Here is a 54,472-nt window from a genome sequence, read left to right on the forward strand (position 1 = left end):
TGCGCAGGATGTACGGGTAGGGCCCGTCCCCCGACGTCTTCCCGCGCCGGCGCGCGCCGGCGTACCTACCCGCGGTCACCCCCGCTTCCGTAGGGGAATGGTCACGCCTTGCGAGATGTTCAGGCTTCAACTACTTTGGAAGCCGAGCATCCGCTAGGAGGACGTCATGCCCGCAGTGACCGTCGAGAACCCGTTGAGCCTGCCCCGGGTGAGCCCGGCACCGGGAAGCACGTCGAGGCCCGCCCTCGCGGTGAGCACCGCGCCGAGCGGGCTGGAGGGCGAGGGCTTCCCGGTCCGCCGCGCCTTCGCCGGCATCGACTACCGGCACCTGGACCCGTTCATCTTGATGGACCAGATGGGCGAGGTGGACTACGCGGCGGGGGAGCCGAAGGGCACCCCGTGGCACCCGCACCGCGGCTTCGAGACGGTGACGTACATCATGGACGGCACCTTCGTGCACCGCGACAGCCACGGCGGGGGCGGCACCATCACCAACGGCGACACCCAGTGGATGACCGCCGGGTCCGGGCTGCTGCACATCGAGACGCCGCCGGAGTCCCTGGTGCTCAGCGGCGGCCTCTTCCACGGCCTCCAGCTATGGGTGAACCTCCCGAAGGCGGACAAGATGATGCCGCCCAAGTACCAGGACATCCGCGCCGGCGGCCTGAAGCTGCTCACCTCCGAGGACGGCGGCGCGCTGATCCGGCTGATCGCCGGGGACCTGGACGGACACCGCGGTCCGGGCGCGACCCACACCCCGATCACGATGATCCACGTCTCCGTCAACCCCGGTGCGACCGTCACGCTGCCCTGGCGCGCGGACTTCAACGCGCTCGCGTACGGCCTGGCCGGCCGCGGCTTCGCGGGTCCCGAGGCGCGCCCCTTCGAGCTCGGGCAGGCCGTCCTCTTCGGCAAGGGCGACGCCCTCACGCTGCGCGCCCACGACACGCAGGACTCCCGCAACGAGAACTTCGAGGTGGTCCTGCTGGGCGGCCTGCCCATCCGGGAGCCGATGATGCAGTACGGCCCCTTCGTGATGAACACGCACGCCGAACTCGCCCAGGCGTTCGACGACTTCCAGGCCGGCCGCCTGGGCACGATCCCCGCCGACTCCCCGCTCACCCCCTGACCCCCGCCCGCACCTCAGCCCGGAGGTACGGGCGGCGGCTGCCAGGTGCCGTCGCTCATCGCTTCGAGCAGGGCCCGGCTCACCCTCGTGAAGTGGTGGTCGCCGCCGAGGTTCTGCTCCCGGCGGGCGGTGACGTCGGTCATGATCGCCACGCCCGTCTCGCGGTCGCCGAGCGCGGCCGCGGTCTGGGCGCGTAGCTGGCGCGCGGACAGCACCGTCGGGTGGTCGGCGCCGAAACGCTGCTCGTACGCCTCGATGACCTGTCGGATCTCCTCGTCGGCGCCGGTGGGGCGGCCCAGGACGAACAGGGCCCGAGCGTGGTTGTGCCGCGCGGCGAGGGTGACGGTGTGCTCCGGGCCGAGGTGGCGGACGCAGTCCCCGGCCAGTTCCAGCAGCGGGCCGCCCTCTTCGGCGGCGAGTTCGGACGCGGTCAGCAGCGTCAGCATGCTGGCGCGTGAGCGGAGCGTCGATGGGTGCGCGGGGCCGAGCACCAGGTCGCGATCGGCGACGGTCGACCGGAGCAGGCTGATCGCCTGCTCGCGCTTGCCGTGGTTGCCGAGCACGAGTTGCAGCGCGTGGCGGGAGTCCAGGGTGTCGGGGTCGCGGTCGCCGAACAGCCGTCGCTGGGTGGCGCGGGTGCGGCGCAGCAGGTCTTCCGCCTCGTCGTACCGGCCGAGCCTGAACAGGGAGCGCCCGGTTCGGGAGCGCGCGGCGAGCACAGCGCGGTGGTCGGGCCCGAGTGCGCGCTCGGCCAGGGCCGCCGCGGCGCCCGCGGTCTCCCAGGCGGACAGGTAGTCGCCGGTGCGGTGCAGGGCGACCGCAAGCCGGGTGGCCACCGCGAGGACGTACGCGGTAGTGGCCGCTTCCCCCGCGCATGACCGCCGTAGGAGTGCCAGCAGGTGTGGTGCCAGCAGCCGCAACCGCGGGTCGTACGGCCCTGCGTCCGGCTGTGCGGGCACGCTCGCGTCCAGCAGGCGGACGGCGGTCGCGTCGAGCACGGGTGCGTCCTGAACCGGCGTCGCCGCGGTGACGCTGTCGAGCAGCACGCCGTGGCACTGCACGCACCGCACCCCGAGATCGACGAGCTGGCCGAGCGAGTGGTCCAGGAGCGCCGTCAGCGCGGCCTCGGCGCGGGCCGGCGGCAGGACCGCCCCGACCTCCCGACGGTTGAGCACGGACACCGGCAGAGGTTCGGCGGCCAGCCGGGCCAGCAGCCGCAACAGGCCCACCGCCTCCGGCAGTCCGTGTGCCTCGAAGGAGTCGAGGGTGAGCTGCCAGGTCCGGCCGACGAGGTGGCGGGGATCGTCGCCGGTCAAGCCGTCAGCTCCCTGGTCGATGAGGTCCACACGCTGGTCCTCCTCAAGATGGCGGCCGTAGGTGTCCAACGTCCAGGGATCGATGACCTGCTGTGCGAGGAAGCCACCCGCGAGGGTGAGAGCGAGCGGCAGGCGCCCCAGTCGCTCCGCGATCCGCGTCGCCTGCTCCAGTGTGCCGCTGTGGGGGGCGAGATCGCAGAGCACCCGTGCGGCGTCCTCCGGCGGCAGCACGCCGATGTGCTGCAACTGCGCTCCTGGCCACCAACGGGCCGCGGCGCGGCGGGTGGTGACGACCACGATGCCGCCGGGACTGTCGCGCAACCAACTGCCGTCCCGCAGGATCGCCGGGTCGTCGGCGTTGTCGAGCACCAGCAGCCACGGCTCCGGGGTCCGGTCGAGGCGGTCCCAGACGAGGTCGGAGGCGGGCCGGTAGCCGTGGCGTGCCGCCTGGAGTTCGCCGTCGCCCGCGCCACGGTCCGCCGCGACCGCCAGCATGCCGGAGCGCAGGCTTGCCCTGTCCGCCGCGTTGACCCACAGGCCGACCCGGCCGAGTTCCCGGGTCGCGATCCGGAAGAGGTCGTGGGCCACGGCGGTCTTGCCGCAACCGCCCATGCCGTGCAGGACGTAGACGGCGCCGCCGCGGCCGGACCCGAGGGCCTCCCGAAGCCGGGTCAGTACCTCGGCGCGGTCGCGGAGCACCACCGGGACGCGGCCGATCGCCGGGCGGCGCACGGAATCCGGCCAACCCGAGCAGCCTGCGCCGGGAGAGCCGGCCCGGTCGCCGGCCGCTCCGGCGTCGTGGTGGTGGTGCTCGGTGATGAACTGGTCGCCCGAGGCCTGGTAGACCCTGCCGCTGTCCTCGGCGCGCCCGGCCATGCGGCTGCCCCGGCCGAGGGCCGTGTCACGGTCCCCCGGCCGGTTCGGGTCGCCCGGGCCCGGGCCGCCGGTCATGGCGTGGTCATCGCTCGGTGATGTGCTGGTCGCGTCCCGCCTGGTAGACCCGGCCGGAACCGGAGGCCGTGGCGTGCTGCGACGTCACCGGGGTCGCGGTGCCGGCCGGAACGGGTGAAGCGAACTCGGCGAGGAAGCCGCGCAGTTCTGCGGCGGCCTCGGGGCGCGCCACGACGAGGCGCCGGAAGGTGGCCTGCCACTGGGCCCGCAGTTCGGTCAGGACGCGGTCGCCGTCGGGGGAGGCGAGGAGTCCGGCGGCGGCGGCCTCCTGCTGGTCGGTCGTTAACTCCGCGCCCACCGCGGCGGCGTGGTCGGGTTGGAGCGTCTGCCACATGCGGAGGACGGCGCCGCGGACCCCCTGCCAGGCGTCCGTGGCCATCAAAGCGACCAGCGTGGTGCCGGCTTGCTGTGTGAGTGTCGTGATCTCCGGGTCCACTGCTCTCCTGATCGTGTCGTACGCGCACGTTCGAATATGTTCGAATGCTGTGCTTTCTCTCAGTAGGATCGCATAAATCACCGCTGGCGTAAGGCGATTCGGTTGTGTGTACGAAATGGCCTGTTTCTTTCGGGATCGGCCTCGCAACAATATTGCCCCTATGGGGCCGGTGCTACGGTGGCGGCGATAACGGAATGCGCAGGTCGAACTCGGTCGGAGGGGGCATCCGTGACCAGGCCGTGGGACGCGGACCCGGATACCGGTTTCAGGCGGCGACTGGGCAGGTCTCCCCAGGAGTTGGGGGTCACTTCCGACAGCCCCGACTGCCCTGACCTCTGGGAGCTGGACAACGGCGACATCGCCGTGATCGGCCGGGACCTGACCGGCTCGCTGGGCAAGCGCCTGCCGGAAGGCGTCTCGTTGGGGACCGACGAGCGCCTGGTGGTGATCCCGCGGAGCATGCTCGTCGCCGCGAAACAGGACATCCCAGATGTTTGATTCCTTCGCCACCGCGCGACCCGAGCGGCTCGACCGCCCCGCGTATCACGAGGAGTTCTTCCGGATCTTTTCCAGCGGAATCCGGTACATGAACAAATTGGAGCGCGGGCAGCACTTCAAAGAGCGGGGATTCGCCAGCTGGGAGGCGTTCGCCGCCGGTGAATGGGACGCCGCGATCGAGCTGATCGAGGAGCGGCGCGGCGGCTACGCGCAGCAGATGCGGGATGCGGGACGCCTAGGTGTGTTCCAGCGGCGGTTACGGGTGGTGGAATTCCCGCTGACGCCTTACGTGCAGTGGGAGCTGCACGTCCTGCGCGTGCGCACGCAGGAGGGAGACGCCGTCCGGGTCCTGGATGCCCGCACTGTCGCCGACATCGAGAAGCAGCACCCGGTGCCCGAAGTGGTCGTCCTTGGCGACGTGGTCATGTTCGAGGTGAAGTACGACGCGGACGGCAACGCGGACGGCGCGAACCGCTTCACCGACCCCGCCCTCATCGCGGAGACCTCCGCCGGTTTCGACGCTCTGTACGCCGGCGCGGAGGAGTACGAAGCGTTCTTCGCCCGCGAGGTGGCGCCCCTGCCCCCACCGTCGACGACCCCGTAGCGTCCGCGGGGGTTCGGGGCAGCCCTTAGAGGCGGGTGGCGGTGTGGACGAGGGTGGCCAGGGGGCGGGAGCGGGTGTGCGGGGGCCAGGCGATGACCGTCGTCACCGTGGGGGCGTCGGTGACGGGGACCGCGGTCAGGCCGTCGTGCAGGCTCGCCCGGCAGGACTCGGGCAGCACCGCCGCGGCCCGCCCGAGGGAGATGAGCTGGAGCAACTGGGTGTGGTCGCGCACCTGGGGACCGGGCCCCTCGGGATACGTCCCGTCCAGCCGCGGCCACCGCGGCAGCGGCAGGTCCGGCAGCGCGGCCACGTCCGCCAGGCGCAGCCGGTCCCGGGCGGCGAGCGGATGCCCCGACGGCAGGACCACGACCTGCTCCTCCGACCGCAGCTCCTCCGTGTCCAGCCCGGCCGTCGAGTCGAACGGCAGGTGCAGCAGCCCCACGTCCGCCCGCCCGTCGCGCAGCAGCCGCTCCTGCGCGCCCGGCCCGCACAGCACCACCTCGACCGGTACCGCGTCGGGCTCGGCCGCGTAGGCGTCCAGCAGCTTCGCCAGCAGCTCGTTGGCCGCCCCGGCCTTCGTGACCAGGACGATGCCCGCGCTGCCGTTCACCGCCAGGGCCGCGCGCCGCGCCCGCCGGTCGGCCGCGTCCACCGCGTCGAGCGCCGCCCGCCCCTCCCGCAGCAGCACCGCGCCCACCTCGGTCAGCGCGACCCCGCGGCTGGTCCGCTCCAGCAGCGCCGCGCCGAGCCGCCGCTCCATCTGCCGGATCGCCCGGGACAGCGGCGGCTGCGCGATCCCGAGCCGCTGCGCCGCCCGCCCGAAGTGCAGTTCCTCCGCGACGGCGACGAAGTACCGCAGCTCCCGCGTCTCCATCCCGCCAAGGTACCCGACCCCTGTCCGCCCCAGGACCGTAAGACCGCGATGAGCTGGGCGGATACCCCACGGGTATCGGCGCCCACCGACATGGTCCTGGCCCCCGCCCGCCACCCCGCAGCACGCTGGGGCCATGACCGCAGACCAGAACCCGAACGAGCAGACGCACGCGCACACGACGGCGGGGACCGCCGCCGACGGGAGGACGATCGCGCTGGTGACCGGCGCGAACAAGGGCATCGGCTACGAGATCGCGGTCGGCCTCGGCGCCCTCGGCTGGAGCGTCGGCGTCGGCGCCCGGGACGACGGGCGTCGGGAGGCCGCCGTCCGCAGGCTCACGGAAGACGGCGTGGACGCGTTCGGCGTCCCCCTCGACGTGACCGACGACGCGAGCGTGGCCGCCGCCGCCCGCCTGATCGAGGAGCGCGCAGGCCGCCTCGACGTCCTCGTCAACAACGCCGGCGTCACCGGCGCCGCGCCCCAGGAACCCACCCGCGTCGCGCTCGACACCGTGCGGACGGCGGTGGAGACGAACGTCATCGGCGTCATCCGCGTCACCAACGCGCTGCTCCCGCTGCTGCGCCGCTCGGCGTCGCCGCGGATCGTCAACATGTCCAGCACCGTCGGCTCGCTGACCCGCCAGACCACGCCCGGCGCCGAGACCGGCCCGATCTCCGCGGCCTACGCGGCCTCGAAGACGTTCCTCAACGCCGTCACCGTGCAGTACGCCAAGGAACTGCGCGACACGGGCATCCTGATCAACGCCGGCTGCCCGGGCTACTGCGCGACCGACCTCAACGGCTTCCGCGGCGTCCGCACCCCGCAGCAGGGCGCGGCGGTCGCGATCCGCCTCGCGTCGCTGCCCGACGGCGGCCCGACCGGGGCGTTCTACGACGACGAGGGCGTGGTGCCCTGGTAGCGGCAGCCGGTCTTCCGGGGCCCCGTACGGTGCCGGGGCGCCCTGCCCGCGCGGGTGGGGCGCGACGGTGGCGTCGGTGGCGCTGCCGGTGACCGGGTGCGCCTCGCCCCCGCGGGTGGGGCGCCCCCGGCCGCCCGCGAAACCCCGCGCAACCCCGTGAAACCCCGCGCGCCGGCGGCGCGGCCCGTGCCAGGATGCTCCGCGTGTCCGATCGCGCGCGCAGCTTCGGGGCGAGGGCGGAGGCGTACGAACGCTTCCGCCCCGGCTACCCGGCCGAGTTGGTCGGCACCGTGGCCGCGTACGCGGGCCGCGCGCCGCGCACCGCGCTGGAGATCGGCGCCGGCACCGGCAAGGCCACCCGCCTGTTCGCCGCCCACGGCGTCGCGGTCACCGCGACCGAACCCGACGGCGCCATGCTCGCCGAGCTGCGCCGCCGCGTCCCGCCCCACGTCCGCACCGTGCAGGCCGCGTTCGAGGACCTGGCGGGGCCCCGGGACCTGCCCGACCCGCGGCCGGACGCCGGTGGGCAAGGCGCCGAGGGGAGCGGCGAGGGCGGCGAAGGCGCGGGCGGGACCGGCGACGGCGGTGACGGTGGCGAAGGCGCGGGCGGGACCGGTGACGGCGGGGGAGCCGTCGCCTTGACGACCTACGACCTGGTCTACGCGGCCGCCGCCCTGCACTGGACCTCCCCGCACGGACGTTGGGCGCGCGTCGCCGCCCTCCTCCGCCCCGGCGGCGTCTTCGCGTGCTTCGGCGGCCCCGTCCGCCTTGCCGACTCCGCCGTCGAGGAGGCGGTCCGCACCGCACGCGCGCCCTTCCTCGACAGCGACGACGTCCCCTCGCCCGACGGCACGCCCCCGGACCACGCCCTCCAGTGGCCGGGCACCGAGCTGCGACGGTCCCCGTGGTTCACCGACGTCGAACAGACGGTGCTGCCCCGCCACGTGACGATGACCGCCGCCGACTACCTCGGCCACCTCTCCACGATCTCCGCCTACCTGCTGCTGCCCGCCCCCGAGCGGCGGTCGGCCTTCCGCGCGATCGCCCGCGTCCTGCCCGCGACGGTCGATCTCACCGCCGACATCCACACCCACCTCGCCCGCCGCGTCCCCACCCCCCACGACCGGCCCGGCGGGTAGCACGGCCCGTTGACCGCCGCCGGTCCACACACAAGGGGCCTGCCGCGGAGGGGATGTGAGCCCGCCGAAGTGTGCCCCCGTGTCCTCCCACGCTGCCCCGGCGCCGCTGGACGCACGGCGGACCGCCCCGGTAGAACGGGACGATCGGCTCGCCGGAGGAGGAGAAGGTGGCTGCTGCCAAGGACAGGGAGACCGGCCGCGCGGAGGGACGCGCGACCGCTCCCGGACGCCGCCCCGCCGCCGCTTCCGCGCCCGCCCCGTCGACGTCACCCGCCGGCGTCCTCCTCGGGTTGCAGCGCACCGCGGGCAACGCCGCCGTCGTCCAGATGCTCCGGGCCGGTGGCCGCCCGGCGGCCCGGGAGGACCACGAGCACGGCGCCGGGTGCGGCCACGGGACGCAGGCGGCCCCGGTGCAGCGCTCCGCCGTCCACTCCGTGCTGCGCGGGGCGGGGCAGCCGCTGGACACCGCCCTGCGCACCGAGATGGAGGCGCGGCTCGGCGCGGACTTCTCCAACGTCCGCGTCCACACCGACAGCGCCGCGCAGCAGTCCGCCGCCGAGTTGGGCGCCCGCGCCTACACCTCGGGCAGCCACGTGGTCATCGGGCCGGACGGCGGCGACAAGCACACCCTCGCGCACGAGTTGACCCACGTCATCCAGCAGCGCCAGGGCCAGGTCGCCGGGACGGACAACGGCCACGGCCTGCGGGTCAGCGACCCCTCCGACCGCTTCGAGCGCGAGGCCGAGGCCAACGCCCACCGGGTGATGGGCGGTCCGGTCCCCACCCGCGGTGACGACGCGGGCGGGACCGCGGCCGGCGGGCTCACCCCGACGGTCTCCCGCGCGATCCAGCGCGCGTACATCGGCCGCCACTACGTGCAGTACGGCGCCACGTCCAACGACGTGGGCACCTACATGCAGGCGGAGCTGCACCCCCGCTCCCTGGGCAAGGGCAGTTCCCCCCGGGTCAAACCCTCGTGGTGGCCGTCCTCGAAGACCACCACCGGCGCCTGGTTCGCCCGCAACATGGTGCAGGGGCACCTGCTCAACGAGAACCTGGGCGGCCCCGGGAACACCCTGACGAACCTGACCCCGCTCACCAAGACCGGGAACTCCAACCACCTCCACTACGCCGAGGCGAACGTGAAGAAGGAGGTCAAGAACGGCAACATCGTGGAGTACGAGGTGATCGCCCACTTCAACGGAGTGACGGGGGCGGAGCTGGGAGCGTCCGGCTCGGTGGCGGCCGACATCGACCAGAACTACCAGTACGTCATCCCGTCGCACCTCGAATGCAACATCCAGGTCTACGACCGCCAGGGCAACGAGCTCTACGGCGAGAGCTGGTACGTCCGCAACACGAAGTAGCCGGCCGACGGTGCGTGACATGCGGTCCGGTGGGACGACCCCGCCCCCCTACAGCGTGGGGAACTCGTCCGCGCGGACAGCCGAGACGAAGGAGTTCCAGGCGTCAGCGGTGAAGGTCAGCGCGGGGCCCTGCGGGTCCTTCGAGTCGCGGACGGGCACGATCCCGGTGTAGCCGTCGGCCACCTCGACACAGCTGTCCGGGTCAGACCCGTTGCTGTAGGACGACTTGCGCCAGGTGGAATTCGACATTTCACGTGCTCCTTTGACCAGTCAGGTGTCCATCGAGGGGACGGAGATGTGAAAATGAGTGTGGGGCGCAAGCGGCTGGATCGGACAGCCACTTGCGCCCCTTTGGCGCGAACCGGTCTCAGGCGGTCGGGAACTCGTTTCCCCGTACCGATGTGACGAAGGCGTTCCAGGCGTCAGCGGTGAAGGTCAGCGCGGGGCCCTGCGGGTCCTTGGAGTCGCGGACGGGCACGATCCCGGCGAAGCCGTCGGCCACCTCGATGCAGCTGTTGGGGTCCGGGCCGTCGCTGTAGGACGACTTGCGCCAGGCGGCCTTGCTCAGGTCTGGGGCGGAACGGGACATGAGGGGTGCTCCTCCAATTTGGCTCGCAGTAGCTCGAGGGACTCGGAGGGCGACAGGGCGGAGTCCCTGAGCTGATCGTAGAACAACGCGAGCTGCTCCACGTCTTCGATCTCCTCGACGAGTTGGCCACTCCAACTGTTCTCCACGTAGGCCACGTTCTGCCCGCTCGGGAGCCAAAGAAGCTTGAGTACCGTGTTGGGGAGGGCGTGCATGCCCACGCGAAACGGCACGATCTGGAGCGAGATATTGGGCCGCTGCGCTGCCTCGATCAGGTGCTCCAACTGCTCCGCCCAGACACCGGGTTCGAGAGGGACCCTCTGGAGCACTGTCTCGTCGAGCAGAGCCCGGTAGTGGACCGGCTTGCTTCCCGCGAGCACAAGCTGCCGGTTCATACGCGCGACGACGCCTTCGGTCACTTGCTCGGCGGTCAGAGACCCTGCGGTGCGCAGCGTGGCATCCGCGTACGCCTTGGTCTGCAACAGCCCGGGGACCGCGCTTCCGTTGAACTCCTGGATCTTCGTGGCGTTCGCTTCCACCCCTGCGAAGTTGCCGTACCTGCTGCGCTTCGACTCCTCCTTGGCCAGCCGCCACAGGTTGGCCAGGTGCTTGCCCGTGCCGTACACCTTGTCCAGTGCCTGTGCGGCCTCCAGCGTGCCGAGGCGGCCGCCCGTCTCCAGGCGGTGGAGGTACGACTGCTCGTAGTTGCAGCGGTCGGCCAGTTCCACGAGGCTCCAGCCATGCATCCGGCGTTGCCGCGCGAGCTCTTCCGCGTACACCACCCGAGCTGAGATAATGCCTTCTGCGAAGCTACTCATCTGAAAAAAGAGCCCTTTCTCCTTGCTCTGACGTGGAGTCAATCCGCGCACTGCGCACGCAGTAGGCCCACGGATTGCGCACTTCCCGTCCGTCGACGGGCATGCCGTGGCTCACCGTGTAGTCGTCTATGTACGGCAACGGCTCACCTCTGCCGATCGTAGAGTGCGCACGGCATTCTTGTTCACGGAACGTCAGGAATCGATCACGGAGAGACCGAACACATGGTGTACCCGGAAGGCACATGGGTGGTGGACACGATGACGGGCGACCTCGGCGAGGTGCTGCGGCAGACCGGTGGACTGCTGTCCCTCCAGCGGCCCGGGCGGCGCGGACTGTGGTCGGCGGACCCCGGGAGCGTACGGCCGGCCAGCGAGCACGAGGTGCGGGCCGAGGCGTGGGCCGGGCCCGAGGCGGAAGAGCCGACGCGTGATCCGTACGGCCCCTGACGTCTCCCTTTGATCGCCCGCTCCGGCCGGGCCGAGTCCGGCAAGGTCCCCGTCTTCCCACCCCCGGGCGGGGCAGGACTCACGGTTTGGTCGCCGACGGCCGGAGCGGGTCTTCTCCTCCCGCGCACTACCGCGCACACCGGTGCGCAGTCCGCGCGGGAAGGACATGTGAACGTGAGCGAGAACGAGAGCGTGAGGAGGTGCGGGACATGCCCGTGCGGCGCGCGCAGCGCTTCATCTGCGGCCGGCGGACCCTGGTGCCGGACGCGTTGGTGCGGACGGTGCTGAGCCTGGCGGCGGACGACGCGTACGCGTACACCCGGGAGGACATGTTCGCGACGCTGGTGTGCACCATCGAGGTGCACAAGGGGCCGGTCCACTACGGTGCGGCGCTCAACCTGCGGGGACCGGAGGCCGGGACGCTGTGGGCGTTGTGGCGGGACGGCGGTGGGCCGAGCGCGGTGCTGGAGATACCGGACTGCCCAGCCGGACGCGAAGTGGACAGCCCGTGCAGCGAGTTCGAGGGCCACTCGGGCGGACACAGCTGGGAACTGGACGATCCGCCCCGGATCGCGACGGCGTTCCCGTTGCGGCGGCAGGCGTGGACGTAGCCGCGTGCCGTACGGCGCCGGCCGCCGAACGCTCCACCGCAGACCGTCGAACCGCCGCAGAGAGGGAACATCCCGCATGATCAGTTTTCCGCCCGCCCCCGCCGAGTTCCCGGAGTTACCCGGACCCGCGCGACGGTGGACCCTCACGGCTGCCGACGGGCGCACCCTCAGCGGCTACCTGCCGCCGTGGGCCGGCGACGACCCGAGCGAACACCACGTTCCCGTCGAGCAGTTGGCCGACCGGCTCGCCGACATCCACCACAGCGCCCGCTTCCCCGGGCAGGCCGTCGCCGTCTACACCGCGGCCGATCCGTCCGGGCGTCCTTCCGAGCAGCAGATCCTCTCCTGCACCATCGACTGCGCGCCCTACGCCCCACTCCCCGACCCCCGCGTCCCGGTAGCCAACGTCCATCTGTGCGAGGAGAGTTGGATCACCGACCTCGACCCCGACGGGCTCCTGCGCCTCGCCGACCTGCTCCGCGCCCAGGCCGACCGCCTGGACCGGGAGATCCGTCCCGCTCTGATCTCCGCTCGTGCCGACTGGGCCGCCCGTGCCCGCTCCGGTGCCGACGGCTCGCCCTGAGAGCGTGGGTGCGGCCCTGGTGAGCCCTCGGAGCGCGTGACGCGGGGACGGTCGGCGGCCGGGGCGAAGACGCCGGGCCCGGGCGGGAACCCGTCGGCGGGCGGGGCGCGTCACAGCCGGTGACACGGGGTAGTGGGGGGTGCGCGAGGGAGAAGAAGAGCCATGCCCGATCCGTCAACGGCCGCCTCGGCGAAGCAACTCGGCGCCCTGCGCACCACGTACCGGCCGGACCGGCGGCCGACGTGGTCGCAGCGGCCCGCCTCCGCGAAGGCGGCGGGCGTGATCGGTGGGGGCGCCGCCGTCGTCGCCGCGGTAGCCGCCGTCGTGGTGGCCACCGCGGCGGCACCCGTCGCGGGCGCGGCCCTGCTCGTCGTGCCGGCGGGCGCGGTCGCGCTCGGCGTCGCGGGCGGACGCGGCGGGCGACGTCGGCCGCGGGGCGGCGAACTGCACTTCTACGAGCACGGGTTGGTGAACGTCGGAGCCGGGAGGGCGGGCCCCGCCGCGGTCCGCTGGGACGAGGCGTCCGTCCTCCAGGACGTCGTCCGGCACACCCGCCACGGGTCGGTCACCCGCACGACGTACCTCTACACGCTCAGCGCCCCGGACGGCACGCGCACCGAGATCTCCGGGGTCGCCGGGGTCGCCGGGGTCGCCGGCGGCAGCGGCGGCACCGAGCGCCCGCAGGAGTGGGGGCGGGCGATCCAGGACCAGGTCATCGCCGCCCAACTCCCGGGCTGCACCGCCGCCTTGCAGCGCGGCGAGACGCTGGCCTTCGGCGACGTCAAGGTGAGCTGGGACGGCATCGTGGCGACGGGCGAACCGGTCGCCTGGTCCCGGTTGCAGGAGATCCGGGTGAAGGACGGCCTGGTGCACCTGCGGGTGGGCGGCAAGTGGCGGGCGCTGACCGGCACGGCCGTCGCCCGCATCCCCAACCACTGCGTCTTCCTCGCCCTCGCCGAGCGGATGCGGGCCGCGGCCCGGTCCTGACGCCAACCTGCCGCCCGTACGGGGTCCGGGCGGGGTCCGGACGAGGCCCGGACAGGGGCCGTACCCCGCCCCGACGCCGCCCGCCCCGACGCCGCCCGGCCCGGACGCGGCCGGGGGACGGGCGCTGCGCGGACGGCGGCGGCGCCGGGTCAGGGCGTCTCGGACCCGGCCGGCGCGGCCTCCCCGCCGGTTCCGTGCGCGGCGCCCGTCCCGTCCGGGCCGCCGTTCTCCCGCCGGTCGCCGTTCTCCCGCGGGTCGTCGGGCCGCAGCGACATCGACGCGAGCAGCCCGAGCTTCTCGGCGCTCTCGGTGCCCCGCTCGGCGTGGTAGATGACGAGCATGATCCCGTCTGTCCCGTTGACCAGCAGCTTCTCCCGGTCGAGGGTGATCGGCCCCACCTGGGGGTGGTCGAAGGTGAGGGAGGCGGTGGTGCGCCGGTTGCCGGCGTCGTGGCGGGCCCACAGCCGGCGGAAGTGCGGGCTGGACACCGACAGCTCGCCGACCAGCTCGATCACGCGCGGGTCGTCGGCGTCGGTGCCGACCGAGTTGCGGAAGCTCGCGACGAGGGCGGCGGTGGTGCGCTCCCAGTACGGGAACATCGCCGCCTCGGCCTCGTCGAGGAAGACGTCCCGCAGCCGGTTGCGGCCCACGGCCAGCCGGGGCGAGAAGGCCGTCGCCAGCGGGTTGGCGGCGAGCACGTCGAGGTAGCGGCCCTCGACGAAGGCCGGCAGGTCGAGTTCCCCCACCAGCCGCGCGGTGCTCGGCGGCACGGCCTCACGCCGCGGGCGCCGGTTCCTGCGGCGGGGCCGGTCGGCCGCGAGCCCGAGCAGGTAGCCGTCGTCGTCCAGCCGCAGCACCCGGGCGATGGCCTGGAGCACCTGGACCGACGGATTGCGGTCGCGGCCCTGTTCCAGGCGCAGGTAGTACTCCGCGCTGATGCCCGCGAGCATCGCGACCTCCTCCCGCCGCAGCCCCGGAACGCGCCGCTGCCCGAGCACCGGGATGCCGGCCTGCTCGGGGGTGACGAGTTCACGACGGGCGCGCAGGTACTCGCCCAGCAGGTTCGTCTCCTTGTCCACGGCTCCCAGCGTAGGGAGCCGGCGCCCGACGTGCCTGTTCCCGCGAGTACCAGTGTCGGGAGGGCACTGTTCCGCCTCCCCCGCGCGCCCGCACGCTGGCAGGGCGGTGATCGGGAGAGCATCGACCGAGGCCCGCGAGCGGGGTACGGGACTCCGGCACGGAACCGTACGGCGTTCTGCGCGCACCCGCGCGGCGGACCGTACGGACGTCGTCGGGTACCACCACAACCGATAGGACAGGAGAGCACGAGGTGTCTCAGCAACGCGTTCTGGTGACCGGGGGGTCCGGATTCATCGGCGGCCACGTCGTCCTGGCGGCACTCGCCCGGGGCTACCGGGTGCGGACCACCGTCCGCTCGCTGGCCCGCGAGGACGCCGTGCGCACCGCCCTGACCGGGGCCGGCATGACGGCCGGCGACCGCCTGGAGTTCGCCGCCGCCGACCTGACGCGCGACGACGGCTGGGCCGCGGCGCTCGACGGCGTCGACCACGTCGTCCACGTCGCCTCACCGGTGATGCCGGGGCACGTCGAGGACGAGCAGCAGCTCATCGTGCCCGCGCGCGAGGGCGCGCTGCGCGTGCTGCGGGCGGCCCGCGACGCCGGCGTGGGACGGGTGGTGCTCACCTCCGCCTTCCACGCGGTCGCGTGGGGGCACCCGCACGACGACCACGTGTTCACCGAGGACGACTGGACCGTCCTCGACGGCCCCGGCACCGACGCGTACGGGCGCAGCAAGACGCTCGCCGAACGCGCGGCCTGGGACTTCACGGCGGAGGGCGGCGGGGCGCCGGAGCTGGTCACGCTGCTCCCGGTCGCGGTGATGGGGCCGCTGCTGGGCGCGGAGATCTCCGGGGCCACCCGCGTGATCCAGCGCCTGCTGTCCGGGCAGGTGCCCGGGCTGCTGAACCTGTACTTCCCGGTGGTGGACGTGCGGGACGTCGCCGCGGCGCACCTCACCGCCGTGACCGCGCCCAAAGCGGCCGGGCAGCGGTTCCTGCTCGGCAGCGACCCGGCGCTGTCGATGGCCGGGATCGCGGACATCCTGCGTACCCGCCTCGGCGAGGCAGCGGCCCGGGTGCCGACGCAGGCCATCCCCGACGAGGCCGTGCACGCCGGGGCGGCGGAGAACCCCGCGCTGCGCGCCGCCGTCCAGGACCTCGGCTACGCCCGCCGCTTCTCCACCGCCCGCGCCCGCGACGTCCTGGGCTGGGACCCCCGCCCGAGCGCGGACGCGGTGGCCGCGGCCGGCCTGAGCCTGACGGAGAAGGGCCTGACCACGCCGTAGTCCGGTCCGCGCCGGCCCGGGCGGCCCTCGGGTTTCGCCCGGTCCGCCCGGTCCGCCCGGTCCGCCCGGCCGCCCGGTCCGCGGGGTTCCGGGCGACTCCCAGGGCCGGCCGCCCGACCGGCGTGTCCGGACGTTCGGCCCGTTCGGCCTGTCCGGCCCGGTGCGGGGGCGTTGTTCGGGAGCCGGTCCGGACCCACCTGTGCTTCCATGCCCGGATGAGCAGCGAGAACCCCCGGGGGCGGGACGGCGGGTCGGCGGGTCCCCGCGTCCGGCGCAGGGCCGACGGCGACGTCGAGACGTGCGTGCGGGTCCTCGCGGAGGTCCACCGCCGCGACGGGTACCCGGTGGACTGGCCCGACCGGCCCGGCGCGTGGCTGACCGGCGGCGCCGCGCTCGGCTCCTGGGTCGCCGAACTCGACGGCGCCGTCGTCGGCCACGTCGGCCTGTCGCGTGCCGGCGAGGGCGACCTCGCCCCGGGGCTGTGGAACGCCCGCCACGGGACGGCACGGGACACCGCCGCCGTGGTCGGCCGGCTGTTCGTCCACCCGGAGGCGAGGGGACGCCGGATCGGCGCCCTGCTGATCGGCCACGCGGTGGAGGAGTCCCGGCGGCACGGCCTGCACCCGGTGCTCGACGTGGTCGCGTCCGACACCGCCGCGGCGGCCCTGTACGAGCGGCTGGGCTGGGAGCTGATGGCCACCGCCGAGCAGCGGTGGGCCCGGGACCGGCGCGTGACCATCCGCTCCTACGCGGCGCCCGCGTGACCGGCGGGGGAGGGCCCTCAGGCGGACGGCGCCGACGGCGGTACCGCGGCGAGGCAGGCCGTGATCGCGTCGCGGTCGCGGGCGAGGTGGCGATGCGGGCGGTCGTCCGGTCGCGCTCGGTCCGCGGGGCGGCCGCGATCTCGGGGTTCGCGTCGGGATGTGGATGACGCGGGCTCGCCGGGGCCGGCTCAGCGGCGCCGGATCACCTCGACCGGGCGGCCGGGGCGCCAGAGCCGGATGACCAGTAGCTGTTCCTCCTGGTCGACGGAGGTGAACACGGCCTCGCGGAGGTCGAGCCGGAAGGCGTGGAAGTCGCCGGGCGGCTCCTTGCCGGTGGTCAGGGCCTGCTTCTCCGCGGGGTCGACGGCCTCCACGGCCACGCCCGCGATCTTCGCGTCGCCCTCCCCCGGGTGCGCGTGCACCGCGCACCGGCCGTCGCGCCGCAGGTCGAGCGCCTTCACCGCGCCGAGCATCGACCCGAAGGTCAACTCGTCCCCGACGAAGGCCACCTCGCTGCCGCTCACCCGCGGCGAGCCGTCCTTGCGGAGTGTCGCGAGCACATGCGTCTCGTGGGCCTCGAACCGCGCGCGCACCTCCGCGGCCAGGTCGGCCGCCTCCTCCTCGAACTGCCTCCAGGTCGCCATCCCCCCACCCTCGCACCCACCACCGACAGCGCGCCCCGGCGGCGGTCCTTCGGAGGCACGCCGGCCACCGTTCGGCGGCGGACCGGCGGCGTACCGGCGGCTTACCGGCGGCGGCCCCCGGCACCGGGCGGTCCCGGCCGCGCCCTCGCGAGGGCCCTACGCGCCCGCCGCGAAGGCCCTGAACGCCACCAGGGACTCGCCGATGACGTCGGCGAGTTCGCGCGGCTCCTCCCCCTCCTCGATCCAGCGTTCGAAGGAGACCCGGAAGACGCCGGTGCCCGCCTCGGCCGCGAGGCTCGCGGCCGGCTCCGGCACGCCGCGGCCCCGCAGGGTCCGCGCGAGGGCCGTGGAGAGCGAGGCGAGCTTGACCAGCTCGCGTTCCCGGAGGTCGCCGTGGGCGGAGACGATCGCGTACCGCCGGCGGGCGTGCGCGTACGCGCCGTGGAACATCTCGGCGGCCGCGGTCCGCAGGCCCGTGGCGACCGCGTCGAACGGCGCGGTGCCCTCCGGGGTGCCGGCGACCGCGCCGACGACGAGGTCCTGGAGGAGGGACGAGCCCGCGAACAGCACCTCGCGCTTGTCGGCGTAGTGCCGGAAGAAGGTCCGCTCGGTCAGCCCCGCCCGCTTGGCGATCTCGGCCACGGTGGTCTGCTCGTAGCCGCGCTCGTCGAACAGCTCCAGCGCCGCCTTCCCGAGGCGCCCGCGCGCGTTCGGCTCCCACCTGCCCATGAGCATGATCGTACGCGATCCGACGGGCGATGGCAGTGGCTGACGTCACCGATGACGGAAGGGGGATAAAACGGCGCATAGTTCACATAGATGCGGGTAGGGGGAGGAAGTGGGTAGGGACCGGTTGACCGTGGACCGCCTTCTGGCGCAGCCGTCGGGACGGAGCGGGCTGATCGTGCTGCCGTTCGCGCTGATCGTGGCGATCACCGCGACCGACCTGCTGCTCCCGCAGCGCATCGTCCTCGGTCCGCTGCTGGTGATCGCGCCCGCCATCACCGCGTCCCTGGCCGGTCCGTGGATGACCGCCCTGACCGGGGTGGCGGCCGTGGGGGCCGAGGTGGTCATCGGGCAGTTCCAGGGCGGCCTCGGCACCCCCAACCACATCGCGGACTTCGTCGCGCTGGTCGGCCTGTCCGTCCTCGCGGTGCTGGTGTGCATCGCCCGCGACCGGCGCAACCGCGCGTTGTGGCGGGCACGTTCGGTCGCCGAGACCACACAGCGGGTGCTGCTGCGGCCCCCGCCGCGGGTGGTCGGGCCGCAGCGGGTGGCGTGGCTGTACCTGACCGCCGAGGACGAGACGCAGATCGGCGGCGACCTGTTCGCCACCACCCGCGCCGCACACCCCTCGACCCGCGTGATCATCGGCGACGTCCGGGGCCACGGCCTGGCGTCCATCGGCGAGGCGTCCCTGGTGCTGGGCGCCTTCCGCGAGGCCGCCCACCGGTGCGCCAAACTGCCCGACGTGGTGGCCGCGGTGGACGACAGCGTCAGCCGGAACCTGGAGGAGGTCGCCGACGTCGAGCACGACGCCGGCGAGCACTTCGTCACCGCGCTCCTGCTCGACCTGCCCGACGACGGCACCACCGCGGAGATGGTCAACTGCGGCCACCCGCCGCCGTTGCTGGTGCACGGCGGCGAGGTCACGACCCTGCACGCACACCGGCCGGCGCCCCCGTTCGGTGTCACCGCGCCGCAGTCGGCCGACGTCCTGCCCACCGACACCTTCACCTTCGAGCCCGGCGACTTCCTCGTGCTCTACACCGACGGGTTCGTCGAGGCGCGTTCGCCGGACGGGGACTTCTACCCGCTCGCCGAGCGGATCGCGGACCTGCTCGCCGCCGAGCCGGACGTGCTCCTGAAGCACCTCCACGCCGACCTGCTCCGGCACACCGGGGGACGGCCCGCGGACGACGCGGCGCTGCTCGTCCTCCAGCGCACGGCCCTGCCGAGGGAGGAGGGGCGGCCCCCGGACGGGCGCGTGGACGAGGACGGGCCGATCGCAGGCGGGCCGATCGCGGGCGGGCCGGAGCGCGGCGGCGGGCCGGAGCGCGGCGGCCAGGAGAGCGGGGATCAGGGGCGGGCGGGGGACGCGGGCGGACGGGAGGGCCCGGACGGACCGCGGGCCGCGCCTCCGCCGGGGCCGCGGTCCGCGCGGCCCGATCGGTCGAAGCGCCCCGAGTGGCCCGCGCGCCCCGAGCCCCGGCCGCGGCACCGGCGCGCGGCCTGATCCCGATCCCGATCCCGATTCCGGCCGCGGTCCGTCCGTCCGCCCGCCCGGAGGCGGCGAACGCCCGCTGAACGTCCGGCGAACAGTGCTCCGGCGGCACAACGGCCCGTACGCCCCTGGGGTCCCACAGGCGTCACCCACGTCCGCGACACCCCGCGAGGACCCCGCTCATGAAGATCCGCCCCACCCTGCCGGCCGCCGCCACGGCGGCCGTGATCGTCCCGGCCGTGCTGCTGGGCGCCACCGCAGCGGCTCACGCCGACTCCGGACCGGCCGCCTCCGCGACGGCGCCGCCGGCCGCGTCACCCGAGGTCACCCCGACCACCGCGCCATCCTCCCCCTCGACCACGGCGACGGGCCCGGCGACGACCCCTTCGGCGTCCGCCCCCGCGACGCCCGCGTCCGGCGGCGGATCACTGCCGTCCTGCACCAGCGCGCCCTCGTCCGCGATCCGGTTCACCCTCAGGGGGCTGCCGTCCGGCATCGCGCCCGGCGACGGCTGGCACACCTTCACGCTGACCGTGGCGGGTACCGGCGACCAGGCGCTCGGCGCGATCGACGCGGCGGTCAGCGTCCGCAACGGTGAGGACAGTCAGAACGACGACCTCTACGACGACGCGTACCTGGAGTACTGGGACCCCACGGCGACTGCCACCGGCGGCACATGGCTCAGCCTGAAGGACGAGGGCAGGGACGACATCCGCGAGACCGGGCTCATCTACGGTTCGACCACGCTGAGGTCCGCGCACGCGTCCGCCGACCTGAGGTTCAGGATCCGGCTGACCGCCGGCGCCACCCCCGGTCCCGCCTGGGCGGACGGCGGCGGCACCTACGTGGACACCGCGAAGAACTGCACCCGGGGTAGCAGCACGGAAGCCGGTTTCCAGGTGCTGGCGGCCGGTGCGCAGGGCGGTTCCGGCGGGACCACGGCGCCCGCCTCCTCCGCGGGCTCCTCGTCCTCCGGCGCCGGCGCGACCCCGGACGGCGGGACCTCGGACGGGACGGCCCCGGGCGGCGGGACCCTCGCGGAGACCGGTACCTCGTCCGCGACGCCGGTGATCGCGGCGGTCGGCGGTGCCGCGGTGCTGGCCGGCGCGGTGGCGGTCGGGGTGGTGCGGCGCCGCGGGAAGGGCTCCCCGGCGGCCTGATCCTCCCGGCGGGGCCGACCGCCCGCCCGGGCCCTTGCGCCCCGGGCGGGCGGCCGGCCGCCGTCCACCGGCGCCTACTCGGGCGGCGCGGTCGTCCCGCTCCCCTCGGCGGGGGCGGTCTCCTCGGCGGGGGCCGCCTGCTGCGCGGGTACGGCGGCGGGGGGAGCAGCGGGGGTCCCGGCGGCCGGGGCGGTCGAGGTGGTGGCCTGGGCGGTCGGTGCGGTTGGCACCGCTGGTGCGGTCGGCGCTGCTGGCGCTGCCGGCGCGGCGGCACCCGTGGCCGCGGTGGCCGCCGCCGTCGCCGGTGTCTTCGGCGGAACCTTGGCCGTCACCTGTGTACGGGTCCACATCGCGATCAGCGCGGACGCCAGGCTCATCACGGTGGACTGCTGGTCCGGGGTCCAGTGCAGCCCGAATCCGATCGCGAGCGACATACCCGCCTGGAGGAGTCCCAGTATCGCCGCGTTGACGCCGTCGTGGACGCTGACGGCGACCAGCAGGCCGACGACCGCGGCGGCGAACGCGTTCACCACCGCCTGCTGCTTGTCACTGAGATCCAGCCCGAACGCCGTGCTGAGCTTGACGATCACCGCCAGGAGCGAGAGCCACAGCGCGGGCTCTCTCCCGAGGATCTTCATGTGCTGCTCCGTTCAAAGGAGTTGGAGTACCCACCCGACCACACGTCCTCCGGGCCGCCTCCTCCTACCCCACCCCGTCCCGTCCGAAGCCGCGGCCACCTTGCCCCGTCCGCAGACGCCGCCACCCCGCGCCACCACCCCGCGCCGGCGAACGGCGCGGGGTGGCGGGCAGGGTGCGGCGCCGGTGCGGCGCCGGCGTCAGGGGCGGGACTCGAAGAGGTCGAACCAGATGGACTTGCCGTCGCCGCGGGGTTCGACGCCCCAGGCGTCGGCCAGTTCCTCGATGAGGAAGAGGCCGCGGCCGGAGGACGCGAGCTCGCCGGGGGAGCGGGGGTGCGGCATGTCGTCGGAGCGGTCGGCGACCTCGACCCGGAGGCGGCGGGTGCCCGGCATGCCGATCACCTCGGCGGTGAGCACCGCGTCGTCGTCGGTGTGCACCAGGACGTTGGTGATCAGCTCGGAGACGAGCAGTACCGCGGACTCGAACTGGTCCGGGGAGGACCAGTCGTGCAGCAGCGAGCGGACGTCGTCGCGCGCGGAGCGGATCTGCCCGGGGTCGGACTGGGAGACGGTGAGCACGGTGCGCCGTATCGGCACCGCGCACGTCGGCCCGTCGGGGTCGCGGCGCAGCAGCAGGAGGGCGATGTCGTCCTCGCGGCGGTCGGCCAGCGGCCCGGTGGTGTGGTGGGAGGCGGGGCCGTGCACCGCCCGCACCAGGGAGTCGGCGAGCTGCTCCAGGTCCTCCGCGGGGCCCGCCTCGAAGACCTCGCGCAGCCGCAGCCACCCGGTGTCCAGGTCGTGGCCGCCGGTCTCGATCAGCCCATCGGTGCACATCAGCAGCACCTCGCCGGGTTCCAGCACCAGCCGGCTGGTCGGGTAGTCGGTGTCGGGCTCGATGCCCAGCGGCAGCCCGCCGGCCACCCGCCGGGTGATGGTGGTGCCGTCACCCAGCCGGATCGCCGGTTCGGGGTGCCCGGCGCGGGCCACCTCCACGGTGCCGTCCGAGGGATCGACCTCCATGTAGAGGCAGGTCGCGAAGCGCACGTCGGCGGTGCCGCCGGGTGTGTCGGGCGAGGCGTCGGCGCCCAGCCCGGCCAGGAACCGCGAGGTCCGGGAGAGCACCGCGTCCGGGCTGTGGCCCTCGGCGGCGTAGGCGCGCAGCGCGATCCGGATCTGGCCCATGATCCCCGCGGCCCGCACGTCGTGCCCCTGCACGTCGCCGATGACCAGGGCGGTACGGCCGGACGGCAGGCCGATCACGTCGTACCAGTCGCCGCCGACCTGGAGGCCGCCCCCGGTCGGGACGTACCGCGCGGCGACCGCCATCCCGTCGATCTCGGGCTCGCGGGCGGGCAGCATGGTGCGCTGGAGGCCGTCGGACAGCGCCCGCTCCGACTCGTGCAGGTGGGCGCGGGACAGCGCCTGCGCGAGCATCCGGGCCACGGTGGTGAGCACCGACCGCTCGTCGGGGGTGAAGTCCACCCGCTCGCGGAACGCCGCCATCCAGGCGCCGATGGTCGACCCGGCCACGGTCAGCGGCAGGTACGCCCACGACGAGCGGCCGTACGGCTTGATCAGCGGCCAGCTCGTCGGGTACCGCTCCTCGTACGCCTCGGGGCTGGGCAGGTAGACCGCCTTGCCGGTGCGCACTGCGGTGACGGCGGGGTAGTCCGTGGTCAGGGGCATGTCGACCAGAAAGGGCGGTTCCGGCCCCTGGTGGCCGACGAGCGAGAGCCGGTCACCGTCCAGGCCGAAGACGGCCAGCCCGTCCGGCGAGAAGCCGGGCATCGACAAGGTGGCCGCGACCCGCAGCACCTCCGCGGTGGAGTCGGCCTCGGCGAGCGCGCGCCCGGCGTCCAGCAGGAACGCCTCGCGGGCCCGCCGCCAGTCGCCGCGCGCCTCCCGGGTGCGGGCCAGTACCGGCGGGCCCGAGCCGTGGCCGCGCCCGCCGTACGACGGGCCCGGCTCGCGGATCTCGTGCAGGCTGCCGCTGAGCACCGGGCCCTGCGGTCGCAGCCTCGCCCGTACGGTGCGCTCCACCCGGCCGCTCTCCCCGACCACGCGCAGCAGCGCCTCGGCGACGGTGCCCTCGGCGGCGGCCAGCGACACCGCGCCGGCCAGCGCCACGTAGTCCGTCGGGTGCAGCCGGGCGCGCACCTCCGACGACCGGCGGGTGGCGGCTCCGCCGGACAGTCCGAGCAGGCGGGCCGCACGGCCGTCGACCGCGACGGTGCCGGTCGATTCGTCCCACTGCCACAGCCCGTAGCCGGCGGCCGCCAGGACGTCCTCTGTGCGCATTTTCCCAGTTTATGGTGCTGGTGGTGGTATGGGCGAATAGATCCCCGTGGAAGCCGGGGGGAGGGGCGCCGGTAGGCTGAGACCCACGGAATTCCCGACACCCACGCCTAGGACGAAGCTGATGCACCGGTACCGGTCCCACACCTGCGGCGAGCTGCGCGCCACCGACGTCGACACCGACGTCCGCCTGTCCGGCTGGCTGCACAATCGCCGTGACCTGGGCGGCATCCTCTTCGTCGACCTGCGCGACCACTACGGCTTCACGCAGCTCGTGGTGCACCCCGGCTCCCCGGTATACGACCAGCTCAGCGGCCAGTCCAAGGAGTCCGTGCTGCGGGTGGACGGCCGCGTGCTCGCCCGCTCGGCGGAGAACGTCAACCCGGAGCTGCCCACCGGCGAGGTCGAGGTCGAGGTCACCTCGCTGGAGGTGCTGGGCGCGGCCGACCCGCTGCCCTTCCCGGTCTTCCCCGAGGACAACGCCAACGAGGAGATGCGGCTCACCAACCGCTTCCTGGACCTGCGCCGCCAGCGCATGCACCGCAACCTCATGCTGCGCACCCAGGTGATCTCCTTCCTGCGCCGCGAGATGACCGCGCTCGGCTTCAACGAGATGGCCACGCCGATCCTTTCGGCCACCTCGCCCGAGGGCGCCCGCGACTTCCTCGTGCCCTCCCGGGTGCACGCCGGCAGGTTCTACGCGCTGCCGCAGGCCCCGCAGCAGTTCAAGCAGCTCCTGATGATCTCCGGGTTCGACCGCTACTTCCAGATCGCGCCCTGCTTCCGCGACGAGGACTCCCGCGCGGACCGCTCGCCCGGCGAGTTCTACCAACTCGACGTCGAGATGAGCTTCGTGGAGCAGGAGGACGTCTTCGGCGTCATCGAGAAGGTGATGACCGACCTGTTCACCGAGCTGGGCGGCGGCCGCACCGTGACCTCGCCCTTCCCGCGCATCCCGTTCCGCGAGTCGATGCTGAAGTACGGCAACGACAAGCCCGACCTGCGCACCTCACTCGAACTCGTCGACGTCTCCGGGATCTTCGCCGACTCCGACTTCAAGGCGTTCGCCGGCAAGCACGTACGCGCGCTGGCCGTGCCCGACACCGCCGACCAGCCGCGGAAGTTCTTCGACTCGCTCGGCGACTACGCGGTCTCGCTCGGCGCGAAGGGCCTGGCGTGGGTGCGGGTCGGCGACGAGAACAAGCTCACCGGGCCGATCGCGAAGTTCCTCACCGAGGACGACACCGCCGCGCTGCTCGCCGCGGTCGGCGCGAAGGCCGGCACCGCGATCTTCTTCGGCGCGGGGGAGTTCGACGAGGTCTCGAAGATCATGGGCCCGGTGCGGGTCGAGGCGGCCCGCCGGGCCGGGCAGTTCGACGAGGGCGTCTTCCGCTTCTGCTGGATCGTGGACTTCCCGATGTTCGAGCGGAACGAGGACACCGGGGCGATCGAGTTCTCGCACAACCCCTTCTCCATGCCGCAGGGCGGCCTGGAGGCCCTGCGCACCAAGGACCCGCTGGACATCCTCGCCTGGCAGTACGACATCGTCTGCAACGGCATCGAGCTGTCCTCCGGCGCGATCCGGAACCACGAACCCGACGTGATGTACGAGGCGTTCGCGATCGCCGGGTACACGCGGGAGACGGTCGAGGCCGAGTTCGGCGGGATGCTCCGGGCGTTCCACTACGGCGCGCCCCCGCACGGCGGGATCGCCCCCGGCGTGGACCGCATGGTCATGCTGCTGGCGGACGAGCCGAACATCCGGGAGACCATCGCGTTCCCGCTCAACCAGAACGCGCAGGACCTGCTGATGGGGGCGCCCTCCGAGGTGCCCGACACCCGCCTGCGCGAGCTCAACCTCCAACTGCGCAAGCCCACCCAGAAGAGCTGACCCGGTCCTCTGCCCCTGGCCGGCCGGCGGCCCTGCTCCGTGCGCCTCGGGGAAAGGCGCACCGAGCACCGCCTGCCGGCCGGGAGCTACGCCCCGAGGACGGGAACGATGTGATCCGGGCCGTCCAGCCACACGTGCTGCCCGGCCGGCTCGACCGTGAGCCCGAACCTCTCGAACCCTGGCCGTCCCTGCTCCTCCCACCAACGGCAGGCGGACTCCACCTCGTCCCAGAGGTTCCGGGGCCCGGACTGGTAGACCTCGAACTCCTCGCGGCCCGGAACGTAGTCGGCAGTCGCCCACGACGTGACGTCCGTGTCCCGCAGCCACAGCGTGTAGGAACCGTCGTCGTATGTCTCGGCCCACGGGAATGCCTCGGGAACCTGCACCCCGATGGCGAACATGACCGGCCAGTCCCCCACCGATTCCGGGGAAAGCCCGGTCACGCCACGCCGTCCGTCCGCGGGCCACGCCCGCCCGCCGAGGTACGCGCGGACGTGCTTCCGCCGGGAGCGCTGAGCGCGTAGCCGCATGAACGCCGAGGAACCGAGGAAGGGGCCGGTGGCCGTTCCGTCCTCGGCGACCGTGAGACGAACCACCGCCTCCCCGCCGTACGTCGGCCCCCACGGCGCGACGACGAGCCCGCCGGGTCTTGTCTGTGCGATCCATTCCCGCGGGATCCGGCCCACGGACGCCGTGGCGATCACCCGGTCGTACGGCGCACCCTCGGGGTATCCCCCGGCCCCGTCGCCGACCACGGTCAGAGGTGCGTGACCGGCCGATTCCAGCCGGGCCCGCGCATCCCTTGCGCTCTCCCCGTCCACCTCGACCGTCACCACGTTCTCGGCACCGAGACGGTGGGACAGCAGGGCCGCGTTCCAGCCGGTACCGGTCCCGATCTCCAACACCCGGTTCCCGTCTTGGACGTTCAGCGCGTCCAGCATCGAGAAGACCATGGTGGGCATGGAGTTGGAACTGGACGGGATCCTTCCCTTCCCCGGTCCGGTGTAAGTGCCGTCGTCCCACTGGGTCGTGATCGGCGCATCGCGGTAGACAGCCCGCCACCAGGTGTCCGGGTCCTCACCCCGGATCACCCGGTCGTCCTGCCGGTTCATCCCGGCCCGACCGGGCCAGATCGCGTCCGGAACGAACAGGTGCCGAGGGACCGCGTGGTATGCGGGCAGCCAGTCGCTGCCCAGTACTCCCTTTTCCACGAGTACGGAGGCGAGCCCTTCCGGACCCGCCCCCTTTTCGCTGTGCGTGCTCATCGAGTCGTCAGCGACCGTCCGCCGGGCCCTGGCCGTCGTTGGTGTTGCCGCCCTCGTCGGAGCCGCCCCCACCGTGCTTGTTGCCGCTGTCGCTGTCGTCCTGCGGATCACCGCTGTCCGCCATGGTGAGCCACCGAGCGTGCATGTCGTATCTCCCGTTTCGGCGAACCGACACGCGTCCACGTGTCGGGCGTTTTCCGCCCCTGTCAGAAGGGCCGGAGTCTGTAGCTGCTCCACCCCACGTGGGGATGCCGTCCACTGACGGCGTCGGCGCCGTCGGCTGCTCCCCAGCGTCCGACCGGGGCGAGTCCATGACCAGCGGCCACATGTAAGCCGACTGTCGGCCAGACTGCATCCATGGGGAGCGCTATGGGGCCGAACATTCGCCGGGAGCGCCAACGCCTGAGGTGGAGCCAGTCACGGCTGGCGCGGGAGATCTCTCGGGCAGCAGGCATCGCAGGTGATCCGGTCGGACGGCAGGGAATCAGCCGATGGGAGACAGGGAAGCGTACTCCGCGCGAGTGGCTGCCTTTCCTCGCGGCTGCCCTCGGTGTCCCCGTGGAGACGCTCTCCGGGCCGCCGGCGCCCGCAGAACCGCACGTCCCGACCCTCGCCGACTTCCTGCCCCCGGAAGACCCGCTGGAGCGGCTGGGGGGCCGTACGGGCGGGCGAGTGGGGGGCGGTCAGGTGGACGACCTGCGACGGCGGGTACACGGCCTGCGCCTTGCCGACGACTTCCTGGCCGGGGGTGATCTCATCCGTCCTGCGCTCCGCGATCTCCGAAGAGCTGTTCGCATGTACCGGGAGCACTCGTTCTCCGAACTGACGGGTCGTCGGTTGTTGGCCTGCATCGCGGAACTGGCGCAGATCTCCGGCTGGATCGCCTCGGACGCGGGCCGGTACGAGGAAGCGGAACACATCTACCGACTCGGTCTCAGCGCTGCGGCCCAGGCCGGGGACCGGACGCTGGCCGGGAATCTCGCCGGGTCCTTGGCCTACCAACTCAGCAATACCGGCCGGGAGTCGGACGGGCTTGACCTCGCCCGCGCTGCACTGGACGGGGCCGGGCCGCATGCTCTCCCGAAGGCGCGTGCGCTGTACGGTGACCGACTGGCCTGGTCGGCCACGAAGGCGGGTGGAACCGGGAACGCACAAGCGGCAATGCGCGCCCTCGGGGAAGCGGGCGAGGCGCTGGCCCAGGACAGCGAGGGGACCGAGTCGCCGGGCTACCTGTATTGGGTGGACGCCGGAGAACTACGGGTCATGGAAGCCCGTGTGTACACGGAGCTACGCCGGCCGCTGCGGGCCGTTCCCCTCCTGCGAGGCGTCCTTGACGCGTACGACGCCACGCACACGCGGGAGATGGCGCTCTACCTCTCGTGGCTCGCTGTGGCCTACGCCGACGCGAACGAACCCGAGGAAGCGGCGGTCACGGCGGACCGCATGTTCACGCTGGCGGCCGACCTTGCCAGCGAGAGGACGGCCGAACGGGGGCGGCTCGTTCTCGCTCGGCTCGCAGAGTTCCGCGAGGTTCCGGAAGTCCGCGCGGTTCTCCGCTCCCATGCGGCCTAGAACCCGCCAGGAGGCGTGGCCTCTGGCGGTGGATCCGTCCGCAGGGCGATCGGTCTCGGGCAGTGGAACCGGAGCACCGGACACGCCGGCCGCACCCTGATCCGCTCGCCGCGCGGTTTTGCCGTGCCCTTTTTTCGGCGCCGGCGGATTTTCTTCGGGCTCTTTTTCGACGCGAGGCAACCTCTGGAGGGGGCAGACGTGTTGGAGGGGTGTGGAGAGGACAGACGTTGAGCGAACCCGGGTTCGAGGAGTGGGTGGCGGCGAGGGGCCCTCGGCTCCTCCGGGTCGCCTGGCTGCTCACGGGCGACGCGCACCTCGCCGAGGACCTGTTGCAGACGGTGCTCGCCCGCACCTGGCCGAAGTGGCGCCGGATCGCGGGCGGGAACCCGGAGGCGTACGTCCGCAGGGCGCTGGTGCACACGCACGCGTCCTGGTGGCGGCGCAGGTGGCGGGGCGAGGTGCCGCACAGCCGGGTGCCGGAGCGGGCGGCGGACGAGGACCCGTACGCGAGCGTGGAGTTGGAGCAGACGCTCGGGGTGGCGGTGCGCGCCCTGCCGGTGCGGCAGCGGGCCGTCGTGGTGCTGCGGTACTTCGAGGACCTGACGGTGACCGAGACCGCGGAGGTGCTCGGCTGCTCGGAGGGCACCGTGAAGAGCCAGGCGTCGAAGGCGCTGCGCTCGCTGCGCGAACGGCTGCCCCCGGCGGTGGCGGTCCCGGGCCCGGGGGCGGATGGCGATGACCGATGAGGAACGCGAGCTGAGCGACCTGCTGGAGCGGGTGGTGCCCCAACTGCCGGCGCCCGCGCAGCGCTGGGAGCGGGTCCGGGAGCGGATGCGGCGGCGCAGGAGGCGCCGGGCGGCGGTCGGCGCGTCGGTGACCACGGTGGTCGTGGTCGCGGCGGCCGGACTGCTGCTGCCCCAGGTGGGCGGCGGCCCGGGCGCGTCCCCGTCCGGGACGCGCGTGGGGGCGGGTTCCGGGCCGGTGGGTTCCGGGGCGGCGGGCGCCGGCGCGCCGACCGGGAGCACCGCCGCGACCGGCGCCCCCGCGTCGGACGGACCCACCCCGAGCAGCACGCTGCTGGCGACGGCGCCCTCGGGCTACCGCCTCTACCTCTACCCCGACCTGGCCGGGCTGCGGCTGACGGTGCCGCACGCCTGGTACGCCCTGAAGGCCGGCACGAGCGCGGAGTACGTCTCCACGCAGGCCCTCGCGGTGCCGGAGGGGGGCTGCGACCACGCGCTGGACGACTTCTGCACCCCGCTGGTGCACCGGCTCGACCGCGGCGGCGCACTGCTGCAACTGAGCGTCGTGCACGGCTCGGCCATGGCGGACAAGTTCCGCCTCACCGGCCGCAGAGTCGACACGGCCCCGGTGGCCACCGCATGCAGCACCGTGGGCGGCACCGTCCAACTCACCACCGTCCTGACCGGACCCGGCGACGGCGACGACCTGGTCACGGTGACCGCGTGCCTGGCGCAGCCCACCGCCGCGCAGCAGGCGCGGGTCCGCCACGTACTGAATTCGGCCGACTTCACGTGAGCCGGCCGCCGAGGAAAGGCCCCCACCCGATCATGCCCGCAGACCGTCCCGCCCGCCGGAGCACGCCCGTCCGACGCGCGCCCGACCGCGGCACGACCCCCGACCTTGCGACGACCCCCCTGGCCACGGCCCCTGACCTGGACCTGGCTCCGGGCCTCTTGGCCATGGCTTCTGACCTGGACCCGGCTACGGGCCCCCTGGCCACGGCCCCTGACCTGGACCCGGCTGCGGGCCTCCTGGCCACGGCCCCCGGCTCCGCCATCGCGCCGGGTAGGCGGCCCCCCGGAACCGGTACGAAGCCCGGGCGCCGTACCCGGGCCCTTCGTCCGGCCGGCCGTGCGGCCCGCCCCGGCCCCGCCCGGACCGCGCTGGCCGCAGTGGCGCTGACCGCGGCCGGCGCCCTGCTCGCCGGGTGCGCCGCCGCCAGCGGCACCGGGGCGCGGCCGTCCCGCCTGGCGGAACAGGGACCGCTGGCCTCCCCCGTGGGCGCCGCCGCCGGCCGGGACGCGCCGCGCCCCCTGCCGACGACGCCCGCCGCGGCCACGCTGCCCGGGGTCGGCCCGAGGACCCTCGCCCAGGTCCCCGCCGACGCGCGGCAGGTGGTGCTCGTCACCGGTGCCGGCCATGACTCCTCGACGTCGAAGGTGCAGCTCTTCGACCGCGCCGACCCGGACGCCGGCTGGACCGCGGCCGGCCCGGTCTGGTCCGCGCACAACGCGCTGGACGGCTGGAGCAGCGACCACCACGCCGGCGACCTGCGCTCGCCGATCGGGGTGTTCACCCTCACCGACGCGGGCGGCCGGTACGCCGACCCCGGCACCAAGTTGCCCTACACCCACTCGCCCGCCGGCTTCAGCTCGCCCGGCACCGGCTTCGACGGCGAGTCGCTCGCCGACGCCTTCGACTACGTGATCGCGATCAACTACAACCGCAAGCCCGGCACCTCCCCGCTGGACTGGACCCGTCCGCTCGGGTCCTCCCGCGGAGGAGGCATCTGGCTGCACGTCGACCACGGCGGCCCCACGCACGGCTGCGTCGCCCTGCCGGAGTCGGTGATGAAGACGCTGCTGCGCACCCTGGACCCGGCGAAGCACCCGGTGGTGGTGATGGGAGACGCGAAGTCCCTGTCCGTCTGACCGGCCCGGGAACGAGCCGCCCGCGACGCAGGAGGCCCCGGCGACCGCCGGGGCCCGGCCCGCGTGCTACGCGGTCGCGTCCGGGTCGCCGCCGAAGCGCTCGGTGTACCCGGCCAGGTCGTCGTCGGTGATCTTCGCGAAGAGGACCGGCGGCACCGTGAACGGGGTGCCGGCGGGCAGCGTGGCCAGCGCGCGGGCCTGGTCGGCGGTGACCCACGGCGCGGTGTCGCCGGGCAGGTCGAAGGCCGCGCGCATGGCCCGGGCCGAGGCCGGGATGAAGGGCTCGGAGAGGACCGCGTAGAGGTGGATGAGGTTCATCGCGGTGCGCAGGGTGAGCGCCGCGCCCTCCGGGGAGGTCTTGATCTCCATCCAGGGCGCCTTCTCCTCCAGGTAGGAGTTGCCCGCGCTCCACAGCGCCCGCAGCGCCTGGGCGGCCTTGCGGAACTGGAGGGTCTCCATGGTGCCCTCGTACTCGGCGAGGAGTGTGGAGATCTGCTCGCCGAGCTTCGCCTCCGCCGCGCCCGGGGCGCCGCCCTCCGGCACCGCGTCGCCGAACCGCTTGCGGGAGAAGGACAGCACCCGGTTGACGAAGTTGCCGAGGGTGTCGGCGAGGTCCTTGTTGACCGAGGAGGTGAACAGCTCCCAGGTGAACGAGGTGTCGTCGGACTCCGGCGCGTTGGCCATCAGGAAGTAGCGCCAGTAGTCGGCCGGCAGGATCTCCAGCGCGGCGTCGGTGAAGATGCCGCGGCGCTGCGAGGTGGAGAACTTGCCGCCGTAGTAGTTCAGCCAGTTGAACGCCTTGACGTAGTCGACGCGCTTCCACGGCTCGCGGGTGCCCAACTGGGTGGCCGGGAACATCACGGTGTGGAAGGGGACGTTGTCCTTCGCCATGAACTCGGTGTAGCGGACCGGGTCGTCGCCGCCGTCCGCGTCGTACCACCACGACTTCCAGTCGCGGGTCTCGCCCTCGCCCGCGGCGTCGGCCCACTCCTTGGTGGAACCGATGTACTCGATGGGGGCGTCGAACCAGACGTAGAAGACCTTGCCCTCGGCGGCCAGCTCCGGCCAGGTGTCGGCGGGCACGGGCACACCCCACTCGAGGTCGCGCGTGATCGACCGGTCCTGGAGACCCTCGGTGAGCCACTTGCGGGCGATCGAGGACGCCAGGGTCGGCCAGTCCCCGCTGCTGGCGTCGATCCACGCCTCGACCTCGCCGGCCAGCTTGGACTGGAGGAGGAAGAGGTGCTTGGTGTCGCGGACCTCCAGCGCGCTGCTCCCGCTGATCGCCGAGCGCGGCTCGATCAGGTCGGTCGGGTCGAGCACGCGGGTGCAGTTCTCGCACTGGTCCCCGCGCGCCTTGTCGTAACCGCAGTGCGGGCAGGTGCCGACGATGTAGCGGTCGGGCAGGAAGCGGCTGTCGGCCAGCGAGTAGACCTGCCGGACGGTGCGCTCCTCGATGAAGCCGTTCTCGTGCAGGGTGCGGGCGAAGCGCTGGGTGATGTCACGGTTCTGCGCGGAGGAGCTGCGGCCGAAGTGGTCGAAGGACAGCTCGAAGCCGTCGTAGATGGCCTTCTGCGCGTCGTGCGCCTGGGCACAGAACACATCGACCGGCAACCCCGCCTCCTTGGCGGCGAGTTCGGCGGGGGTGCCGTGCTCGTCGGTTGCGCAGATGTACAGCACCTCGTGTCCGCGGTCGCGCAGATAGCGCGCGTACACGTCCGCCGGGAGCATGGACCCCACCATGTTGCCCAGGTGCTTGATCCCGTTGATATAGGGCAGGGCTGAGGTGATGAGGTGACGAGCCATTGCAGGCTGCTCCCAATTCGTTGCGCGGAGTGAGTAATTCGTCTACGGACCGTCAATAGCGTATCTGACCCGAACAGGTGGTTACCGACCGTAGGCGAGCGCGCACCGCGGCCCGGAAACCCGGCCCCGAAGATCACTGTACGTAAGTGCACGTGCGCGTGCACGTGCACATGCACGTGACTTGCTCACGAGTTATGATTCGAGTACCAGACGAGGCACAGGTGTAGGAGTCGCTGATGCGCCGGACGCACAACGGAATGGCTGCGGAGGATCTCTCGGAGGCGGTCTGGCAGAAGAGTCGACACAGCAATGCCAATGGGACCTGCGTGGAGTTCGCCGCGTTGCCGGACGGAGAGGTGGCGGTGCGCAATTCCCGCTTCCCCGACGGGCCGGCGCTGATCTACACCCGGGCCGAGATCGAATCGATGATCATCGGCGTGAAGGCAGGGGAGTTCGACCATCTGATGCCCTAGCGGAACACCGGCCGACCTGGTATCGGCCCCGATCTCCGCTCCCGGCTCAGCCGATCCGCCCCATCCGTCCCACCTGGCCTGTTCCACCGATCCCACCGATCCGCCCGACGCGGGAGGACGCCCCGCGCGGCTCGTCGGAAAGCGCCCCGCCGGAGCGCGGCCGGTCGGAACGCCCCGCCGCCGGAAAGCGCCCCGTCGGGCAGTGCTCCGTCGGAAAGCGCTACGTCAGAGCGCGCCCCGTCAGAGCACGCCGCCGCCGGGCACGAGGAAAAGCGCCCACACCACTTTTCCCGCTCCACTCAGCGGATGCCAGCCCCAGTTCTCGCTGAAGGACTCCACCAGGTGCAGTCCCCGGCCGGTCTCCGCGACGTAGTCCGGGTCCTTCGCGATCGGCGCGACCCCGCTGGGGTCGCGCACCGCGCACACCACCCGTGCACCGAAGCGCACCAGGCTGAGCTGGACCGGCGCGCCCGGCGTGCCGAGGGGCACCGCGTACCGCAGCGCGTTGGTGACCAGCTCCGAGGCGACCAACTCCATCGAGTCGCGCAGCAGCGGCAGGTCCCAGCGCTTGAGGGTGGCGCGGGCGAACCCGCGCGCCTCTCGCACGGACTCGGGGGCAGCCGCAAGCCCGCAGGTGGCCCCGCTGCCGGCGGCGAGTCGCTCCGGCGCGAGTACGCCTTGCCATAACGGTTCCAGCACGGCTGCTGCCTCTGCCCTCATGCGAGCCCCCGAGGTATCTGCACGGTCACCATGCTCATGGATCAGCACCCCACCATGCAAGGGCGTCTGCACGTGCATCTGCAAGGAATTGATGCACGTGACGATGGAGAGTGACTGTATGGGTACTGCGCGCAGCGCATAAGTGGCACACTGCTGATGAGCTAAGGGCGGAGCGTGACCTATGAGCGCAGGGCAGCCGGGAGGCGGGTCCATCGTGCGACGAATGCTGCTCGGGGCGCAGTTGCGGCGGCTGCGGGAGTCCCAGGGCATCACCAGGGAGGACGCGGGCTACTCGATCCGTGCCTCCGAGTCGAAGATCAGCCGGATGGAACTGGGACGCGTCAGCTTCAAGGAGCGCGACGTCGCCGACCTGCTGACCATGTACGGAGTGACCGAGGAGGCGGAGCGGTTGGCGATGCTGGGACTGGTCCGTGAGGCCAACGCGGCCGGCTGGTGGCACGGGTACGGCGAGGTGATGCCGACGTGGTTCCAGACCTACGTCGGGCTGGAGGAGTCGGCGGCGCTGATCCGCACCTTCGAGGTGCAGTTCGTCCACGGGCTGCTCCAGACCGAGGACTACATAAGGTCGGTGATCCGCCTCGGCCACCCGCACGCCGCCGACTCCTGGGTGGAGAGACGAGTCGGCCTACGCCTGGAGCGGCAGAAGCTCCTCGTATCGGAGCGGGCACCCCACTTCGTATCGGTGATGGACGAGGGCGCGCTGCGCCGGGCGTTCGGCGGTCCGAAAGTCATGCGGGATCAGGTCGACCACATCCTCGAAGCGGCCGAGGCGCCCAACGTCGACGTGCGCATCCTGCCGTTCGCGACCGGGGGACACGCGGCCGGCGGCGGCGCCTTCACGCTGCTGAGCTTCCCCGAGTCCGATCTCCCCGACCTGGTCTACCTGGAGCAGCTGACCGGCGCGCTCTACGTCGACAAGCACGACGAGGTGGTCGAGTACACCAAGGCGATGGACGCGCTGGACCGGATCGCCCTGGACCCGGCCGCGTCGGTGGACTGGCTGCGCGCGCTCCAGCGCGAGCTGTGAGGAGGATCGCACCCGAACGATCCGCCGCCTCCGGAAACCCCGGCACGTACAGTGGCTTGCCGGGGGTGACAGTTGGGCCTGCGCGCGACGCGGAGGCCGCCGGACCGAAGGTGTGGGGATGGGCGTTCGTGGGCGCAGGCCCAGGCGGAGCCGAAAACGCTGGGTCATCGCGATCGCGGTGTCCTTCGTGCTGCTGGTCGTCGGCGGCGCCGGGGCGATCTACCTCAAGCTGAACGCCAACATCTCGACCTTCGACTCCGCCGGACTGAGCAAGGACCGCCCCGCGGCCGAACAGGCCGACGCCAACGGCGACAAGGCGGAGAACGTCCTGCTGATCGGCTCCGACACCCGCGCCGGCGACAACGCCAAGCTGGGCGGCAAGGGCACCTCGGGGAACATCGGCCGCTCGGACACCACGATCCTGCTGCACGTCTACCCCGACCACAAGCACGCGGTGGGCATCTCCATCCCGCGCGACTCGCTGGTGGACATCCCGCCCTGCCTGCTGCCGAACGGCACGTGGTCGGCGGAGCAGCCGAGCGGGATGTTCAACTCGGCCTTCTCGGTGGGCGACACCGCCCAGGGCAACCCGGCGTGCACGCAGAACACCGTGGAGAAGCTGTCGGGGATGCGGGTGGACCACACCATCGTGGTCGACTTCGAGGGCTTCGCGGCGATGACCTCGGCCGTGCACGGCGTCGACGTCTGCGTTCCGAACGACATCTACTCCGGTGACCTCAACCCCAACCTCGGGTACAGGGGCGAACTGGTCCTGCACAAGGGGATGCAGAACCTCGCCGGGCAGGACGCGCTGGACTACGTGCGGATGCGGCACGGCATCGGCGACGGCTCGGACGTCGGCCGGATGCTGCGCCAGCAGGCGTTCCTGTCGGCCCTGATCGCCAAGGTCAAGGGCGAGGGCATGAACCCGACCACGCTGCTGCCGCTGGCCAACGCGGCGACGAAGTCGCTCACGGTGGACCCGGGCCTGGGCACCGCGGCGAAGCTGATGTCCTTCGGCCTGTCGCTGAAGAACGTCGACCTGAAGAACATCCAGTTCATCACCGCGCCCTGGAAGTACGCCGGTTCGCGGATAGACCTGGTCCACCCGGACGTGGACGACCTGTTCGCGCAGCTACGGGCGAACCGCACGCTGAACGGGACGAACGCCTCCGGCCAGGTCACCCCGAAGCCGACCCCGACGCCGTCGGTGGACGGCTCCGGCATCGCGGTGGCGGTCTTCAACGGGACGACCACGGACGGCCTGGCCGGCAAGGCGTCGGACCGGCTGACCAAGTCCGGCTTCACCGTGACCGGCACCTCCACCGCGCGCGCCCAGGACCACGCGACGACCGTGATCCAGTACGGTTCGGCGGAGAGCGGCCCGGCCCAGTCGCTGGAGAAGCTCTTCCCCGGCTCGCAGTTGGAGCCGCTGGGCATCAGCGGGATCAACCTGGTGGTCGGCGCGGACTTCGCCAAGACCGCGGCCTCCACGCCCACCACGCTGTCGAAGTCGGTCACCGACTCCGCCCGCAGCGCGTCCGCCAACCCCTGCTCCCAACTCTCCTACGGCTGACCCACGGGCGGGGTCGGACGCCCCGCCGCCGTGCGGTGGTGGATCCGCCAGTCGTCGTGGATCGCGGTGAAGGCGGGCAGGACGTGCTGGTCGAGGTGATCGGTGTGGGCGCGCAGGCGGGCGATGAGGGCGGCGAGTTCGCCCGGATCGTGGCAGACCGTCTCGTCGGTCTCGGTGACCTGGACGGTGAGGACGGGGTGGACCGGGAGGTCGGGTACGTCGCGGTCGGCGAAGGGGCGGCAGGTGATCGCGCAGAAGTACGCCGTCACGTGCCCGTCCTCGTCCAGTCCGTCGCCCGGGCCCACCAACGGGTCGATGACGTCGTGGAAGTAGCGGAACAGCTCGACGTCGACCAGGAGGACGGGGAGCAGGTGCGGGTCCACGCCGGACGCGCTCGGGTCCTCGTACGCCCACGGGGGCAGGTATCCCGACACGGACAGGCCGTTGGTCGCGGTGATCCGCCAGGTCCGGGGTTCGCCGGAGGTACGCAACTCCGCGGCGGACGCGGTGGTTTCGGGGCTCACGGTGCGATGTCCTTCGCCCGGCCGCTTCCGATGTGCTCATTCAGGAGGGTATGGAGGAAGGTCAGCGACTCCGCGGGGGTCAGCGCGGTGTCGCGCAGCAGGTCGTAGGCGTGCCGGAGCGGCTCGACGTCTTCCGGGTCCTCCGCGACGTGGTGGCCGCAACTGCTCCGCGCGTAGGCGATGGTGCGGCCTTGCGGGAGGTAGATCAACTCCAGGGAGCCGGGCAGATGGCGTGGCCCCGCGGCGAACGGGACCACGTGCAGCGAGACGTCGGGGAGTTGGGCCGCCTCGATGAGGTGTTCCAGCTGCCCCGTCCAGGTCTGCGGGTCCCGCGCCCTCGCTCGCAGCGCGGCCTCGTCGATCAACGCCCGGTAGTGGACCGGGTCCGGGCCGGACAGCCGCTCCTGCCGGGCCAGCCGCCCGGCGACCCGCGCCTGAACCTGCTCGGGGCTTCCGGTGCGCGCGGCGCGCACCTGCTCCTCGGCGTACGCGCGGGTCTGGAGCAGGTCCGGCACGGCGCCGGCGGCGTACTCCTGGATGCCGGCCGCCACCGCTTCCAACGGCGCCAGCCCCACGAACGGCCGCTCCTTCGCCTCCCGCTTCGCCAAGTACCACAGCCGCACGAGGAGTTCACCGGTGCCGTACACCTTGTCCAACGCGGCGGCCGCCTGCACGGTCCCCAGCCGCTGCCCCCGCTCCAGACGGTGCAGGTACGACTGCTCGTACAGGCACAGCTCCGCGAGCTGAACCAGCGTCAACCCCGACTCCTGCCGCCGGTACGCCAGTTCCCACGCATACCACTCCCGCGCCGACAACGCCTCCCCGCCGGCCATGCCATTGCCGCTGCTACCCATTCGGCTGTCCCTCTCCGGTGTCGTGATCATGGTGGGTGCTTCGCCCGTTGCGGTGCGGAGTCCCCGTGGGGACCGAAGCACCGCGCTGGCTTGAGCCACTAACTGGCTTGAGCCAGTTGACCATGGCGGCTGGCGCCAGTCAACCCACTGGCTTGAGCCAGTTGTATGCTGAGCCGTATGACCAGGCCCGAGAGTTCCGGCGGCCAGCAGCCCGCCAGCAGGCGCATCGCCGAAGTGCTGCGATCCGCCATCCAGTCCGGCGAGCTCCGCCCCGGGGACAGGCTCCCGTCGGAACGAGTGCTGGCCGACCAGTACGGCGCCGCGCGCAATACCGCACGTGAAGCCGTTCGCCTCCTTGCCGAAGAAGGGCTGGTCGTCGCTCAGCACGGGCGCGGCGTCTTCGTTCGGGAGGCCCGTCGGCTCTTCCGGTTCGGCAGCGACCGATACGCACGCAAGAACCGCGAGACGGGGCTCACGCCCTTCAGGTTGGAAGCTCGGCGGCAAGGGAAATCGGCGCGGATCGACGTCGTCTCCATCGCACGCGAGATGCCGCCGCGCGACATCGCGGAGCGCTTGGACGTCGCTCCCGACGACTTGAGCGTCGTCCACAGGGAGAACCACTACTTCGCGGATGACGAGCCTGTGCAGGTCGTTTCCACGTACCTGCGGTGGGAGGAAGCGGAGGGAACGCTCCTTATGGAGGCCAAGAGCGGCCCGGACGGGATCTATGGCCGTCTCGAAGAGCTGGGACATGCCATGACGTCCATCCGGGACGAGATCTTCGCTCGCATGCCCACGCCGCACGAGACGGCGGTGCTCGGGCTTCCGCCCGGGGTACCTGTCCTCGAAGTGCTGCACACGAGCCTCGATCAGGACGGGCGGCCCTTCGAGGTGTCCCGCTTCGTCCACCGGTCCGACCTCACCGGTCTCACGTACGAGCTGCCGGTCACGTGATGTTGCCGGAGGAGGCGAACGTGGCGAAGGTGCCGGGAAGCGGTGACGGGGAGGTCGTCGTCCGGCCTCGCACCACCGCGGACATCCAGCAGGCGGCCGCCGTCCTTGTGGCGGTCCACACGTCGGACGGTTATCCGGTCGAGGGCGTGGAGGATCCGGAGCAGTGGCTGTGCCCGGAGGGGACCTTGGGCGCCTGGGTGGCCCTCGCCGACGGCCGCGTGATCGGGCACGCGGTGGTCGCCCGGCCGGCGGGGGAAGACGCCGTAGGGATCTGGGCGGAGCGCAGCGGGGAGTCGGAGGAGGGGATCGGGGTGCTCGCGCGCCTCTTCGTGCTGCGCGAGGCCAGGAAGCGTTCCGCCGGAGAACTCCTCGTCCGGGCCGCCGAGGACTTCGCGTTGAGCAGGGGCATGCGCCTGGTGCTGGACGTGATGGTCAAGGACGCGGCGGCGATCCGCCTGTACGAACGTCTCGGGTGGCGCGAGATCGGCCGCGTCGTCCACCGCTTCGGAGCTGCGGACGCCGTGGACGCGCTGGCGTTCGTCGGCGCCGAGCGCCGCGGCCGGAACGAGGACGGGGCCTGACGACCGTGGCGCGTGCGGGGACTTCGGCCGTCACCGGCCGGTTCCGGTGACGGCCGGACGGGACGCGGCCGGTTCCGGCTCGGACGTCAGTCGGCGACGTGGGCCTGTGCGGTGACGCGGTCGACGCGGGCGCGGACCAGGTACTCGCCGGGGACGGCGTTGCGCGCGCCGAACTCCGCGGCGCGGTCCGCGCCCATGTAGCGCCCGCCGATCCGGGTGCCCCACTCCTGGAGGGCCACCAGGTCCTCCGACAGCTCCGCGGTGCACTCCAGGAGCACGAAGGAGTAGGGCGGCTCCTGGTCGTCCACGCACAGGGCGAAGTGCGGGTCGCGGCGCAGCGCGCGGCCCTTGAGGGAGTCGTGGCCGGTCATGAAGACCACCCGGACGTCGGCCGGGTCGGTGTCGTCGAGCACGAACCAGACGGGGGTGACGTGCGGCCGTCCGTTCCTGCGCTGGACGGCGATCTTTCCGGTGCGAGTGCCGGTCGTGGCGAACGCGCGCCACTCCGCCTCGGTCATGTGCGCCATGGCCGAAGGATAGGACGGCGGGGCCCGGGGGCCGTGCCTCCGCGCGGCGCGGCGGCGACGGGAGGCCGCCGGCCCCCCGGTCGGCCCGCTCAGCCCGCCTTGGCGGCGGAGCCGCGGACCTCCAGGCCGTCGAGCAGGTCGGCGGTGGCCGCGGCGACCGCGGCCACCGCCGCGTCGAAGACCTCCTGGTTGTGCGCGGCGGGCGCGCGGAACCCGGAGACCTTCCGTACGTACTGCAACGCGGCGGCGCGGATGTCCTCGTCGTGCACCTCGGGGGCCATCGGCGGACGCAGGGTCCTGATGCTTCTGCACATGCCTCCAGTGTGCCGCGCGGGTCCGACACGGGGCGGCTGTGGCGGACGGTACGGGTGGGCCGGACCGGGCGGGCGGGAAGCGATCCGGTCCGCCCCCTTGGCGCGCGGACCCGGGGATGCTTCAATGCTCGGCACGCGTTAGGAAGCTTTCCTAACCAATGGCCAGTGCCAGCCCCGCAACCGACGTTGGCCGCCGCCCCACCGGACGCACGCACCCGGGCCGCCCGGGGCCGGGGCGCGGCCGGAGACGGAGACGCACGTGCACACCTCCCCCCACCGCCCCGGCGCCCCGCGCCGCACCCTGACCCGGCGCACCGCGCTCGCCGCCGCCGTGGCCCTGCTCACCGCGGGCGGCGCGACCCTGTCGACGGCCGGCGCCGCCGGCGCCGCCACCGCCACCGGCCTGGACGACCCGCACAAGAAGGAGATCGCGATGGAGCTGGTCTCCTCCGCCGAGAACTCCTCGCTCGACTGGAAGGCGCAGTACCAGTACATCGAGGACATCGGCGACGGCCGCGGCTACACCGCCGGCATCATCGGCTTCTGCTCCGGCACCGGCGACATGCTCGAACTCGTCCAGCACTACACGGACATGGAGCCGGGCAACCCGCTGGCGAAGTACCTGCCCGCCCTGGAGCAGGACAACGGCACCGACTCGCACGCCGGCCTCGGCTCGGCGTTCGTCAGCGCGTGGCGGACCGCCGCGAAGGACACCGTCTTCCAGCAGGCGCAGGACGACGAGCGCGACGACGTGTACTTCGACCCCGCGGTGGCCCAGGCCAAGGCGGACGGGCTGGGCACGCTGGGCCAGTTCGCCTACTACGACGCGATGGTCATGCACGGCCCCGGCGACGACCCGGTGAGCTTCGGCGGCATCCGCAGGACCGCGATGAAGAAGGCGAAGACGCCCGCGCAGGGCGGCGACGAGACGGCGTACCTCAACGCCTACCTCGACGCCCGCAAGGCCGCGATGCTCACCGAGGCCGCGCACGACGACACCAGCCGGGTGGACACCGAGCAGCGGGTGTTCCTCGACGCGGGCAACCTCAACCTCGACCCGCCGCTGCACTGGAAGACCTACGGGGACTCCTACGAGATCCTCACCCTGCCGTAGGCCGTAGGCCGTAAGCGGCGGCTCCCGGTCCCGCACCGACCCTGCCCCGCCCCTCCACCCCTGCCCCCGCCCGTTCCACCCCGGCCCGGGCCCTGCCGCCGGGCCGGCCGGGCCGGGTACGCTCGCGGGCGTAGAGATCCGATCTCTGCGCCCGTTCGCGCGTCCGAGGAGCCCCAGATGCTGCGCTACCAGCTCACCCACCCGACGATTCTCGCGGCGCTCGCGTCCGCGGGCCACGGTTCCCGGGTGCTGGTCTCCGACGGCCACTACCCCCACACCACCGGCGCGCACCCGGCCGCCGAGCGGGTGTACCTCAACCTCGCCCCCGACCGGATGCTGGTCACCGAGGTGCTGGCCGCGCTGGCGGACGCGGTGCCGTTCGAGGCCGCCACGGTGATGACCCCGCCGCCCGAGCAGCCCGAGCCGGAGGTGTTCGCCGAGTTCCGCGCGGCGCTGCCCGGGCTGCCGCTCGACGGCCTCGACCGGCACGCCTTCTACGACGCCGCCCGCGGCCGCGACACCGCTCTGGTCATCGCCACCGGCGACCGGCGCACGTACGCGAACCTCCTGCTCACCCTCGGCGTGCGCGCGGACTGACCCGGGCCCCTCCCGGCTCTAAGCTGTACTCCATTCGAGTGTGGCGGGTGCCGGGTGGCACCGAGCGGATGGGGGCGCGACGCGATGGACGCCTGGGTCTGGTGGGTGGTGGCCGTCTTCGGCCTCGGAGCGCTCACGTCGGTGAACGACGCGCTGCGCACCGCGTTGCGCACCCGCCACAAGCGGAAGATGGAGCGGTTGCAGGCCGCGCGGGACGAGCGGCGCGAACTCGCGGCGGCCGGGCGCCCGCCCGAGCCGGTGTGCGGCTGCACCCACCACCTCGCCAAGCACGACAAGCAGGGCAAGTGCCATGAGCTGGTGGAGTTCCCCACCGCGTGGGACGCCGACCGCAAGCCGACGCAGTACGAGGCGGGCACCTGCAACTGCCAGCAGTACGTGGGCCCGCAGCCGCTCGGACAGGTCTACGCCGAGGAGATCGCCGACCTGTGAGCCGTCACCGCGGCGGGGGCAGGTAGGCGCGGAAGGCACGGGCGCCGTGCGGGGTGGGCAGCGGCACCGACCGCCAGCCCCGGGCGAAGGCGGGCGGCCGCCCGCCCCCGGTCACCAGCACGGCGACCGGCCGGCTGCGGGCCTGGGCCAGCAGCCCGGCCTCGTCGATGCTCGCGTCCGGTCCGCCCACCTGCCGTGACGCGCAGCCGGTGTAGAAGGCGATCGGCACCGCCGAGACCCCGCTGAGCGTGCAGGGCGCGGCGATCCCGTGCGCGTGCAGGCCGTCGGCGACGGCCCGGTACTCCTGGCTGGTGCGGTGGTTGTTGCGGGTGGCGGTGTGCAGGACGCCGCCCTGGACGGCGAGATGGGCGCACAGCCCGGCGGCGACCAGCGCCACGGCCGCGGGGCGCAGCCGCGGCCGGCCCCGCCCGGCGGGGCGCCCGCCGTGCCCGCCGGGCGCCGCGCCCGTCCCGCCGCCCGCCTCGCCGGCGGGCGGGGCGCCGGAGACGGCGCCGGACCGCGTGACGGCCCGAGCGGCGGGCGGCGCGACCGCCCGGGCGCCGCGCCGGGTCACGCACCACCACAGGAACTCCGAGACCGGCAGCGCCAGCAGCGCGTACGTCGGCAGCAGGAACCGCGGCGCCGCGTAGGAGATCGTGAACAGGTACGGCAGCGCCATCGACAGCGCGGTCAGCCCGGCCAGCCACACCGCCGAGCGCCGCACCCGGGGCACCGCGACGGCGCCGCCCGCCGCCAGGAACGGCAGCGCGAACCACCAGGCCGACGTGTCCTTGTGCCGCCACGGCACCGTGCAGGGGCGGCACAGCGCGCGGCCGTTCAGCGCGCGGACCTGGTCGTCCACCGCCAGGTGCAGGCCCATCCCGCCCTCGACCGCGCTGGAGCGGTGCAGCCGTTCGGCCAGGCCGCCGTAGCGGACGTACGCCTCGACCACCCACTCCGCGCAGCCCAGCACCACCCCCGCGACCAGCACCGCGAGGACGGCCGGCCGCCGCCAGCGCGGCACCGCGAGCGCCACCGCGGCCAGCGGGAGCGCCAGCCAGCCCGCGTCCGGCGGGCGCATCAGCCCGACCACCGCCACACCCGCGGCCAGCCCGGCCAGCGCGGCGCGGTCGCGGGGGTCGCGCACCGCCCGCACGAAGCAGCCGGCCGCGGCGAGCGCGCCGAACGCGCTCCACATGTTCGGCATCACCTGCGGCCCGTAGAACAGGGTGATCCACAGTCCGGCGAACAGCACCCCGGCCAGGGCGAGTACGCGCTCGGGCAGCACCCGCCGCCAGGCGCGCAGCGCGACGTACAGCCCGACCCCGGACAGCGCCGCCATCCACAGCCGCAGCGCGAGGGGGGAGTCGGTGAAGTGCGCGACGGGCGCGGCCAGGAAGGAGATCCCACGGGCCCGCGGGGCGCTGAAGGCGGCCGCCGGAACGCGGCCGCTGACCTGGCTGGTGTAGACCGTCTCGTCCCAGCCGAGGCCCGAACCCGGCAGGACCAGGACCAGTTGGGCGGCGACGTACACCGCGCAGACGGCCGCGACCCACCGGCCCCACCGCGGCGCGGCCGGACCGCCCGTCGAGGGCGCGGCCGCGGGCGAGGGCGCGGTGGCCGCCCCGGTCCGCGGCGGTTCGCGGCGTGCGGCGCTGAGCGGTTCGGGCATCGGTGACCTCTCCAGCCTCGGGCGCGGTGCGGAACCACCGGATATGTGAGCGTAGAGGTGCCGAACGCCCAAACCGCGGTGGAACGCGCGTCTGCCGGGAAAGAGCCGTCACCCGGACGGAAGGTTGCCTCCTGACACCCATCCGTAACCCGCGCACCACGCTGCGGAGTGACGGGCCGTCAGCCGCATCGGCAGGTCAGTGCGCGGACGGCAGGCGGATGCGGAAGGTGGCGCCCTTGCCGGGCGCGGTGTCCAGCTCGACGGTGCCGTGGTGGGCGGCGACGAGCGCGGCGGCGATCGCGAGGCCGAGCCCCGCGCCGCCGCCGGCGGCCCGGGACCGGGAGGCGTCCACGCGGTAGAAGCGCTCGAAGACCCGGGCGGCCTGGTCCGGGGCGAGGCCGGGCCCGCGGTCGGCGACCTCCAGCACGCCGTGGCCGCCGGAGGTGCCGACCCCGATCCGCACCGGGGTGCCCTGCGGCGTGTGGGCGACGGCGTTGCCGACGAGGTTGGCCACGACTTGGCGCAGCCGTGCCTCGTCCCCGAGCACCGGCGCCGGGCCGGGCGCGGAGTCCCGGTCACCGGGGCCGGTGAGGGTGACCTGCCGGGTCGGGTCGAGCGCGGTGGTGTCGTGCAGCGCGTCCACGGCGAGGGTGCGCAGGTCCATCGGCGCGAGTTGGAGCGGCCGTTGCTCGTCCATCCGCACCAGCGTGAGCAGGTCCTCCACCAGGCCGCCGAGGCGTACGGCCTCGCTCTCGATCCGGGCCATGGTCCGCTTCACGTCGGCCTCGTCGGCGAGCGCGCCCATCCGGTACAGCTCGGCGAAGCCCCGGATGCCCGCCAGCGGGGTGCGCAACTCGTGGCTGGCGTCGGCGACGAAGCGGCGCATCTGCTGCTCGGACTCCGCCCGGGCGGCGAACGCGGACTCGATCTGCGCGAGCATGCCGTTGAGCGCGGACGACAGCCGCCCGACCTCGGTGCCCGGCGACGCCGCCGGCATGCGGTGCGACAGCGGGCGGCCGGCGGCGATCTCCGCCGCGGTCGCCTCGATCCGCCGCAGGGGCCGCAGCCCGGCCCGTACGGCGAACCAGCCCGCGACGCCGAGCAGCGCCACCACGACCCCGCCGATCACCAGGAACGCGGTGCTGAGCCGGCTGGTGGTGGAGGAGACGTCGTCGAGGGAGGAGGCCACGACGACCCCGGCGGGCGGGGGAGCGGCCGCCGCGCCGCCGACGAAGCGGCCGCGGTCGCCGCCGCCGTGGTCGCCGCCGGCGCCACTGTCGCCGCCGACCGGCACGATCAGCACCCGCCAGCTTCCGCCGCCGTGGTCGCTGCGCACGTCGAAGGGCAGGTCGAAGCGGGACCGCAGTTGGGCGGCGTCCATGGTGGGCCACAGCGGCTGGGGGTCGTTCGCGGCGACCGGCAGGCGGATCTGCTGGACCACGCGGCCGTCGGAGGCGGCGAAGGCGACGACGAACTGGCTGGGCAGCCAGGGACGGCTGCCGGTCGTGCCGGTCGTGCCGGTCACGCCGTTCGTGCCGGTCGTGCCGTCCGCGGAGACCGATCCGGGAACGGAATCGGGAGCGGACCCGGGAACGGAGCCGGGGCCGCCGGGAGCGCCGGCGCCGTCGGCCCCGCTGGTGCCCAGGACCCCGCCGCGGCCGGGGCCGGGCACGGCGTAGCGCGGCGGCACGCCCTCCGAGCCGAGGCGGCGCGCGAGCGGCTGCCCGTACCGCTGGAGCTGCTGGTCCACGCGCCGCACCAACTGCCCGCGCACCGAGCCGAGCACGACGGTGTCGCTGACCGCGAGGCCCAGCAGCACCAGTACCAGCGCGAGCAGCACCAGCCGGGAGCGCAGCGACACCGCCGACCACCGGAAGCCGGCCGGCGGGCGCCCGAGGGGTATCCGCCCGAGCTTCGTCCGGGCGAGCCTCTCCCGTGCCGGCCGCGCCTGACCGAACCCCACCCGCCCGAACCCCACCCGCCCGAACCGCACGGCCGCGCGGCCGTTCAGCCCTTGGCCGGCGCGGGGCGGCGCAGCACGTAGCCCACGCCCCGCACCGTGTGGATCAGCTTCGGCCCGCCCTCCGCCGCCGCGTCCACCTTGCGCCGCACGTACGAGATGTACGACTCGACGATGCTCAGGTCGCCGCCGAAGTCGTACGCCCACACGTGGTCGAGGATCTGGAGCTTGGACACCACCCGGTCGGCGTTGGCCATCAGGTAGGCGAGCAGCTTGAACTCGGTCGGGGACAGCGAGACGGGGCGGCCGGCCCGCAGCACCTGGTGGCCGACGGGGTCGAGTTCGAGGTCGCCCGCGACCAGCCGCCCGTCGTCGGTGGGGCCGCCGGTGCGGCGCAGGATCGCCCGGATCCTGGCGATCAGCTCCTCCAGGCTGAACGGCTTGGTGACGTAGTCGTCGCCGCCCGCGGTGAGCCCGCTGATCTTGTCGTCGACGCCGTCCTTCGCGGTGAGGAAGAGCACCGGCAGCCGGTCCGGGCCGCCCCCGGAGCGCGGGTGCGGCCCGCTCTCCTCGCGCAGCCGCCGGACGACGGCGAAGCCGTTCATGTCCGGCAGCATCACGTCGAGGACCACCAGGTCGGGCCGTTCGCGGGCGACGGCGGCGAGCGCGTCGGCGCCGGAGGCCGCGGAGGCCACCTTGAAACCGACGAACCGCAGGGACGCGGAGAGCAGTTCCCTGATGTTCGGTTCGTCGTCCACGACCAGCAGGCTGGCCTCGGGTGCCTCCATGGGACTCCTCCCGGCCCGTCGGGGTACCACCGCACGGTACGTGCCGATGCTGTGAGCCGGTTGTGCCGTCCGGCGCGTGCTCGGGCGTCCGGGGGCCGGAGCCCGGGTGCTCGGTGCCGGCGCTCGGGCGCCGGCGTTCAGGTGACGGTGCTCAGTTGCCGGTGCCGGTGCCGTTGCCCCCGGCCCCACCGCCGTTGCCCCCGCCGCCGAAGCCCCCGAACCCGCCGAAGCCCCCGAAGCCGCTGGTGCCGCCGCCCTCGGTGACGGTGGTCGCGGTCACGTCGCCGTTGCTGCCCTTGGTGCCGAGGACGGTCACGCTCTGCCCCGCCTTGAGGTCGGAGACCTTCCCGTCCTTGGTCTCGCTGACCTTGGTGGAGTCGCCCGTGGTGACCTTCACGATGTTGCCCTGGGCGTCGGTCACGTAGAGGGTCTTGCCGTCCACGAGCTTGACGGTGCCGACCGTCACGCCGTTCGCCGCGGTGCCGGTGCCGCCGCCCGCGGTCGTACCGGTGCCCGCGGTGCCGCCGAACCGGCCGGCCGCGCCCCCGGTCCGGCCGGCCGCGCCGGTGCCGCCGGCCGCGGTCGCGAAGCCGGAACGCCCGGCGGTGGTGCTCCCGTTGAGGTGGTGCTTCTCGACGAGGGCGCCGCCGGAGAACGCGGCCGCGGCCACGACGCACGCGGAGAGCACCAGGGTCAGCCACGGCAGCTTGCGGCGCGGCGGGGCGGCCAGCTCGGCGGAGACGTCACGGGCGTCCGGCGGCTCGGCGAGGATCTCCTCGGGGCTCTCGCCGACGTACCCGGCGCCGGGGCCGTCGTCGGGGTAGGGCCCGTCGAGGCGCACACCGCCCGGGTACGGCTCCGCGCCGGGGGAGCCGGGCACGGCGGCACCGGCGGACCCGTCGGGTCCCCCGTCCGGACCGGGCGCGGCGGATGCGGCCGGTCCGGCGGGTGCCTGCGAACTCCCGGTCTGCCGCGGCCCCTCCATGATCTCGATCCCACCGGCGGACCCGGCGTCCGCCTTGGCGAGCCCGGTGCGGCGTCGCGCCATCTCGGCCCCTCTTCCTGATCCGGTGTTCCGGTTGTCTTTCCTGGTGAACATCACTCGTGCCGCAGGGCCTCGATGGGCCGCAGGCCCGCCGCCCGGTTGGCCGGGTAGCTGCCGAAGAAGAGCCCGATGGCCACCGCGATGGCGAAGGCGCCCCACACCGAGGCGGGGATGACCGCCGGTTTGATCCCGACGATGGTGAACCGCGAGCCGATCAGCCCGCCGACGACCCCGAGCCCGCCGCCGATCAGCGACAGCAGCGTGGACTCGGCGAGGAACTGCCCGAGGATGACGCCCTTGGGCGCCCCGATCGCCTTGCGGATGCCGATCTCGCGGGTCCGCTCGGTGACCGTGACCAGCATGATGTTGGTGATGCCGATCCCGCCGACCAGCAGCGAGATGGCCGCGACCGCGCCGAGCAGCACCGTGAACGTCTTGTTGGTGTCCGACTGGGTGCTCAGCAGCGACGCCTGGGTGCTCACCCGGAAGTCCAGCGCGTTGGCGTCGGTGATGCCGTGCGTGCCCATCAGGATCGTGGTGATCTCGTTCTGCGCGGGCGTGGTCGCGCCGGCGGACTTCGCCTCGACCAGGATCTGGCTGATCGGCCCGAAGCCGGTGAAGGCGTTCTGCACGGTCGGCAGCGGCGCGATCACCGTGTCGTCCGGGTCCTGGAAGCCGGTACCGCCCTTGGTGGCCAGCTCGCCGACCACGGTGAACGGGGTGCCGCCGATGACCAGCTTCTTGCCGATCGGGGAGGCGGTGCCGAACAGGTCGGTCGCCGTGGTGGAGCCGATCACGGCCACCTTGCGGGAGTTGAGCACGTCGTCGGCGCTGAAGTAGTCGCCCTTGTCGACCTTGCTGTTGGAGGTCTTGAAGTAGGCCGGGTAGGTGCCCACCACCTGCCCGACGGTGTGCGAGGTGCCGTCGTAGACCGCGGACTGCGAGGTGGTGACCTCGGGCGCGACGGACTCGATGTCGGGGGCGTCGGCGGTGTTCGCGAGGGCGCGGGCGTCGTCCACCGTCAGCGGCTTGGTGCTGGTCGCGCCGGAGCCCGAGGAGCTGAAGCCGCCCCCGGAGGAGACGGTCAGCGAGTTGGTGCCGAGCTTCTCGATGGAGTCCTTGACCGACTGCGAGGAGCCGTTGCCGACGGCGAGCAGGATGATGACAGCGGCCACGCCGATCAGCACGCCGAGCATGGTCAGCGCGGAGCGCACCTTGTTCGCGGCGAGCCCGCCGACGGCGAACCGCAGGATCTCGAACGGGTTCACCGGGCCGCACCCCCGCTCAGGGCGTGCGGGGCGGCGGCGGCGAACCGCGCGGGGTCGCTCAGCGCGGGCGGCGGCCCGTCCACGGGGGCCTGCCGCACGTCCTCCACGATCTGCCCGTCCACCAGCCGGATCACCCGCTTCGCGTGCCGGGCCACCTCGTCCTCGTGGGTGATCAGCACGACGGTGCGGCCGGAGGCGTTGAGCCGGTCGATGATGGCGAGCACATCCTCGGTGCTGTGGCTGTCCAGGTTGCCGGTCGGCTCGTCGGCGAGCAGCATCGCCGGTGCCGTGACCAGGGCGCGGGCCACCGCGACGCGCTGCTGCTGGCCGCCGGACAGCTCGTTGGGGCGGTGGTCGACGCGGTCGGCGAGGCCGACCAGACTGAGCGCGGCGAGCGCCCGGCGGCGCCGCTCGGCGGACTTCACCCCGGCATAGGCGAGGGGGAGTTCGACCTGGGCGAGGGCGGGGGTGCGCGGCACCAGGTTGAACGACTGGAAGACGAAGCCGATCTTGCGGTTGCGGACCAGCGAGAGCTGGTGCTCGTCCAGCCCGCCGACGTCGATGCCGTCCAGCAGGTAGCGGCCGGAACTCGGCACGTCCAGGCAGCCGAGGATGTTCATCAGGGTGGACTTGCCGGAACCGGAGCTGCCCATCACCGCGACCATGTCGCCCTGCTCGACCAGCAGGTCCACGCCGGGGCTGTGCCCGGTGACCGGGTCGGCGGGGCCGCCGAGCGCGCGGACGGCGGCGTCGCCGTGGCCGTACGTCTTCAGCAGCGCGCGCACGTCGATGACCGGGGCCGGACCCCAGGGCCCGCCGCCGCCCGCCCCGTCGGGGTCGGCGGCCGGGCCGGCGTCCTCGTCGCGGCGCGGCCGGCGCAGCCCGGACGCCGCGCCGGCCAGGCCGCCGAGCCGCTTGCCCAGGGCCTGCCTCATCCGCGGCCACCTCCGCCGCCGAAGCCACCGGTGCGGAAGCCGCCGCCGGCGCCGCCCGCGGCGCCCAGCCGGTTCGCGCCGCCGGCTCCGGTCCCGCCGGGGAACGCGCCGCTCGGGAAGCCGCCGTTGCTGGAGGAGGCGACCTGCGGGATCTGCACCTGCTGGCCCTCCTTCAGACCGCTGGTGATCTGGTCGGTCGAGTCGCCCTCGACGCCCACCGTCACCGGGGTGCGGGTGGTGGAGCCGTCGGAGTTGACCACCAGGACCGTGCGGTTGGAGCCGGTGCCGGAGACCGCCGCGGTCGGCACGCTCAGCGCGTTCGTCGCCTGGCCGGTGGTCACCTGGATGCTCGCGCTCAGGCCGGTGCGCAGGTTCGACGTGTCGCTGGTGATGGTCAGGGTCGCCGCGTACTGCACCGCGCTGCCGCTGGAGCCGGAACCGCCGGAGCTGGAGCCGCTGCTGACCGGCAGCGAGCTGATCGACAGCACCTTGGCGTCCAGTACGGTGCCGGACTCGGCGTTGAGCGTGACGGTCGCGGTCTGGCCGGCCTTGATCTTCAGCGAGTCGGCCTCGGAGAAGTCCGCCTTCACCTGCATGCCCGAGGGGTTGGTGAGGACCACGAACCCGGTCGGCGTGGAGCCGGAGGAACCGGACGTCGAAGTGGACGAGCTGCTGGAGCCCGAGGAGCCCGAGGAGCCCGAACCCGACGAGCCGGAGCCGCTGCCGGAGCTGCCGCTGACGGTGTCGCCCTTCGCGCCGTCCACCGAGGCGACGGTGCCGCTCACCGACGCCGTCAGCACGCAGCCGTCCACCGCGCGCTGCGCGGCGTCCACGGCGTTCTGCGCCTGGGTCACCTGCGCCTCGGCGGAGGCGAGTTGCGCGGGGTCGACGGTCGGGGTGGCCGTCGGGGTGACGGACCCGCCGCGGCTGCCGGAGTCCGTACCGGAGTCGGAGGAGGACGTGCTCTCGCCCTCCTCCACCTTCGTCAGGCTCGCCTGGGCCGCGGTCAGCGACGCCTCGTCCTGCTGGAGTGTCTCCTTCGCCGCGGTCGGGTCGACCTTCGCCAGCACCTGGCCCTTCTTCACCGTGTCGCCCGGTTTGACGTCGACCTCGGTGAGGGTGCCGCCGGTGGTGAAGTTCAGCCCCGCGTCGCTCGGGGAGGAGAGCGAGCCGGAGCCGGAGACGGTGGCCGACACCGTGGCCGTGGTCACCGTCGCGGTCCGCGCGCCGGCCGCGTTCGAGGAATTCCCGCTGCCGTCGTCGTGCACCGCCGCGTAGGCACCGCCGGCGCCCGCGAGGACCACCACGCCGAGCACCGAGTTGATCAGGACGGCCCTGCGCCGCCGTGGGAGCACCTTCATGGCGCGCATCTTGGACGCCGACGCCATTGAACCCCTGGGAGAAGCCTGGGAGTTCGCTGGGAACCCGGACGGCCGCCGGGGCCCGGCTGCCGTCCGGGAAACGGACGTGTCGCCCTCCATGGTGCGAAACGGCGGCTCGGGGGCGGCCGACGCGCCGTGGCGCTCCCCGGGAACTCACAGCTCGATCCCCGACAGTCCCCACCTGTATGCGGTTCAGTTCCACTGTCGCCCGCGTGCCACCGCGCCCCGTGCGTGCGCGCGAGCGGCGCCACGCGCGTACGACGGCCGGGCAGTTGGCGGCCATACGGCAACGCGCCGGGACTGTTCGCCGCCGGACCCGGTCCGGCGGCGGGAGGTCGCGGCCTTCTCCGAGGAGACCTGCGGACATGAACTGGACCACCAGCCGGTCATCCCGGGCGCGCACCGCGGTGCGCGCCGGGGCGTTCGTCGCCGTGCTCGCCTCGGGCGCGCTCGTGCTGACCGCGTGCTCCTCCGGCGGTTCGTCGTCCTCCGACGCGAAGGCGTCGGCCTCCGCGGCCGCCTCCAGCAGCGGCGGCACCGGCGCCCAGGACATGAACGCCTACCGGCAGTGCCTGTCGCAGCACGGTGTCGACCTGCCCACGTTCAACCGGCCCTCGGGCGGCGCGCGGCCCAGCGGCCGCCCCTCCGGCTCGGGTCGGCCCAGCGGCCGTCCCAGCGGTGGGTACGGCGGCGGCTTCGGTGGCGGCTTCGGCGGGATCGGCGGGGCCTCGCCCGACGCGGCCACCCAGAAGGCGCTCAAGGCGTGCGCCTCCCTGGCGCCGAAGTTCAACGGCGGCGGGCCGGGCGGCGGCAACGGCGGGGCCGACTCCAGCGCGATCCAGGCGTTCACCAGTTGCCTGAAGGACCACGGCGTCACCCTCCCCACCCCCTCGCCCGGCGCGAGCGCGTCCGCCGGCGGCGGCCGCGGGGGCTTCGGCGCCCTGCGCAACCTCGACACCGCCGACCCCAAGACGGCCAAGGCCTACGCCACCTGCAAGCCGCTCCTCCCCACCCGCCCCACGGCCTCCCCCACCGCCTCCTGACCCCGCCGCACGGGCGCTTCGCCCGGACGGCGGCGGCGCCGCGGAGGCGGTGGCCACCAGACGTGGCCAGGCGTCACCAGGCGAAGGACTCCGGGGCGGGCCCGGGGACGGGAAGCCGCGGACGCGGGGCCGGGCGGACGAACCCGCCGGCCCCGCGGGGCGGACCCGGCTCAGGTGATGTCGCCCCGGTGGACCCACACGAGGGTCGCGGCCGCCGCGGCCGAGACGGCCGCCGCCGCGAGCGCCGGGGCGCGGGTCCGTACGGTCGGGCCGGCGGGGACGACGGCCCCCGCGGGCTCCGCGGCCGGCGCGACGGCGCCCTCCGCACGGTGGGCGCCGGACCCCGCGGCGAGCGCGGCCTCCTGCGGCGTCGCCTCCGAGCCGCCCGGCAGCTTGGACCGTACGCTGCTCGCCGCCTGGGCGGCCCGCGTCCGGGTCCGGTCCTCCGCCGCGCGCAGCCGCTCCGCGGTGTCCCGCGCCTTCGCCTTCGCCCGGGAGGAGACGTCCACCTTGGCGGCGAGTTCCTCGACGGTCTGGCCCAGCGCCTCGCGCGTCTCGGCGATCTGCCGTTCGAGATCGGCGAGGTGGGGGTCGGTACGCGGCGTCATCGTTTCGCCCTCTCCTTCAGGATCACCAGATCCTGGTGAACGCTGTCGACGGTCTCCTCCGGCACCGGCGGCACCGCCCGCTTGACCTGGCCGCGGCCGATCAGCGCCGCGACCCCGGCGACGAGCAGCAGCCCGCCCGCCACGATCAGCGCGGCGGCCCACAGCGGCAGCGGCATCGCGACCGCGGCGATCGCGGCCGTGACCAGCGCGGCGAGCGCGAAGAAGGCCATCAGCCCGGCGGCGCCGAACAGCCCGCCTCCGACCCCGGCCTTCTTGCCCTTCTGCGCCAGCTCGGCCTGGGCGAGCTTCAGCTCCTGTCTGACCAGCTCGGAGAGCTGCTCGGTGCCCTCCTTGACCAGCGTGCCCACGGACCTGGCGGACCCGTTCGCGTGCGTCACGGCCTTCACCTCCGGCTCCAGGGGGTTCTCCTGCCGGGTTGCCCGGATACGCGGGCGGAAACCCCGCGGTGGAAAACCGGAGGGCGGGAATCCGGGGCGGGACCGAGCCCGGAGCCGGGCCCGGATCGCCCCGTGCCCGCGCCCGGACCGCCCTGCGCCCGCGCCCGGACCGCTGCGGCGCGCCCGCCGTACGAGGGCCCGTCCGCCCGTGCCGGCCCCCGCCGGACCGCCGGTGGGGCGCCACGGGGGCTTGTTTTGCGCGGCCGCGGGCGTACGCTCAGACGTGGGGGGCGAATCGGGACAAAACGACGGACCGATCGAGGTGGGCACATGGCGCTGTACGACTCCGAGACGACCCATCGACGGGCCCTCGTGCTGAGCGAGGTCGCCGCGGAGGGCGCGACCGGCCTGTCCCGCGTGCTGCGCCGGGCCTCGGCGGGAGACGAGGACGCGGCCGCGATCACCGTCTCCGCGCTCGTCCGCTCCGTGCGGCCGCTCACCGCGCTCGACACCCACCAGTTCCTGCGCCGCGCGCACATCGCCGAGGGCGATCTGGCCGGCGACCTCACCCCCGGCCAGCGCGTCGCCCTGGTCTCCCTCGTCGACCGCTTCTCCCACCTCCACCCGCCGACGCTGTAGGCCGTGCCCGGTCCGAGGCGTGGTCCCGCCCGGACCGCGGTTCCGCCCGCCGTTCGCCCGCCGCGCGGAAGCGGGGCGGGAGCGCGGCGGGAGCGGGCGGGCCGGGGCCCGCGGGACCACGTGTCGGCCGCTACGCCACGCCCGCGGGACGGTCCGGGCGCGCGTCGGGGCGGCGGTCGGCCGCGCACCGGTCGGCCTCCGCGTGCGCGTGGGCGGCGACCTGGTCCCGGGCCACCGCCAGCGACGCGGCGGCCTGCTCGCGCCGGTCGGCCAGATCCGGCACCAGCTCCGCGAGGGTCCACTCGGCGCTGACGACGTGGACGTGCTCCGCCGCCACCCCCTGCTTCCCGAAGTACGCCCGCAGGTAGGGCGTCTGGAAGTCGTGGCCGGCCAGGGGGGTGCCCGCGCCGTAGCCGCCCCCGCGCGTGGCGACCACCA

General features: G+C 73.6%; 59 protein-coding genes (2 of these 59 running past the window's edge). 30 read left to right on the forward strand and 29 right to left on the reverse strand.

Going from position 1 to position 54,472, the window contains the following annotated elements:
- Nucleotides 1-20 carry the 3' end of an SseB family protein gene (locus tag RVR_RS18420; protein WP_202234891.1) on the forward strand. It extends 502 nt beyond the left edge of the window, so the window shows 20 of its 522 coding nt (coding positions 503-522); the start codon falls outside the window, past its left edge; its stop codon occupies nt 18-20.
- A gap of 146 nt (nt 21-166) precedes the next feature.
- A complete protein-coding gene (locus tag RVR_RS18425) occupies nt 167-1,129 on the forward strand; it encodes a pirin family protein (RefSeq protein ID WP_202234892.1) in 963 nt (320 codons plus the stop codon).
- A 14-nt stretch (nt 1,130-1,143) separates the two neighbouring features.
- On the opposite strand, the gene RVR_RS18430 is transcribed toward RVR_RS18425, so the two are convergent.
- Both RVR_RS18430 and RVR_RS18435 read right to left on the reverse strand, forming a co-directional pair.
- A complete protein-coding gene (locus RVR_RS18430) occupies nt 1,144-3,321 on the reverse strand; it encodes a tetratricopeptide repeat protein (protein ID WP_202238758.1) in 2,178 nt (725 codons plus the stop codon).
- Between the two features lie 82 nt (nt 3,322-3,403).
- Entirely contained in the window at nt 3,404-3,832 is a 429-nt protein-coding gene (locus RVR_RS18435; protein ID WP_202234893.1) for a hypothetical protein, read from the reverse strand.
- A 228-nt stretch (nt 3,833-4,060) separates the two neighbouring features.
- Here RVR_RS18435 and RVR_RS18440 point away from each other — a divergent pair, with 228 nt between their 5' ends.
- Together RVR_RS18440 and RVR_RS18445 are read left to right on the forward strand one after the other, a co-directional pair.
- A complete protein-coding gene (locus tag RVR_RS18440; protein ID WP_202234894.1) occupies nt 4,061-4,330 on the forward strand; it encodes a hypothetical protein in 270 nt (89 codons plus the stop codon).
- Nucleotides 4,323-4,934 (forward strand): DUF6879 family protein, encoded by a 612-nt coding sequence (locus tag RVR_RS18445; protein WP_202234895.1) that lies wholly within the window; start codon nt 4,323-4,325, stop codon nt 4,932-4,934. The genes RVR_RS18440 and RVR_RS18445 overlap by 8 nt, the downstream gene beginning before the upstream one ends.
- Before the next feature lie 25 nt (nt 4,935-4,959).
- Here RVR_RS18445 and RVR_RS18450 read toward each other — a convergent pair whose 3' ends face one another.
- Nucleotides 4,960-5,808 carry a LysR family transcriptional regulator gene (locus RVR_RS18450; protein WP_202234896.1) on the reverse strand — a complete coding sequence of 283 codons (849 nt, stop codon included), beginning with the start codon at nt 5,806-5,808 and terminating at the stop codon, nt 4,960-4,962.
- A gap of 133 nt (nt 5,809-5,941) precedes the next feature.
- On the opposite strand from RVR_RS18450, the gene RVR_RS18455 reads away from it, so the two are divergent.
- The 3 genes from RVR_RS18455 (at nt 5,942) to RVR_RS18465 (ending at nt 9,233) form a co-directional block, all read left to right on the forward strand.
- The gene (locus RVR_RS18455) at nt 5,942-6,727 is read left to right on the forward strand and encodes an SDR family oxidoreductase (protein ID WP_202234897.1); all 786 of its coding nucleotides are present in this window, start codon (nt 5,942-5,944) and stop codon (nt 6,725-6,727) included.
- A 194-nt stretch (nt 6,728-6,921) separates the two neighbouring features.
- The gene (locus RVR_RS18460; protein WP_237404829.1) at nt 6,922-7,866 is read left to right on the forward strand and encodes a class I SAM-dependent methyltransferase; all 945 of its coding nucleotides are present in this window, start codon (nt 6,922-6,924) and stop codon (nt 7,864-7,866) included.
- A gap of 167 nt (nt 7,867-8,033) precedes the next feature.
- The gene (locus tag RVR_RS18465; RefSeq protein ID WP_237404830.1) at nt 8,034-9,233 is read left to right on the forward strand and encodes an eCIS core domain-containing protein; all 1,200 of its coding nucleotides are present in this window, start codon (nt 8,034-8,036) and stop codon (nt 9,231-9,233) included.
- Between the two features lie 48 nt (nt 9,234-9,281).
- Here the strand turns inward: RVR_RS18465 and RVR_RS18470 are convergent, their stop codons facing one another.
- From RVR_RS18470 to RVR_RS18480, 3 genes are all read right to left on the reverse strand, one after another.
- A complete protein-coding gene (locus tag RVR_RS18470; protein WP_202234899.1) occupies nt 9,282-9,482 on the reverse strand; it encodes a DUF397 domain-containing protein in 201 nt (66 codons plus the stop codon).
- A gap of 118 nt (nt 9,483-9,600) precedes the next feature.
- On the reverse strand, nt 9,601-9,822 hold the full coding sequence (locus RVR_RS18475) for a DUF397 domain-containing protein (protein ID WP_202234900.1): 222 nt from the start codon (nt 9,820-9,822) through the stop codon (nt 9,601-9,603).
- Nucleotides 9,798-10,637, reverse strand: coding sequence for a helix-turn-helix domain-containing protein (locus RVR_RS18480; protein ID WP_202234901.1), 840 nt, complete (start codon nt 10,635-10,637; stop codon nt 9,798-9,800). Before RVR_RS18480 ends, RVR_RS18475 begins: the two co-directional genes overlap by 25 nt.
- 222 nt (nt 10,638-10,859) lie before the next feature.
- Between RVR_RS18480 and RVR_RS18485 the strand changes: the two genes are divergently transcribed.
- From RVR_RS18485 to RVR_RS18500, 4 genes are all read left to right on the forward strand, one after another.
- Nucleotides 10,860-11,084 carry a hypothetical protein gene (locus RVR_RS18485; protein WP_202234902.1) on the forward strand — a complete coding sequence of 75 codons (225 nt, stop codon included), beginning with the start codon at nt 10,860-10,862 and terminating at the stop codon, nt 11,082-11,084.
- Between the two features lie 209 nt (nt 11,085-11,293).
- Nucleotides 11,294-11,695, forward strand: a complete 402-nt coding sequence (locus RVR_RS18490; protein ID WP_202234903.1) for a hypothetical protein — start codon at nt 11,294-11,296, stop codon at nt 11,693-11,695.
- Nucleotides 11,696-11,771: 76 nt separating this feature from the next.
- Complete coding sequence (locus RVR_RS18495; RefSeq protein ID WP_202234904.1) at nt 11,772-12,278, forward strand: DUF6907 domain-containing protein; 507 nt, start codon at nt 11,772-11,774, stop codon at nt 12,276-12,278.
- Between the two features lie 162 nt (nt 12,279-12,440).
- Nucleotides 12,441-13,265 carry a DUF6585 family protein gene (locus tag RVR_RS18500; RefSeq protein WP_202234905.1) on the forward strand — a complete coding sequence of 275 codons (825 nt, stop codon included), beginning with the start codon at nt 12,441-12,443 and terminating at the stop codon, nt 13,263-13,265.
- Nucleotides 13,266-13,414: 149 nt separating this feature from the next.
- On the opposite strand, the gene RVR_RS18505 is transcribed toward RVR_RS18500, so the two are convergent.
- Complete coding sequence (locus RVR_RS18505; protein ID WP_202234906.1) at nt 13,415-14,344, reverse strand: helix-turn-helix domain-containing protein; 930 nt, start codon at nt 14,342-14,344, stop codon at nt 13,415-13,417.
- A 251-nt stretch (nt 14,345-14,595) separates the two neighbouring features.
- Between RVR_RS18505 and RVR_RS18510 the strand changes: the two genes are divergently transcribed.
- Entirely contained in the window at nt 14,596-15,630 is a 1,035-nt protein-coding gene (locus tag RVR_RS18510; RefSeq protein ID WP_202234907.1) for an NAD-dependent epimerase/dehydratase family protein, read from the forward strand.
- A gap of 215 nt (nt 15,631-15,845) precedes the next feature.
- Nucleotides 15,846-16,394 carry a GNAT family N-acetyltransferase gene (locus RVR_RS18515; protein WP_202234908.1) on the forward strand — a complete coding sequence of 183 codons (549 nt, stop codon included), beginning with the start codon at nt 15,846-15,848 and terminating at the stop codon, nt 16,392-16,394.
- A 188-nt stretch (nt 16,395-16,582) separates the two neighbouring features.
- Here RVR_RS18515 and RVR_RS18520 read toward each other — a convergent pair whose 3' ends face one another.
- Together RVR_RS18520 and RVR_RS18525 are read right to left on the reverse strand one after the other, a co-directional pair.
- Nucleotides 16,583-17,038: a pyridoxamine 5'-phosphate oxidase family protein gene (locus RVR_RS18520; protein WP_202234909.1), complete on the reverse strand. Its 456-nt coding sequence runs from the start codon at nt 17,036-17,038 to the stop codon at nt 16,583-16,585.
- 156 nt (nt 17,039-17,194) lie between these two features.
- Complete coding sequence (locus RVR_RS18525) at nt 17,195-17,767, reverse strand: TetR/AcrR family transcriptional regulator (protein WP_202234910.1); 573 nt, start codon at nt 17,765-17,767, stop codon at nt 17,195-17,197.
- Between the two features lie 130 nt (nt 17,768-17,897).
- Here RVR_RS18525 and RVR_RS18530 point away from each other — a divergent pair, with 130 nt between their 5' ends.
- Complete coding sequence (locus RVR_RS18530; protein ID WP_237404831.1) at nt 17,898-19,274, forward strand: PP2C family protein-serine/threonine phosphatase; 1,377 nt, start codon at nt 17,898-17,900, stop codon at nt 19,272-19,274.
- A 170-nt stretch (nt 19,275-19,444) separates the two neighbouring features.
- On the forward strand, nt 19,445-20,422 hold the full coding sequence (locus RVR_RS18535; protein WP_202234911.1) for an LAETG motif-containing sortase-dependent surface protein: 978 nt from the start codon (nt 19,445-19,447) through the stop codon (nt 20,420-20,422).
- Between the two features lie 74 nt (nt 20,423-20,496).
- Here RVR_RS18535 and RVR_RS18540 read toward each other — a convergent pair whose 3' ends face one another.
- Nucleotides 20,497-21,060 (reverse strand): hypothetical protein, encoded by a 564-nt coding sequence (locus RVR_RS18540; RefSeq protein WP_202234912.1) that lies wholly within the window; start codon nt 21,058-21,060, stop codon nt 20,497-20,499.
- A gap of 198 nt (nt 21,061-21,258) precedes the next feature.
- Entirely contained in the window at nt 21,259-23,358 is a 2,100-nt protein-coding gene (locus RVR_RS18545; protein ID WP_202234913.1) for an ATP-binding SpoIIE family protein phosphatase, read from the reverse strand.
- A gap of 121 nt (nt 23,359-23,479) precedes the next feature.
- On the opposite strand from RVR_RS18545, the gene aspS reads away from it, so the two are divergent.
- Nucleotides 23,480-25,246, forward strand: coding sequence for an aspartate--tRNA ligase (aspS, locus tag RVR_RS18550; RefSeq protein ID WP_202234914.1), 1,767 nt, complete (start codon nt 23,480-23,482; stop codon nt 25,244-25,246).
- Between the two features lie 86 nt (nt 25,247-25,332).
- Here the strand turns inward: aspS and RVR_RS18555 are convergent, their stop codons facing one another.
- Both RVR_RS18555 and RVR_RS18560 read right to left on the reverse strand, forming a co-directional pair.
- Nucleotides 25,333-26,511: a methyltransferase domain-containing protein gene (locus RVR_RS18555; protein WP_202234915.1), complete on the reverse strand. Its 1,179-nt coding sequence runs from the start codon at nt 26,509-26,511 to the stop codon at nt 25,333-25,335.
- Nucleotides 26,512-26,518: 7 nt separating this feature from the next.
- Nucleotides 26,519-26,656, reverse strand: coding sequence for a hypothetical protein (locus tag RVR_RS18560; RefSeq protein WP_202234916.1), 138 nt, complete (start codon nt 26,654-26,656; stop codon nt 26,519-26,521).
- A gap of 413 nt (nt 26,657-27,069) precedes the next feature.
- Here RVR_RS18560 and RVR_RS18565 point away from each other — a divergent pair, with 413 nt between their 5' ends.
- The 4 genes from RVR_RS18565 (at nt 27,070) to RVR_RS18580 (ending at nt 30,758) form a co-directional block, all read left to right on the forward strand.
- A complete protein-coding gene (locus tag RVR_RS18565; RefSeq protein ID WP_237404832.1) occupies nt 27,070-28,083 on the forward strand; it encodes an NsdA family TPR-like regulatory protein in 1,014 nt (337 codons plus the stop codon).
- A 227-nt stretch (nt 28,084-28,310) separates the two neighbouring features.
- Nucleotides 28,311-28,829, forward strand: coding sequence for a SigE family RNA polymerase sigma factor (locus RVR_RS18570; RefSeq protein ID WP_237404833.1), 519 nt, complete (start codon nt 28,311-28,313; stop codon nt 28,827-28,829).
- On the forward strand, nt 28,819-29,622 hold the full coding sequence (locus tag RVR_RS18575; protein WP_202234919.1) for a hypothetical protein: 804 nt from the start codon (nt 28,819-28,821) through the stop codon (nt 29,620-29,622). Before RVR_RS18570 ends, RVR_RS18575 begins: the two co-directional genes overlap by 11 nt.
- A gap of 368 nt (nt 29,623-29,990) precedes the next feature.
- On the forward strand, nt 29,991-30,758 hold the full coding sequence (locus RVR_RS18580; protein WP_202238761.1) for a L,D-transpeptidase family protein: 768 nt from the start codon (nt 29,991-29,993) through the stop codon (nt 30,756-30,758).
- Nucleotides 30,759-30,824: 66 nt separating this feature from the next.
- Here the strand turns inward: RVR_RS18580 and metG are convergent, their stop codons facing one another.
- Nucleotides 30,825-32,564, reverse strand: coding sequence for a methionine--tRNA ligase (gene metG, locus RVR_RS18585; RefSeq protein WP_202234920.1), 1,740 nt, complete (start codon nt 32,562-32,564; stop codon nt 30,825-30,827).
- A 236-nt stretch (nt 32,565-32,800) separates the two neighbouring features.
- On the opposite strand from metG, the gene RVR_RS18590 reads away from it, so the two are divergent.
- The gene (locus tag RVR_RS18590; protein WP_202234921.1) at nt 32,801-33,037 is read left to right on the forward strand and encodes a DUF397 domain-containing protein; all 237 of its coding nucleotides are present in this window, start codon (nt 32,801-32,803) and stop codon (nt 33,035-33,037) included.
- A gap of 240 nt (nt 33,038-33,277) precedes the next feature.
- Here the strand turns inward: RVR_RS18590 and RVR_RS18595 are convergent, their stop codons facing one another.
- On the reverse strand, nt 33,278-33,736 hold the full coding sequence (locus tag RVR_RS18595) for an ATP-binding protein (RefSeq protein WP_237404834.1): 459 nt from the start codon (nt 33,734-33,736) through the stop codon (nt 33,278-33,280).
- Nucleotides 33,737-33,938: 202 nt separating this feature from the next.
- On the opposite strand from RVR_RS18595, the gene RVR_RS18600 reads away from it, so the two are divergent.
- A complete protein-coding gene (locus tag RVR_RS18600; RefSeq protein ID WP_202234923.1) occupies nt 33,939-34,805 on the forward strand; it encodes a helix-turn-helix domain-containing protein in 867 nt (288 codons plus the stop codon).
- Nucleotides 34,806-34,923: 118 nt separating this feature from the next.
- On the forward strand, nt 34,924-36,381 hold the full coding sequence (locus tag RVR_RS18605) for an LCP family protein (RefSeq protein ID WP_202234924.1): 1,458 nt from the start codon (nt 34,924-34,926) through the stop codon (nt 36,379-36,381).
- On the opposite strand, the gene RVR_RS18610 is transcribed toward RVR_RS18605, so the two are convergent.
- Entirely contained in the window at nt 36,372-36,905 is a 534-nt protein-coding gene (locus RVR_RS18610; protein ID WP_202234925.1) for a DUF6907 domain-containing protein, read from the reverse strand. The two genes, RVR_RS18605 and RVR_RS18610, sit on opposite strands and share 10 nt — an antisense overlap.
- On the reverse strand, nt 36,902-37,759 hold the full coding sequence (locus tag RVR_RS18615; protein WP_202234926.1) for a helix-turn-helix domain-containing protein: 858 nt from the start codon (nt 37,757-37,759) through the stop codon (nt 36,902-36,904). Before RVR_RS18615 ends, RVR_RS18610 begins: the two co-directional genes overlap by 4 nt.
- A gap of 177 nt (nt 37,760-37,936) precedes the next feature.
- On the opposite strand from RVR_RS18615, the gene RVR_RS18620 reads away from it, so the two are divergent.
- Nucleotides 37,937-38,713: a GntR family transcriptional regulator gene (locus RVR_RS18620; protein ID WP_202234927.1), complete on the forward strand. Its 777-nt coding sequence runs from the start codon at nt 37,937-37,939 to the stop codon at nt 38,711-38,713.
- Between the two features lie 20 nt (nt 38,714-38,733).
- Entirely contained in the window at nt 38,734-39,294 is a 561-nt protein-coding gene (locus RVR_RS18625; RefSeq protein WP_237404835.1) for a GNAT family N-acetyltransferase, read from the forward strand.
- Between the two features lie 86 nt (nt 39,295-39,380).
- Here RVR_RS18625 and RVR_RS18630 read toward each other — a convergent pair whose 3' ends face one another.
- On the reverse strand, nt 39,381-39,821 hold the full coding sequence (locus RVR_RS18630) for a PPOX class F420-dependent oxidoreductase (RefSeq protein WP_202234928.1): 441 nt from the start codon (nt 39,819-39,821) through the stop codon (nt 39,381-39,383).
- A gap of 89 nt (nt 39,822-39,910) precedes the next feature.
- Nucleotides 39,911-40,135: a DUF2277 domain-containing protein gene (locus tag RVR_RS18635; protein ID WP_202234929.1), complete on the reverse strand. Its 225-nt coding sequence runs from the start codon at nt 40,133-40,135 to the stop codon at nt 39,911-39,913.
- 259 nt (nt 40,136-40,394) lie between these two features.
- On the opposite strand from RVR_RS18635, the gene RVR_RS18640 reads away from it, so the two are divergent.
- The 3 genes from RVR_RS18640 to RVR_RS18650 all read left to right on the forward strand — a co-directional run bounded on the left by RVR_RS18640 (nt 40,395) and on the right by RVR_RS18650 (nt 42,296).
- Nucleotides 40,395-41,249, forward strand: a complete 855-nt coding sequence (locus RVR_RS18640; RefSeq protein WP_430393150.1) for a chitosanase — start codon at nt 40,395-40,397, stop codon at nt 41,247-41,249.
- A gap of 177 nt (nt 41,250-41,426) precedes the next feature.
- Nucleotides 41,427-41,846, forward strand: a complete 420-nt coding sequence (locus RVR_RS18645) for an RbsD/FucU family protein (protein ID WP_202234930.1) — start codon at nt 41,427-41,429, stop codon at nt 41,844-41,846.
- Nucleotides 41,847-41,930: 84 nt separating this feature from the next.
- Nucleotides 41,931-42,296 carry a hypothetical protein gene (locus RVR_RS18650; RefSeq protein WP_202238764.1) on the forward strand — a complete coding sequence of 122 codons (366 nt, stop codon included), beginning with the start codon at nt 41,931-41,933 and terminating at the stop codon, nt 42,294-42,296.
- Between the two features lie 4 nt (nt 42,297-42,300).
- Here RVR_RS18650 and RVR_RS18655 read toward each other — a convergent pair whose 3' ends face one another.
- The 7 genes from RVR_RS18655 to RVR_RS18685 all read right to left on the reverse strand — a co-directional run bounded on the left by RVR_RS18655 (nt 42,301) and on the right by RVR_RS18685 (nt 51,325).
- Entirely contained in the window at nt 42,301-43,968 is a 1,668-nt protein-coding gene (locus RVR_RS18655) for a hypothetical protein (RefSeq protein WP_202234931.1), read from the reverse strand.
- A gap of 196 nt (nt 43,969-44,164) precedes the next feature.
- Nucleotides 44,165-45,829 carry a sensor histidine kinase gene (locus RVR_RS18660; RefSeq protein WP_237404836.1) on the reverse strand — a complete coding sequence of 555 codons (1,665 nt, stop codon included), beginning with the start codon at nt 45,827-45,829 and terminating at the stop codon, nt 44,165-44,167.
- Between the two features lie 146 nt (nt 45,830-45,975).
- On the reverse strand, nt 45,976-46,716 hold the full coding sequence (locus RVR_RS18665) for a response regulator transcription factor (RefSeq protein ID WP_202234932.1): 741 nt from the start codon (nt 46,714-46,716) through the stop codon (nt 45,976-45,978).
- 151 nt (nt 46,717-46,867) lie between these two features.
- Entirely contained in the window at nt 46,868-47,764 is an 897-nt protein-coding gene (locus tag RVR_RS18670; protein ID WP_202234933.1) for a hypothetical protein, read from the reverse strand.
- A gap of 50 nt (nt 47,765-47,814) precedes the next feature.
- Complete coding sequence (locus tag RVR_RS18675; protein ID WP_202234934.1) at nt 47,815-49,029, reverse strand: ABC transporter permease; 1,215 nt, start codon at nt 49,027-49,029, stop codon at nt 47,815-47,817.
- Nucleotides 49,026-49,964 carry an ABC transporter ATP-binding protein gene (locus tag RVR_RS18680; RefSeq protein ID WP_202234935.1) on the reverse strand — a complete coding sequence of 313 codons (939 nt, stop codon included), beginning with the start codon at nt 49,962-49,964 and terminating at the stop codon, nt 49,026-49,028. The genes RVR_RS18675 and RVR_RS18680 overlap by 4 nt, the downstream gene beginning before the upstream one ends.
- Nucleotides 49,961-51,325, reverse strand: coding sequence for an efflux RND transporter periplasmic adaptor subunit (locus tag RVR_RS18685; RefSeq protein ID WP_202234936.1), 1,365 nt, complete (start codon nt 51,323-51,325; stop codon nt 49,961-49,963). The genes RVR_RS18680 and RVR_RS18685 overlap by 4 nt, the downstream gene beginning before the upstream one ends.
- 386 nt (nt 51,326-51,711) lie before the next feature.
- Here RVR_RS18685 and RVR_RS18690 point away from each other — a divergent pair, with 386 nt between their 5' ends.
- On the forward strand, nt 51,712-52,389 hold the full coding sequence (locus tag RVR_RS18690) for a hypothetical protein (RefSeq protein WP_202234937.1): 678 nt from the start codon (nt 51,712-51,714) through the stop codon (nt 52,387-52,389).
- Nucleotides 52,390-52,559: 170 nt separating this feature from the next.
- Here RVR_RS18690 and RVR_RS18695 read toward each other — a convergent pair whose 3' ends face one another.
- Together RVR_RS18695 and RVR_RS37700 are read right to left on the reverse strand one after the other, a co-directional pair.
- The gene (locus tag RVR_RS18695) at nt 52,560-52,997 is read right to left on the reverse strand and encodes a DUF3618 domain-containing protein (protein ID WP_202234938.1); all 438 of its coding nucleotides are present in this window, start codon (nt 52,995-52,997) and stop codon (nt 52,560-52,562) included.
- A complete protein-coding gene (locus RVR_RS37700) occupies nt 52,994-53,395 on the reverse strand; it encodes a phage holin family protein (RefSeq protein WP_237404837.1) in 402 nt (133 codons plus the stop codon). The genes RVR_RS18695 and RVR_RS37700 overlap by 4 nt, the downstream gene beginning before the upstream one ends.
- Before the next feature lie 330 nt (nt 53,396-53,725).
- Here RVR_RS37700 and RVR_RS18705 point away from each other — a divergent pair, with 330 nt between their 5' ends.
- The gene (locus RVR_RS18705) at nt 53,726-54,034 is read left to right on the forward strand and encodes a hypothetical protein (RefSeq protein WP_202234940.1); all 309 of its coding nucleotides are present in this window, start codon (nt 53,726-53,728) and stop codon (nt 54,032-54,034) included.
- A gap of 130 nt (nt 54,035-54,164) precedes the next feature.
- Here RVR_RS18705 and RVR_RS18710 read toward each other — a convergent pair whose 3' ends face one another.
- Nucleotides 54,165-54,472, reverse strand: partial view of an FMN-dependent NADH-azoreductase gene (locus RVR_RS18710; protein WP_202234941.1) — the final stretch only. Its footprint extends 451 nt past the window's final position; the window shows 308 of its 759 coding nt (coding positions 452-759); the start codon falls outside the window, past its right edge — the gene reads right to left on this strand; the stop codon is at nt 54,165-54,167.

It is taken from the genome of Streptomyces sp. SN-593, from assembly GCF_016756395.1.
GTDB lineage: Bacteria > Actinomycetota > Actinomycetes > Streptomycetales > Streptomycetaceae > Actinacidiphila > Actinacidiphila reveromycinica.

Coding starts and splice junctions, on each gene's coding strand:
- RVR_RS18425 (WP_202234892.1), top strand. CDS start 167: ATGCCCGCAGTGACCGTCGAGAACCCGTTGAGCCTGCCCCGGGTGAGC.
- RVR_RS18430 (WP_202238758.1), bottom strand. CDS start 3,321: ATGGCCGGGCGCGCCGAGGACAGCGGCAGGGTCTACCAGGCCTCGGGC.
- RVR_RS18445 (WP_202234895.1), top strand. CDS start 4,323: ATGTTTGATTCCTTCGCCACCGCGCGACCCGAGCGGCTCGACCGCCCC.
- RVR_RS18450 (WP_202234896.1), bottom strand. CDS start 5,808: ATGGAGACGCGGGAGCTGCGGTACTTCGTCGCCGTCGCGGAGGAACTG.
- RVR_RS18455 (WP_202234897.1), top strand. CDS start 5,942: ATGACCGCAGACCAGAACCCGAACGAGCAGACGCACGCGCACACGACG.
- RVR_RS18460 (WP_237404829.1), top strand. CDS start 6,922: ATGCTCCGCGTGTCCGATCGCGCGCGCAGCTTCGGGGCGAGGGCGGAG.
- RVR_RS18470 (WP_202234899.1), bottom strand. CDS start 9,482: ATGTCGAATTCCACCTGGCGCAAGTCGTCCTACAGCAACGGGTCTGAC.
- RVR_RS18475 (WP_202234900.1), bottom strand. CDS start 9,822: ATGTCCCGTTCCGCCCCAGACCTGAGCAAGGCCGCCTGGCGCAAGTCG.
- RVR_RS18480 (WP_202234901.1), bottom strand. CDS start 10,637: ATGAGTAGCTTCGCAGAAGGCATTATCTCAGCTCGGGTGGTGTACGCG.
- RVR_RS18485 (WP_202234902.1), top strand. CDS start 10,860: ATGGTGTACCCGGAAGGCACATGGGTGGTGGACACGATGACGGGCGAC.
- RVR_RS18490 (WP_202234903.1), top strand. CDS start 11,294: ATGCCCGTGCGGCGCGCGCAGCGCTTCATCTGCGGCCGGCGGACCCTG.
- RVR_RS18495 (WP_202234904.1), top strand. CDS start 11,772: ATGATCAGTTTTCCGCCCGCCCCCGCCGAGTTCCCGGAGTTACCCGGA.
- RVR_RS18500 (WP_202234905.1), top strand. CDS start 12,441: ATGCCCGATCCGTCAACGGCCGCCTCGGCGAAGCAACTCGGCGCCCTG.
- RVR_RS18515 (WP_202234908.1), top strand. CDS start 15,846: ATGAGCAGCGAGAACCCCCGGGGGCGGGACGGCGGGTCGGCGGGTCCC.
- RVR_RS18520 (WP_202234909.1), bottom strand. CDS start 17,038: ATGGCGACCTGGAGGCAGTTCGAGGAGGAGGCGGCCGACCTGGCCGCG.
- RVR_RS18525 (WP_202234910.1), bottom strand. CDS start 17,767: ATGGGCAGGTGGGAGCCGAACGCGCGCGGGCGCCTCGGGAAGGCGGCG.
- RVR_RS18535 (WP_202234911.1), top strand. CDS start 19,445: ATGAAGATCCGCCCCACCCTGCCGGCCGCCGCCACGGCGGCCGTGATC.
- RVR_RS18540 (WP_202234912.1), bottom strand. CDS start 21,060: ATGAAGATCCTCGGGAGAGAGCCCGCGCTGTGGCTCTCGCTCCTGGCG.
- RVR_RS18545 (WP_202234913.1), bottom strand. CDS start 23,358: ATGCGCACAGAGGACGTCCTGGCGGCCGCCGGCTACGGGCTGTGGCAG.
- aspS (WP_202234914.1), top strand. CDS start 23,480: ATGCACCGGTACCGGTCCCACACCTGCGGCGAGCTGCGCGCCACCGAC.
- RVR_RS18555 (WP_202234915.1), bottom strand. CDS start 26,511: ATGAGCACGCACAGCGAAAAGGGGGCGGGTCCGGAAGGGCTCGCCTCC.
- RVR_RS18560 (WP_202234916.1), bottom strand. CDS start 26,656: ATGCACGCTCGGTGGCTCACCATGGCGGACAGCGGTGATCCGCAGGAC.
- RVR_RS18575 (WP_202234919.1), top strand. CDS start 28,819: ATGACCGATGAGGAACGCGAGCTGAGCGACCTGCTGGAGCGGGTGGTG.
- metG (WP_202234920.1), bottom strand. CDS start 32,564: ATGGCTCGTCACCTCATCACCTCAGCCCTGCCCTATATCAACGGGATC.
- RVR_RS18590 (WP_202234921.1), top strand. CDS start 32,801: ATGCGCCGGACGCACAACGGAATGGCTGCGGAGGATCTCTCGGAGGCG.
- RVR_RS18600 (WP_202234923.1), top strand. CDS start 33,939: ATGAGCGCAGGGCAGCCGGGAGGCGGGTCCATCGTGCGACGAATGCTG.
- RVR_RS18605 (WP_202234924.1), top strand. CDS start 34,924: ATGGGCGTTCGTGGGCGCAGGCCCAGGCGGAGCCGAAAACGCTGGGTC.
- RVR_RS18615 (WP_202234926.1), bottom strand. CDS start 37,759: ATGGGTAGCAGCGGCAATGGCATGGCCGGCGGGGAGGCGTTGTCGGCG.
- RVR_RS18620 (WP_202234927.1), top strand. CDS start 37,937: ATGACCAGGCCCGAGAGTTCCGGCGGCCAGCAGCCCGCCAGCAGGCGC.
- RVR_RS18630 (WP_202234928.1), bottom strand. CDS start 39,821: ATGGCGCACATGACCGAGGCGGAGTGGCGCGCGTTCGCCACGACCGGC.
- RVR_RS18635 (WP_202234929.1), bottom strand. CDS start 40,135: ATGTGCAGAAGCATCAGGACCCTGCGTCCGCCGATGGCCCCCGAGGTG.
- RVR_RS18645 (WP_202234930.1), top strand. CDS start 41,427: ATGCTGCGCTACCAGCTCACCCACCCGACGATTCTCGCGGCGCTCGCG.
- RVR_RS18650 (WP_202238764.1), top strand. CDS start 41,931: ATGGACGCCTGGGTCTGGTGGGTGGTGGCCGTCTTCGGCCTCGGAGCG.
- RVR_RS18655 (WP_202234931.1), bottom strand. CDS start 43,968: ATGCCCGAACCGCTCAGCGCCGCACGCCGCGAACCGCCGCGGACCGGG.
- RVR_RS18665 (WP_202234932.1), bottom strand. CDS start 46,716: ATGGAGGCACCCGAGGCCAGCCTGCTGGTCGTGGACGACGAACCGAAC.
- RVR_RS18670 (WP_202234933.1), bottom strand. CDS start 47,764: ATGGCGCGACGCCGCACCGGGCTCGCCAAGGCGGACGCCGGGTCCGCC.
- RVR_RS18680 (WP_202234935.1), bottom strand. CDS start 49,964: ATGAGGCAGGCCCTGGGCAAGCGGCTCGGCGGCCTGGCCGGCGCGGCG.
- RVR_RS18685 (WP_202234936.1), bottom strand. CDS start 51,325: ATGAAGGTGCTCCCACGGCGGCGCAGGGCCGTCCTGATCAACTCGGTG.
- RVR_RS18690 (WP_202234937.1), top strand. CDS start 51,712: ATGAACTGGACCACCAGCCGGTCATCCCGGGCGCGCACCGCGGTGCGC.
- RVR_RS18695 (WP_202234938.1), bottom strand. CDS start 52,997: ATGACGCCGCGTACCGACCCCCACCTCGCCGATCTCGAACGGCAGATC.
- RVR_RS18705 (WP_202234940.1), top strand. CDS start 53,726: ATGGCGCTGTACGACTCCGAGACGACCCATCGACGGGCCCTCGTGCTG.